36 protein-coding genes and 3 pseudogenes are annotated in these 42,646 nt (G+C 54.5%); 32 read left to right on the forward strand and 7 right to left on the reverse strand.

The genetic code is table 11. The features are described 5' to 3' along the window. The first annotated feature begins 203 nt into the window (after nt 1-203). The 8 genes from A8B82_RS10535 (at nt 204) to A8B82_RS24805 (ending at nt 10,632) form a co-directional block, all read left to right on the forward strand. Complete coding sequence (locus A8B82_RS10535) at nt 204-1,166, forward strand: DUF1403 family protein (protein WP_067291834.1); 963 nt, start codon at nt 204-206, stop codon at nt 1,164-1,166. Beyond that, the gene (scpB, locus tag A8B82_RS10540) at nt 1,163-1,819 is read left to right on the forward strand and encodes an SMC-Scp complex subunit ScpB (protein ID WP_443069338.1); all 657 of its coding nucleotides are present in this window, start codon (nt 1,163-1,165) and stop codon (nt 1,817-1,819) included. Before A8B82_RS10535 ends, scpB begins: the two co-directional genes overlap by 4 nt. A gap of 154 nt (nt 1,820-1,973) precedes the next feature. Further along, complete coding sequence (locus A8B82_RS10545; RefSeq protein ID WP_067291836.1) at nt 1,974-3,083, forward strand: Fic family protein; 1,110 nt, start codon at nt 1,974-1,976, stop codon at nt 3,081-3,083. 163 nt (nt 3,084-3,246) lie between these two features. Further along, nucleotides 3,247-6,546: a type II CRISPR RNA-guided endonuclease Cas9 gene (gene cas9 / locus A8B82_RS10550; RefSeq protein WP_235604668.1), complete on the forward strand. Its 3,300-nt coding sequence runs from the start codon at nt 3,247-3,249 to the stop codon at nt 6,544-6,546. Nucleotides 6,547-6,614: 68 nt separating this feature from the next. Further along, a complete protein-coding gene (locus A8B82_RS10555; protein WP_235604669.1) occupies nt 6,615-7,082 on the forward strand; it encodes a CRISPR-associated endonuclease Cas1 in 468 nt (155 codons plus the stop codon). Nucleotides 7,083-7,236: 154 nt separating this feature from the next. After that, nucleotides 7,237-8,865: a Mu transposase C-terminal domain-containing protein gene (locus A8B82_RS10560; protein ID WP_138069738.1), complete on the forward strand. Its 1,629-nt coding sequence runs from the start codon at nt 7,237-7,239 to the stop codon at nt 8,863-8,865. Further along, a complete protein-coding gene (locus A8B82_RS10565) occupies nt 8,843-9,700 on the forward strand; it encodes a TniB family NTP-binding protein (protein WP_067291844.1) in 858 nt (285 codons plus the stop codon). Before A8B82_RS10560 ends, A8B82_RS10565 begins: the two co-directional genes overlap by 23 nt. Further along, nucleotides 9,646-10,632 (forward strand): TniQ family protein, encoded by a 987-nt coding sequence (locus A8B82_RS24805; RefSeq protein ID WP_082899244.1) that lies wholly within the window; start codon nt 9,646-9,648, stop codon nt 10,630-10,632. Before A8B82_RS10565 ends, A8B82_RS24805 begins: the two co-directional genes overlap by 55 nt. Nucleotides 10,633-10,741: 109 nt before the next feature. Here A8B82_RS24805 and A8B82_RS10570 read toward each other — a convergent pair. The 3 genes from A8B82_RS10570 to A8B82_RS10585 form a co-directional block, all read right to left on the reverse strand. Further along, nucleotides 10,742-11,901, reverse strand: a protein-coding gene (locus A8B82_RS10570; RefSeq protein ID WP_138069739.1) for an IS3 family transposase whose coding sequence is annotated in 2 segments (ribosomal slippage) — nt 10,742-11,652 and nt 11,652-11,901 — 1,161 coding nt in all. Because the reading frame shifts where the segments join, the coding sequence is not laid out codon by codon here. A 494-nt stretch (nt 11,902-12,395) separates the two neighbouring features. Next, entirely contained in the window at nt 12,396-13,616 is a 1,221-nt protein-coding gene (locus tag A8B82_RS10580; protein WP_067291853.1) for a multidrug effflux MFS transporter, read from the reverse strand. After that, nucleotides 13,613-14,596, reverse strand: a complete 984-nt coding sequence (locus A8B82_RS10585) for an aldo/keto reductase (RefSeq protein ID WP_067291856.1) — start codon at nt 14,594-14,596, stop codon at nt 13,613-13,615. Before A8B82_RS10585 ends, A8B82_RS10580 begins: the two co-directional genes overlap by 4 nt. 303 nt (nt 14,597-14,899) lie before the next feature. Between A8B82_RS10585 and A8B82_RS10590 the strand changes: the two genes are divergently transcribed. From A8B82_RS10590 to A8B82_RS10620, 7 genes are all read left to right on the forward strand, one after another. Then, a complete protein-coding gene (locus A8B82_RS10590) occupies nt 14,900-15,301 on the forward strand; it encodes a (R)-mandelonitrile lyase (protein ID WP_067291859.1) in 402 nt (133 codons plus the stop codon). A gap of 381 nt (nt 15,302-15,682) precedes the next feature. Beyond that, nucleotides 15,683-16,156: a TRAP transporter small permease subunit gene (locus tag A8B82_RS10595; RefSeq protein ID WP_268873807.1), complete on the forward strand. Its 474-nt coding sequence runs from the start codon at nt 15,683-15,685 to the stop codon at nt 16,154-16,156. Next, nucleotides 16,156-17,463, forward strand: a complete 1,308-nt coding sequence (locus A8B82_RS10600; RefSeq protein WP_067291862.1) for a TRAP transporter large permease — start codon at nt 16,156-16,158, stop codon at nt 17,461-17,463. Before A8B82_RS10595 ends, A8B82_RS10600 begins: the two co-directional genes overlap by 1 nt. A 52-nt stretch (nt 17,464-17,515) precedes the next feature. Then, the gene (gene dctP, locus A8B82_RS10605) at nt 17,516-18,643 is read left to right on the forward strand and encodes a TRAP transporter substrate-binding protein DctP (RefSeq protein WP_067291865.1); all 1,128 of its coding nucleotides are present in this window, start codon (nt 17,516-17,518) and stop codon (nt 18,641-18,643) included. Between the two features lie 93 nt (nt 18,644-18,736). Next, nucleotides 18,737-19,591, forward strand: a complete 855-nt coding sequence (locus tag A8B82_RS10610) for an SDR family NAD(P)-dependent oxidoreductase (RefSeq protein WP_161489447.1) — start codon at nt 18,737-18,739, stop codon at nt 19,589-19,591. A gap of 41 nt (nt 19,592-19,632) precedes the next feature. Then, on the forward strand, nt 19,633-20,397 hold the full coding sequence (locus A8B82_RS10615; protein ID WP_067291870.1) for a glucose 1-dehydrogenase: 765 nt from the start codon (nt 19,633-19,635) through the stop codon (nt 20,395-20,397). A 24-nt stretch (nt 20,398-20,421) separates the two neighbouring features. Next, a complete protein-coding gene (locus A8B82_RS10620; protein WP_067291872.1) occupies nt 20,422-21,438 on the forward strand; it encodes an amidohydrolase family protein in 1,017 nt (338 codons plus the stop codon). A gap of 12 nt (nt 21,439-21,450) precedes the next feature. Here the strand turns inward: A8B82_RS10620 and A8B82_RS10625 are convergent, their stop codons facing one another. Continuing rightward, nucleotides 21,451-22,257, reverse strand: coding sequence for an aspartate/glutamate racemase family protein (locus A8B82_RS10625; RefSeq protein WP_067291874.1), 807 nt, complete (start codon nt 22,255-22,257; stop codon nt 21,451-21,453). Between the two features lie 335 nt (nt 22,258-22,592). On the opposite strand from A8B82_RS10625, the gene A8B82_RS10630 reads away from it, so the two are divergent. The 9 genes from A8B82_RS10630 (at nt 22,593) to A8B82_RS23555 (ending at nt 31,670) form a co-directional block, all read left to right on the forward strand. Continuing rightward, a complete protein-coding gene (locus A8B82_RS10630) occupies nt 22,593-24,353 on the forward strand; it encodes a flavin-containing monooxygenase (protein ID WP_067291877.1) in 1,761 nt (586 codons plus the stop codon). Between the two features lie 27 nt (nt 24,354-24,380). Next, entirely contained in the window at nt 24,381-25,208 is an 828-nt protein-coding gene (locus tag A8B82_RS10635) for an SDR family NAD(P)-dependent oxidoreductase (protein ID WP_067291879.1), read from the forward strand. A gap of 37 nt (nt 25,209-25,245) precedes the next feature. Further along, nucleotides 25,246-26,118: a 3-keto-5-aminohexanoate cleavage protein gene (locus A8B82_RS10640; RefSeq protein WP_067291882.1), complete on the forward strand. Its 873-nt coding sequence runs from the start codon at nt 25,246-25,248 to the stop codon at nt 26,116-26,118. Nucleotides 26,119-26,134: 16 nt separating this feature from the next. Then, nucleotides 26,135-26,731 carry a carboxymuconolactone decarboxylase family protein gene (locus tag A8B82_RS10645; RefSeq protein WP_201120781.1) on the forward strand — a complete coding sequence of 199 codons (597 nt, stop codon included), beginning with the start codon at nt 26,135-26,137 and terminating at the stop codon, nt 26,729-26,731. Next, complete coding sequence (locus A8B82_RS10650; RefSeq protein ID WP_067291885.1) at nt 26,728-27,741, forward strand: amidohydrolase family protein; 1,014 nt, start codon at nt 26,728-26,730, stop codon at nt 27,739-27,741. The genes A8B82_RS10645 and A8B82_RS10650 overlap by 4 nt, the downstream gene beginning before the upstream one ends. 61 nt (nt 27,742-27,802) lie before the next feature. Further along, nucleotides 27,803-29,266, forward strand: a complete 1,464-nt coding sequence (locus A8B82_RS10655; RefSeq protein ID WP_067291887.1) for an NAD-dependent succinate-semialdehyde dehydrogenase — start codon at nt 27,803-27,805, stop codon at nt 29,264-29,266. Between the two features lie 175 nt (nt 29,267-29,441). Further along, nucleotides 29,442-30,431, forward strand: a complete 990-nt coding sequence (locus A8B82_RS10660; protein WP_067291889.1) for an Ldh family oxidoreductase — start codon at nt 29,442-29,444, stop codon at nt 30,429-30,431. Between the two features lie 57 nt (nt 30,432-30,488). After that, complete coding sequence (locus A8B82_RS10665) at nt 30,489-31,274, forward strand: SDR family NAD(P)-dependent oxidoreductase (protein WP_067291892.1); 786 nt, start codon at nt 30,489-30,491, stop codon at nt 31,272-31,274. 36 nt (nt 31,275-31,310) lie between these two features. Continuing rightward, nucleotides 31,311-31,670, forward strand: a complete 360-nt coding sequence (locus A8B82_RS23555) for a YciI family protein (RefSeq protein ID WP_082899246.1) — start codon at nt 31,311-31,313, stop codon at nt 31,668-31,670. Here the strand turns inward: A8B82_RS23555 and A8B82_RS10670 are convergent. After that, nucleotides 31,630-32,532, reverse strand: a complete 903-nt coding sequence (locus tag A8B82_RS10670) for a LysR family transcriptional regulator (RefSeq protein WP_067291893.1) — start codon at nt 32,530-32,532, stop codon at nt 31,630-31,632. The two genes, A8B82_RS23555 and A8B82_RS10670, sit on opposite strands and share 41 nt — an antisense overlap. Before the next feature lie 125 nt (nt 32,533-32,657). On the opposite strand from A8B82_RS10670, the gene A8B82_RS10675 reads away from it, so the two are divergent. The 5 genes from A8B82_RS10675 (at nt 32,658) to A8B82_RS10695 (ending at nt 38,588) form a co-directional block, all read left to right on the forward strand. Beyond that, nucleotides 32,658-34,010: an NAD(P)-dependent oxidoreductase gene (locus A8B82_RS10675; RefSeq protein WP_067291896.1), complete on the forward strand. Its 1,353-nt coding sequence runs from the start codon at nt 32,658-32,660 to the stop codon at nt 34,008-34,010. Next, complete coding sequence (locus A8B82_RS23960) at nt 34,007-35,437, forward strand: hypothetical protein (protein ID WP_067291899.1); 1,431 nt, start codon at nt 34,007-34,009, stop codon at nt 35,435-35,437. Before A8B82_RS10675 ends, A8B82_RS23960 begins: the two co-directional genes overlap by 4 nt. A gap of 37 nt (nt 35,438-35,474) precedes the next feature. Beyond that, nucleotides 35,475-36,539 carry an NAD(P)-dependent alcohol dehydrogenase gene (locus A8B82_RS10685; protein ID WP_067291902.1) on the forward strand — a complete coding sequence of 355 codons (1,065 nt, stop codon included), beginning with the start codon at nt 35,475-35,477 and terminating at the stop codon, nt 36,537-36,539. Nucleotides 36,540-36,602: 63 nt separating this feature from the next. Next, on the forward strand, nt 36,603-38,021 hold the full coding sequence (locus A8B82_RS10690) for an aldehyde dehydrogenase family protein (protein ID WP_067291904.1): 1,419 nt from the start codon (nt 36,603-36,605) through the stop codon (nt 38,019-38,021). Nucleotides 38,022-38,270: 249 nt separating this feature from the next. Next, nucleotides 38,271-38,588 carry a carboxymuconolactone decarboxylase family protein gene (locus A8B82_RS10695; RefSeq protein ID WP_067291905.1) on the forward strand — a complete coding sequence of 106 codons (318 nt, stop codon included), beginning with the start codon at nt 38,271-38,273 and terminating at the stop codon, nt 38,586-38,588. A gap of 181 nt (nt 38,589-38,769) precedes the next feature. Here A8B82_RS10695 and A8B82_RS10700 read toward each other — a convergent pair whose 3' ends face one another. Further along, on the reverse strand, nt 38,770-39,978 hold the full coding sequence (locus tag A8B82_RS10700) for an acyl-CoA dehydrogenase (RefSeq protein WP_067291908.1): 1,209 nt from the start codon (nt 39,976-39,978) through the stop codon (nt 38,770-38,772). Nucleotides 39,979-40,052: 74 nt separating this feature from the next. Between A8B82_RS10700 and A8B82_RS10705 the strand changes: the two genes are divergently transcribed. Further along, a complete protein-coding gene (locus A8B82_RS10705) occupies nt 40,053-40,997 on the forward strand; it encodes a LysR family transcriptional regulator (protein ID WP_235604670.1) in 945 nt (314 codons plus the stop codon). A 122-nt stretch (nt 40,998-41,119) separates the two neighbouring features. Here the strand turns inward: A8B82_RS10705 and A8B82_RS10710 are convergent. Continuing rightward, a pseudogene (locus A8B82_RS10710) lies at nt 41,120-41,401 on the reverse strand (transposase); the annotation flags it as partial. Nucleotides 41,402-41,973: 572 nt separating this feature from the next. Here A8B82_RS10710 and A8B82_RS23575 point away from each other — a divergent pair. Both A8B82_RS23575 and A8B82_RS24525 read left to right on the forward strand, forming a co-directional pair. Next, nucleotides 41,974-42,210, forward strand: a pseudogene (locus A8B82_RS23575) (IS6 family transposase); the annotation flags it as partial. Nucleotides 42,211-42,356: 146 nt separating this feature from the next. After that, nucleotides 42,357-42,646, forward strand: a pseudogene (locus A8B82_RS24525) (hypothetical protein); the annotation flags it as partial.

The raw sequence follows: 42,646 nt of genomic DNA on the forward strand, positions 1-42,646 counted from the left end.
TTTCAGGGAAGTGCTTGAATCTCATCAACACCGGCCATCCGACACATTTTCCAGTGAATCCAGTAATGAAATTGAACTGCTTCCCAGCATATCTTGCTACGTCCGATAATGCAAACTTATTGGACATAGTGAGACGCCACAAGGTGGGGCGGTTAATGCTGTATATGCTGGAGTTAAGCGCCGTTGTGGGATAGTGTCACGGCATGACCTTTCAGCCCGCCACCGTCTCTAACGACCTGACCACGCTACCCAAGCTGCCGGCCTGGGTCACCTCCGGACGTGCGGAAACCTTCGAGTCTGTGGCTTTTCGGTCCGGAGCGGCCCTGACGGTGCTGGATGCTCTGGTTTCCGATCCGGCCCAAGGTGTGCCCCTTAAACTGCTTGCCAACCAGCTTGCATTACACGCGGCCACGGCGACGTCTAAGCTCGAAGGACGGGTGGCCCGAGAGGCCGATATCCGCGACTCTTTCCATCTGACCCCGCCCGGAGAGGCACGCGGCCCAGATGGAGACCTGCTGGTGTTCTGGCGGGACACGACGCAGTTACGATTGAGCGTGAGGGATTGGCGAGTGGGCTTAGAGGGCCTCGTTGGTCGGCACCTTGCGGCTGACATGCAAGGATGGCTCGCAGTTGGCTCCAAGCGCGCAAAATCTAACGGGCCATTGGCAGGATGCGTTGCTGTGATGCGGGCAGTCCTCGAGGCAGATGACCGGGCGGAACGGATTGCTTGTTTACTGTCCGATATCGCCTTGGCACGCGTGTTAAACTGGCCGGTGCTCCTACCGATTTCGGCACAAAATCTCACCAAAGCCATGTTGCGCGATTTGGTCGCGGACGGGCAGGGGGCGGACTTGAAAGTTCAGGCGGGCCTTTTGATTTCCATCGAAGACACGATCCGTTTGGCGGGCGATCTCGCATCGAAGGCAGTAGCGTTGCGGGCCGTCGCGCCGAAGCTCCGGGCCAAGGGTTCGGAGGCGGCCGTCGCGCTGTTCCTGTCTGAAGATGCAATCGGTCCTTCAATGATGCTGTCACCGACAATCCAGGGTACCACGATTCCGATGACCGATCGTGCAGCGCGCCGGTTTTGTGACCGGCTCGTCGCACTGGGCGTCGCGCGGGAACTCACTGGGCGGCCGACCTTCCGACTCTATGGGATTGTGCGATGACCCGCTCCGCCATGACCTCCGATGCCAAAAGAAAGAATTCAAAACCGAAGGAGGCCGGACGCGAAGGCGTCTTTGATCGAGAGCTGGAAGACCTGCCGCAAGAGCTGCGGTGGCGGGGATGGATGGGACGGATCGAGGCGACGTTGTTCGCCAGTGCCTCGCCGGTTGGGCGTGAGGACCTGGCACGTGTGGTGGGGCAGGAGGCCTCGGTCGAGATGCTCATTGAGGATATTCAGGCGGAGCTTGTGGGGCGACCATATGAATTGGCGGAGACCGCCGGTGGTTGGATGTTTCGGACAAAGACGCAGTTTGCCGAGGCGATCAAGGCTGCGACTGATCTTGGGGATCAGCCCTTGGCCTTCACCGAGATGGAAATGGGTGTACTCTGCGCCATTGCGTACCACCAGCCGATTGATCGGGCGGGACTGAAGGACATTTTTGGCAAAGATGTCAGCCGCGACCTGCTGGCGCGGCTGCGGTTTAAGGATCTGATTGCGAGCGGGCCGAGGGCACCGCGCGCCGGTGCCCCGCATACCTTTGTGACGACAGAGATGTTTCTGACGGCGTTCGATTTACAGACATTGCGGGATTTGCCTGAACTGGATTTGGCGCTGGCAGACACAGATGAACAGACTCGAACGGTACAGATCTGAGGCTCTTCGCTTTCAATTGGTCGGGCTTTGACTTCCAATCAGTCGGAGTTGGAAGCAGACTTTACGTGTGTTTGCACCTTTTTGAGGTATAGGATTGACTTCTATAGCTCAAAAATGGTCAATATACGAGTTATAGAAAGGGTCTCTATAACTCATGGCATGGAACTGGCAGATATCCGGTTGGCCGGAATTTCGGTATGACGCGGCAGCATTGGCACCGCTTGAGCAGCGTTTCTTGCTGTCGTTGGGTGAAATTCTGGGTGCGGTTCACCATGTCAGTCCGTCCGAGCGCGATCAATTGCGCATCGACTTGCTAAGCGATGAAGCCATGAAGACCAGCGCCATCGAAGGCGAGATGCTGGATCGCCAAAGCGTGCAGTCTTCGCTGCGACGCCAGCTTGGATTGTCGCCTGACAGCTATCCAACCAAGCCCAAGGAACAGGGCGTTGCCGAGATGATGGTCGATGTCTATTCGACCTATGCTGAGCCACTTACGCATGAGACCCTGTTCCGATGGCATAGCATGCTGTTGTCCCATGATCGGCGGTTGGAAAGCGTCGGGGCTTACCGCCAGCATGAAGACGCCATGCAGATCGTATCGGGTCGCATCGATCGGCCGGTCGTGCATTTTGAGGCACCGCCCTCTTCGCAAGTAGCAGGCGAAATGGATCGGTATGTGGATTGGTTCAGCAGAACGGTGCCGAATGCGAAAGAACCCTTGCCCGCTTTGACGCGCGCTGGCCTCAGCCATCTCTACTTCGAAAGCATCCATCCTTTTGAAGACGGCAACGGTCGTTTGGGGCGGGCCCTCGCAGAAAAGTCTCTAGCGCAAAACATGGGCCAACCCAGCCTGATCGCGCTCGCCTACTCGATAGAACGGGAGCGGAAAGCATATTACGATCAGCTTGAGCGGCACCAGCAGACGTTGGATGTGACGCCGTGGTTGGAATGGTTCGCGGAGACTGTTCTGACCGCACAACAGGTCACCCTGGATCGGGTCGGGTTTTTCATCGCGAAGGCGCGTTTTTATGACCAGCACCGCGATCAATTGAACGTCCGGCAGGCCAAGGCGATCGAACGCATGTTCCGTGAGGGACCAGACGGGTTCAAAGGTGGCTTGAGTGCCGAGAACTACATTTCGATTACTGGCACGTCACGGGCCACGGCAACACGGGATTTGCAAGACCTCGTCGAGATGAGCGCTCTGAGTCGGTCCGGCGAACGCCGCTACACGCGCTATTGGTTAAATCTAAAAAGGCCCTGAAATAGGAAGCGCAGGCCGTAGCCTGCGCTCCAATGTGGTGCAATCGAATGCTTGTTAACAGCTCGACGCGGATTTTGAACAATGCAATGTTCCGGCCTCACGACCTCGTTGTCAAGCAGCAACTAGCAAGGTTTGGAAGACCAGCTAAACACAAACAGAATTGGTGTGGACCCAATCTTTTCCCCGAGTTATGCTTTGGTTATGTCAATTAACCCTTAGCAAGGTTTTACACTTAAGGGGTCAAATTATGCGCTTGGGTCTTGACATCGGCACGAACTCAATTGGCTGGTGGCTTTACCAAACGGACGACGGCACGATCACGGATGTGCTTGATGGGGGTGTGCGGATATTCTCGGATGGGCGCGATCCGCAATCCAAGGAATCGTTGGCGGTGGATCGTCGCGTTGCCCGCGCGCAGCGCCGCCGACGGGACAGGTATCTGCGCCGTAAAGCGGCGCTGATGAAGCGGATGGCCGGGGCAGGGTTAATGCCGACCGATCAGGCGCACGCCAAAAAGCTTGAATCCCTCGACCCATACGCACTCCGCGCTGAAGGGTTGGACTGCGAGTTGCCATTGACCCATCTGGGGCGTGCATTGTTCCACCTGAACCAACGGCGAGGGTTCAAATCGAACCGAAAGACGGATCGGGGCGACAATGAAAGCGGTAAGATTAAGGATGCAACCGCGCGGCTTGATTGGGCGATGCGCGATGCCAAGGCGCGGACTTATGGCGAGTTTCTGCATACGCGCCAGCAAAAGGCAGATGATCCAAAACGTATGCCGACGGTGCGCACCCGCTTGACTGTGGCGCGGCGTGACAATGCCGAGAAGGAGGAGGCGGGGTATGATTTTTATCCGGATCGCCGCCACCTGTCCGAAGAATTCGACGCGCTTTGGGCGGCGCAGGCAGACTATCATGAAGCGCTGAGCGATGACCTGCGCGATCAGATCAAAACGATCATCTTTCATCAGCGGCCTTTGAAAACGCCCGAGGTTGGCCTGTGCTTGTTTACGGACGAACGGCGCATTCCATCCGCCCACCCGCTGAACCAGCGACGTATTTTGTTGGAAACGGTCAATGCGTTGCGCATCGTCGCACGGGGTGAGGCGGCACGGCGTCTGACGCTGGAAGAACGCGATCAGATCGTTCATGCACTGGACAACAAGAACCACACTAAAACCCTGTCGGGCATGGCGATGAAACTCAAAGCGCTGGGGAAGGTAATTAGGCTGCGCAGTGACCAGACTTTCACGTTGGAAACCGCCAACCGTGATGCGATTGCCTGTGATCTCGTTCGCGCGAGCCTGTCGCATCCGGACCGGATGGGTGGCGTTTGGACGACGCTAGATGAAGGTGCGCAGTGGGAGGTGGTTCAACGTATTCGTGCGGTTCAAAGCGACAGTGAATTTGACGCGCTTGTTGTATGGCTGGAACAAAATCACGGGTTGGACAATGCCCATGCACAGGCCACGGCCAACGCACCCCTGCCCGAAGGGTATGGGCGGATGGGGTTGATGGCGACGCGCCGCATTCTAGCGGCGCTCCAGTCGGATGTGATGCCCTACAGCGATGCCGTTGCGGCCTGTGGCTGGTCTCATTCTGGTGGGCCAACGGGGGAGGTGTTGGAAAAGCTGCCCTATTACGGTAAAATCCTCGATCGGCATGTAATTCCCGGCACCTATGACGAAAACAACGAAGACGTGAAACGCTACGGGCGCATCACAAACCCCACCGTGCATATCGGGCTGAACCAGATCAGGCGGTTGGTGAACCGGATCATCTGTATTCATGGCAAGCCGGATGAAATCGTTGTCGAACTGGCGCGGGACTTGAAAAACTCCGAAGATCAAAAACGCGAAATCCAGAAGATCATAAAGAAAAACACCGACGCCGCGATTAAACGCGGGGAAAAACTGATCAATGAGTTGGGTCAGAAGGATACGGGCGCGAACCGTTTGGTTCTGCGCCTTTGGGAGGATCTGGGGCATGACGTGATGACCCGCAACTGCCCCTATTCTGGAAAACGGATCAGTGCAGGCATGTTGTTTGACGGATCGTGCGATGTCGATCACATCTTGCCCTATTCCCGCACGCTGGATGATGGCATTGCGAACAAGACCTTGTGCTTGAAAGAAGCGAACCGCCAGAAAAGCAACAATACCCCGTGGGAGGTTTGGGGCGAGACAGAACAATGGGATACCATTGCGGCCAACCTCAAGAACCTACCTGACAATAAGGCGTGGCGCTTTGCGTCAGATGCCATGCAACGTTTTGAAGGGGAGAACGATTTTTCCGCCCGCGCTCTTAAGGACACCCAATACCTATCGCGCATTGCGCGCGCCTATCTGGATGCTCTTTATGATGGCGGGGACGGTAATTCCCACGTCTGGGTCGTGCCGGGCCGTTTGACCGAAATGTTGCGCCGCCATTGGGGACTGAACGGGTTAGAGGCGCTGACGGATAGCGATGAAAACACCGTCAAGGCCAAGAACCGGATGGATCATCGACACCATGCCATTGATGCCGCCGTTGTCGCTGCCACGGATCGCGGCCTGATCCAGCGGATCAGCAAGATCGCCAAACGCGACGAACAGGCTGGCGCCGAAGAGGTCGCACGCAGCGTTTCACCGCCATGGGATGGGTTTCGCGATGATATCGCGGCACAGCTGTCGCGCATCATCGTCAGCCACCGCGCCGATCACGGGCGGATCGACAGCCAAGCGAAACAGCAAGGCGAGGATGCGACTGCGGGTCAGCTGCACATGGACACCGCATACGGCGTGGTTGATGCGGGTCGCGTCGTGAGCCGTAAACCGCTGCTTTCGCTTAGCGAAAGCGATATCAAGAAAATCCGTGACCCTGACTTGCAGCGCCACTTAACACGTGTGACCAAAGGGTTGGATAAAAAGGAGTTTGAACACGCGCTGTCCGATTTCGCTAATGCCCGAAAGCTGCCCGATCAATCTGAAAACCCCTATTTCGGGATGCGTCGTGTGCGGTTGATAGACGCCCTGCAAGACAGCGCGCGCGTGTCCGTCAGAGACAGGGATGGACATATTTATAAGGCCTATAAAGCGGGCAGTAACCATTGCTATGAGGTCTGGCGCCTCCCCGACGGGAAGATCAAACCGTGGGCGATTTCCACGTTTGAGGCGCATCAAACAGGCACGGAATCCAAACCGCATCCGGCGGCAAAACGGCTTTTAAGGGTGTTCAAACGCGATATGGTTGCCATTGAACGGGACGGGGAAACGCTGATGTGCTATGTTCAGAAAATGGACATTGCGAACGGGCTGTTTCTGGTGCCGCATACGGAAGGCAATGCCGATGCACGCAACCGCGACAAGGACGACAGTTTCAAGTTTATCCAGATGTCTGCAGTGTCGTTGATCAGGGCAAAGATCCGCCGGATTCACGTCGATGAAATGGGCCGATTGCGCGATCAGGGACCGCCCCGTTAGGAGAATCCAGAAAACTTGTATAAAATCCAATGTGTTAACGATTCGCGTGGGGGCGTGAGAGGTGACACTTGGACCAAATCATCGAGATTGCCATCGATGGGCGACACCTATCGCGTGACCGTGGATTTCTGAAAGTTTCGCAAGACCACGCCGAGGTCGGGCGCACGCCGCTTGATCAAATTGCGGGTGTGATCGTTCATGCCCATGGTACAACCTGGTCAACGTCATTGTTGACTGAACTTGCAGATCGCGGTGTGCCTGTCGTGTTGTGCGCGGCAAACCACGCGCCAAGATCCGTGTTGATGCCGCTGGAAGGGCACCATGCCCAAGGTGCGCGGATGCGGTCCCAATGGCAGGCGAAAACCTCCCTTGTCAAACAAGCCTGGAAACAAGTGGTGATCGCCAAGGTATTAATGCAGGCCGCAGCCCTTGATGCGGTTGGCGAACCGGACGCCCCGTTGAAAATGATGGCGCGCAAGGTCACATCGGGTGACGCCACCAACATCGAAGCGCAGGCTGCTGTCACTGTACCCTAATTAATCAGAATCACGACTGAAATTTTCATTTGTTTTCAGCAGTGGGCTGCACCCTTAATTTTCATATTGTACCGTTAATTGCCATACTGTACCCTTTATTAGCATATGGTCGATTCTGTGGATAAGTATCGGCCACTTGGGTCAGGAGATTGGCGTGGTCAGCGAGCGTCTTGCAAAACATCGAGCTTCGGTCCTGCGTCCGATCCTGGAGCTTGAGAAGAAGGGTGAGCCGATCAGTGCCGCGATCGGAGATGCTGCTTGGGAACTGGGTCTGGCGAAGAGCCATACCTGGTCCCTTTACCGCCGTTTGCGCGAGAACGATGGGCGGGCCACGGCGTTGGAGCTCGGCCGTCGCGGGCCGCAGCTAGGATCGAAACGGATCGCGCGAGAAGTTGAACACCTGATCGATGCGAGCCTGCGGCGCTATTATCTGGTCCGCGAGCGGCCCAGTTTTCTGCGCATTTGGCGAGAGATCCGTTCGGAGTGCGAGGCGAAGGGTTTTCAGCCCCCGACGCGGAAGACGGTAAAAGCTCGGCTTGATGCGATGGATGAGAAAGAGATTGTTCGAAAGCGTCGTGGTGCCAAGGAGGCGAATAAGACCTTTGCGGCACGTCCGGGCCGACTTGCGGTCGGAACGCCATTAGACATTGTACAGATCGATCACACGATGGCTGACATCATCTTGGTCGATTACATGGATCGGCGTCCGCTTGCGCGCCCCTATCTGACGGTGGCAATCGATGTTGCGACCCGGATCGTTCTTGGGGTTTTTGTCAGCTTTGATGCGCCGTCGGTCTTGTCTATCGCGCTCTGCCTCGATCACTGCGTGCGCCGGAAATCAATCCACGTCCCAGGGACGTTGGAAGAGTTGGTCTGGCCAACGTCCGGTATCCCGAAGGCAATCCATGTCGACAATGCCCAGGAATTCCACAGCGAGGCTTTCTCATCGGCCTGCGAAGATTGGGGCATCGCCGTCGAATACCGCCCGCCTGGTGCAACTCACTTCGGTGGCCACATCGAACGTTTAATTGGAACGGCTATGGGGGCCGTTCATGTTCTGCCCGGAACCACGCAGTCCTCCGCCGCCGAGAAGGGCGACTACGACAGCGGGAAACATGCCGCTCTGACTCTAGCCGAGTTCGAGGAGTGGCTTGATCTGGAGATTTGTCGCTACCACAACACGCGTCACGAAGCCCTTGGGCGAACGCCGCTGGCTGCCTGGGCTGACCTGGGCGGGGACACAGCGGGTCGGCAGGTCATCGACGTTGAAGCCTTTCGCACAAGCTTCTTGCCATTTGAGTGGCGCCAGGTCGGGCGCACCGGGATCACTCTCTTTGGGGTGCACTACTGGAGCGATGTCTTCGCGTCGTTGGTCGGACGCGGTCAGGGCAAGGTTCAGGTGAAATACGATCCGAGGGACCTGTCACAGGTCTGGGTTCTCGTCGACGACGGCCGCATGATCCCGGCGCGGTATCGGGATCTGAGCCACCCGAGGATATCGCTTTGGGAAAGCCGGCGGGCGCGGAAGGAATGGCAGGATCGGCATGTTGGCCGGATTAATGAGAAGGCCCTCTTCCAGGTGATCGATGCGCAGCGTCGGTTGGCTGAGGCGGCGCGTGAGAAGACGAGGACCGCCCGTCTGGAAAGCGAGCGCGCGACGCGGCTTCCAAAGCAAAAGCCGCATCGTGATCCATCCCGGGAGATGTTTGCGATCGATACCGGTAACCCCGACCTTCCCACCTATCCGATTGAAGAGTTTGATGACCCCAGAAGAAAGAATTGACCGCATCCGCAGCGATCATTGGATCGCATTCGACCGTGCAACGATTGTTCTCAACCGATTGACGGCTTTGATGGAAATGCCGCAGCAGAGCCGGATGCCTGGCCTAATGGTCTACGGCAGTTCCGGCATCGGTAAAACGATGATCGCCAAACGCATGGCCAGCAAGTATCCGACACAGTACGATGCAGAACTGGGCATCACGAAAACCCCCATCCTGCTGGTTCAGGCGCCGCCGGCGCCCGACGAGCGACGGTTCTACCAGCATATCCTGTCGACGATCGGAGCGCCGATGTGGGGGCGGCATACCGTGTCCGAACTTGAGGTTCGCGCGCTCAGCCATCTTCGGGATATGGACCTCAAAATGCTGATGATCGATGAGGTGCACAATTTGCTGGCCGGGAGCTACCGGGAGCAGCGCCGGTTCCTGAACATGCTGCGGTTCCTGGCCAACGATCTTTGTGCCTCGCTTGTCGTGTTCGGTGTCAACGAAGCCCTTGAGGCCGTCCGCGGTGACGACCAACTCGCCCGTCGGTTGGACGAACACTACCTGCCGCTCTGGGAGGATGACGTTGAGTTCTCTCAGCTCATTCAGACGTTGATTGCCGCGATGGCACTCGAGCAACGGTCGGGCCTGACAGTCGCGTCGCTTCGGACGATCCTGAAGGTGACGGGAGGTGTGACGTCGCGCGTGTTCATCATGATCAAGTCTTTGGCCGTTGAGGCGATCGAGACGGGTGAGGAGCGGATCACCGATGATGCCGTTCAGTCCTGGCAGCCGGTATGGGCAAAGCACGCCTGGAGCACTCCACGCCGGCCAATGGCAGAGTTCGGGTAACAATCAAACCATTGCCACGCCGTCCGCCGCCGATACGCGATGAGCTGCTCTCGAGCTGGATCAGGCGGCTGGCACAGGCCAATCATTGTTCCGTCGAAGACCTCTGCGGATATCTCGGATTGGGGCAGGGCAGGATGCCGGAGCTAATGAACGATCTCGGACAGGTGAACTGGGCTCGCTTTTGCTCGGCGGTTCAACGGACCCGGGATGAGATCGAGGCCATGGCTCTTCCGGACACGACCCATCTTCCCGTTCAATGCGTATCGCGTGACGACTTCCAGGTTTGCGAAAGCTGCACGGATCAGACGCCCGGACTGATCCTGCGCCACTGGCGCTTGGGTTGGTCGCTGACTTGCGGAAACTGTGGTCGACCCCTTTTGGCGAGGCATCCGTCAGATGGTCTATCAGACAGGCTACGTGTCCGCGCCGCTCGCGGCGCGGCAGTGCTGCAGACTGTGGTTCAAACCAACGATCTTGGGCGCATACGCCGGATCAGCCGCACCTTGTCCGTTCTGAGGATACTTGGTTTGGAGTACCCCGCTTCGTTCACGTCTCGGGGCCAGTTGGAGAGATCAGCAGCACTTGCCGCAGTCGATGTCTGCACGACCCGCCCGTTGCTGGGCGCAGCAATCCTATTGTGCAGAAACGACAGGGCATTCTGGGAGCTCCGCCGTGTCTTTCCCCAGCACAGACGAGTGATTGCGCGGGTGCTAACGCTGTCACACGATCTCGAGAGGCGACTTCCGCGCCAACCAAAAGGGAAGCGTGTGCCAAAGCAAGAAACGCGAACAGCGAACCGACCGGTCGCGTCGGAAGGTGCCCTACAGGCAGCCCGCCAGGCCATCTCTGAGCTTGGGCCCGATGCAGCTCGTCAAGTGCTCTTGGCGCGAGCGGATACAATCTGGAAGCGCGAAAGCTGCGTCAGGTACTGACGCGGAGCCCTGTGGATATATTGTAATTAAGGGTACAAAAACCGCCGAAAAGGCGTCCAATCCGCAGAATCTGATTAATTAGGGTACAGTGACACCGAGGCTCCCTCATTCATAACGAGAGTCTGCGGGTCTGGTTTTCATATTCTTCGGTTTGGGTTTGAGCAAGCGCGGCGGGCGCGGAGCCCTCAAATTGCTCAAGCGTCCGGCGCGCTTCTGCGGGTGTATTGTTGCCGAGTGACGAGTGCGGCCTGACGTCGTTGTAATCATATCGCCATAGGGCCAGCTTGCGTCTTGCATCGTCCAGGCTGTCGAACATCTCCTCGTTTAGGAGTTCGTCGCGCAAGCTGCCGTTGAAGCTCTCGATGAAGGCGTTCTGCTGGGGCTTGCCAGGATCGATGTAATGCCACTCAACGCCGTTGCGGTTGGCCCATTCCAGGATCGCGCGACTGGTGAACTCCGTCCCGTTATCACTGACAATGCTAGCCGGTTTGCCATAGAGCCGGACAAGTGCATCCAGTTCCCGTGCCACCCGTGCGCCTGAGATGCTGGTGTCAGCCATCAGGCAGAGGTTCTCACGACAGCAATCATCATTCACAGCCAGGATGCGGAACCGCCGCGATGCGCCGAAAGTATCGGACAAGAAGTCCAACGACCATCGTTCACCCAGTCTTAGAGCTTCTGGCATCGGTGTGCGTGACCCACGAGCCCGTTTGCGCCCACGTCGCGGCCTGACGCCCAGTTTCTCCTCCGTATAGAGGCGATACAGCTTCTTGTGGTTCATGATCATTCCCTTGCGTTCCAGCATCACCCCGATCCGCCGATAGCCGAACCGGGGGCGTTTGTGCGCAACGGCCTTCATCTCCTCGCGGATCTCAGGATTGTCAGGCGGACGATCACGCCGAACGGTTTTGGGGTCGACACCGACAAGACGGCAGGCCCGACGTTGCGAGATGTCATGCTCTCGCATCGCCTTAAGCGCTGCCGCTCGCCGCTCAGCCGGTGTCGTTAGTTCTTTCCCAGCAGATCCTTCAGTACAACATTGTCCAACATGGCATCCGCCAGCAGGCGTTTGAGTTTGGCGTTCTCGTCAGTGACCGCGCGCAGCTTCGCCGCATCCGACACCTCCATGCCGCCATACTTCGACTTGAACTTGTAGAACGTCCCCTGGCTGAGACCGTGCTTGCGGCACACCTCAGCAGTTGGCATCCCGGCTTCTTGCTCTTTGATCATCCCGATAATCTGGGCTTCTGTGAAACGGCTCTTTCGCATCTGTTTGCTCCTTCGAAAGGTTGAGCAAACTCTACATTAAAGTGCGGGAGGTTTCGGGGGGCAGGTCAATATTCTTGCCCCGGTTTTGGATTCGACATTGGCAAGAAATCCTTGACCTTTAGATTTTTGGGTCTCTTCGTTGCAGGCAAGTCCGTGACTCCGAAATCACTATTTGCCTTCCGAAGTAGAGCAAGAAATTGGAAAATTTCACCGATACTTGCGGATAGTTTGAACGCTTTCCCGCATACTTCGATGGTTATGACGGTTGTGGACCGGCTCTATGAAGAGGGTAATGTCTATTGCCATCTATTCGCGCAGGCGGGTTTTCAGGTGGAGTGACGTGATGATCCCAGGCGACCACATGGGTTTCATATGAATACATAATTCTTGCCGACTGTTAGCGCAGCGATTAATCGTATTGGGCCTACGTTCGCTGAGTGGTTGACCCTCAGGGCCGAAAAGGCACACACTGAACCATGCGTCATGGATTTTCGTCAGAAAATACCCGCTTGGGGTCTTACGCGCCACAAGGCCAGAAGAGTGAACAAAAGACATCCGCAACCGCCGACGGCACTGACAATTCCCAATGGGCCCGGCGTACCATCGGCAAGCCATCCAACTGTGGCAGCACCGATCATACCGCCGCCATACTGGATGGCTCCAACAATCGCGGATGCCCCGCCCGTTCCTGAGACAATTCTCGAAAGCGCGCCGGAAATCGCATTGGCGAGGATTAGTCCGTTCATGCTGATGAACAGGAAATTGACCATAATCAATGCGGTAAGACCGCCAAGATCAGTTGTCGCAACCACCGCGAAGCAGAGTCCGATGAGCGCTGCGGAAAAGCCGCCTATAAGTAAAACCAAATCGCTGTCCCAGATGCGAACGAGAACAGCATTCAAAAGATTGGCTGCCATAAGTCCAAGAATGACCGACGCGAATATCAACGCATACGTCTGCGGTAAAAGGCCATAATAGTTGATATAAGCAAAGGGAGCACCGGCAATGACCGCAAAATTCCCAACATAAAACAAGCCGATTGCGGCTGAGTAGGACAGTAGCACCGGGTTTTGAAAATGGGCCGCGTAGCCTTTGAAATCATCTAGTGGAGTGCCGGTAGAACGCCGTTCCGGTGAAAGGCTTTCAGGCAGTCGGAGAACTGCCAGAATGGTTGCCAAACCGATGGCTGAGAGCGTCCAGAAGATTGCTTGCCAGTTGATGTACGCCAGAATTTGGGCACCGGCAATCGGACCCAATAAGGGTGCAACCGCCATGACAGTCATCAGGATCGAAAGGACACGCGCAGCTTGATCCCGCTCGTAGATGTCCCGAACCATCGCACGAGCAAGTGCAACCCCGGCGCTTGCGCCCATAGCCTGAATGATCCGCCAAAGGATAATGGTAGTGGGTGTTGTTGACAGGGCGCATCCGGCAGATCCGAGGATAAAAACAAGCAATCCGATCAAAATCGGCCTGCGTCGGCCAAAGCGGTCGCTGACCGGACCCCAGAACAGCTGGCCGAAGCCAAATCCGAGCAGGTAGGTCGAGACGACGAACTCGAGCTCGCCCTCCTTGGCACCGAGGTCTTTGGCCATTGCCGGAAGCGCGGGCAGGAACAGGTCAGTAGAAATCGAAGCGAAGGCGAGCAGGGCCCCAAGTGTTGCGAGAAGTCGAAGCTCATCGCGCGGGCTCTGATTGGCCCTGGCAGGTGTCATAGGCCGGAGAAAGCCATGATATCGTCAGGATACCGTGCCCCTTCGATCTTGAAATCTTGGGAGAGGTTGTCGATCTCGTTGAAATCTTCTGGGCTAAGGAGCACATCGACAGCACCAAGGTTCTCTTCAAGGCGCGACACAGCGCGCGTGCCGAACAGCGGCACGATAAATGGCCGTTTTTCTAAGAGCCATGCTAGGGCGATCTGGGCAGGCGTCGCTCCAAGCCTCTGCCCGATGTCCTTTATGCCATTGACCAAAACCATGTTCTGGACTTGTGCCTGTTCAGTGAAGCGGGGGGCGCGGCTACGTATATCGGTGACTTCAAACTGCATCGAAGGGGTGACCTTGCCGGTCAGAAACCCTTTTCCAAGCGGACTAAAGGGTATGAGGCCGATCCCTAGTTCTTCGAGAAGGGGCAGAATTTCGTTTTCAGGCTCGCGTGTCCAGAGTGAGTATTCGCTCTGCAGGGCCGTCACTGGCAGAACCGCATGCGCACGGCGGATGGAGTCTGCACCCGCTTCAGAGAGCCCGAAGTGGATGGCTTTTCCCTCGGCTATTAGATCTTTGACAGTGCCTGCGACATCTTCCATTGGTACGTCTGGGTCAACCCGGTGTTGATAGAGAAGGTCGATACAATCGATTCCGAGCCGGCGCAGCGAACCTTCAACAGCGCTGCGAATTTGTTCTGGGTGGCTGTTTACTCCCCCAAGATGCACACCACTGGTTTGATCGACGTTCCAACCGAATTTTGTGGCAATCTTTATTTCATCGTGTCTTCCGGAAATGGCCTCTCCGACTATCTCTTCGTTGACCCAAGGACCGTAGACCTCGGCCGTATCTATCAGTGTGATGCCACGATCAATCGCAGCCCGAAGGACATCGACAAGGCCCGAACGATCCTTCAGGGTACCATACCCCATTGCACCAATGGAAAGGGCCGATACTTCAAAATTAGAGTGTCCGAGTGTGCGTGTCTTCATTTTCGCCTCGTTCCTTCGGTTTTTGCTGCTTTCAGTTATGCGCTCGCATCCGTTCTGGCTATCGCCGATTCCGGTAAGGTCTTCACCGGGAAGCGATCATGAAGATGCTTTGAAGCAAACTGTGAAAGGACCTATCATGTTAATTGATTGGTGCCTTCGATAGCAGGACCGTCGGGCCTGCTCCATTTGTGAAACTGCCAATCGTGGCGAAACAATTCCTTTCAACGGCAAGTATCGAGAGTGTGCGGTTGCATGGCGGAAAAATCGGATTGGTGATCACAGAAATGAAAATGGGAGACTAACATGAAAATCGCAAAAGCAGGTTCCAGTGCATCCAGTTGGGCCCCGGCAGAAAACTTTACTGGGCGCGTGCGTCGAGATCCTTTAGTTGCTCCGGAGAGCCCCGGTCGGGCGGTCGCAGGTTGTGTTACTTTTGAACCGGGCGCGCGGACAGCTTGGCATACGCATCCGGCAGGTCAGATACTCATCATCACAGCCGGAAAAGGATGGGTCCAACGCGAAGGTGGCCCACGTGAAGAGGTAACGCCAGGAGATTCAGTTTGGTTTGATGCGAACGAAAAACACTGGCACGGCGCGACTGACAAGACGGCGATGACGCACATTGCGGTGACCGAGTTTATTGAAGGCGAAGCGGCGGACTGGCTCGAGCATGTATCTGATGCCGACTATGACTATAATGGCTGATCTGGCTTTTGCTCTGTCAGATGAGCACTCATCGAAAATCAACGTGGTTTTGGGCAGTTAGCTGTTCGTCATAGACCTTTGAAGACTTGTTCAGGACCTTTGCAGAATTCGCAAAAGTGGTTTGATTTTGAAGGCCTATAGTCATCACAAGACACATTTGGTGACTCGCCAAGTGCATGAGACGGGTAGGGAGGCCCTGCATCATGAAATCATCAAGAATAGGAATTGCTCAGCGCCTGACGTGTTCGTCAAATGGCGGTGTTCACGCGCAATCAATGCGTTGCCGAATGGAAGTTTAGTCTAATGGGTAGTGTTGAGCGGGCACTTCTGACACTGTCGAAGCTGCTTATCTGGCTTTCCGGGTTATTCTTGTTTTGCATGATGTTACACGTCCTAAGCGACGTAATCATGAAAACCTTCTTCAATTCCCCGATCCCCGGAACATCAGAGTTTGTCGCTCACTACTACATGGTCGCTGCGGTGTTTCTACCCATGCCTTTCGTGGAAATGCGGAATTCGGGCATTGCGGTTGATCTTTTTTATAACCTGTTCGGCCCTGCGATTCAGCGGATCATGCTGCTCTGCGCTTATCTCGGGCAACTGACATTTTTCTCTTTGTTGGCTTATCAGTCCGGTCTTGATGCTTGGCATGCATGGGAAGTGCGTGAATACCTGTCCGGCCAGATTATCGTCACGATATGGCCCGCGTCGTTTTTTCTGCCAGTGGGATTTGGTTTGTCGGCTTTGGCCAGTGCCCTGCGGTTTGTGCAAGTCATCCATCGTCCAGATTGGGTCACCGTGACTGAATACAAGTCTGCAGAAGAAGTAGACCGCCGCGTAAAGGATATTGGCTAATGGAACGCATTGAAATCGGTATACTTGGTATCGTCATAGCACTGGTATTGATGGCTTTGCGTATGCAGGTGGGCGTAGTGCTGGGTCTGGTGGCTTTTGTCGGGATTTCCGTCTTGACCAGTGTAAGCGCCGCTTGGGGCATTCTCACTGCCATCCCCCTGAACTTCATTGCCGACTGGAACCTGAGTGCGGTGCCGATGTTCCTTCTGATGGGCTACATTGCGGCGCAGGCAGGACTGACCAAAGGCCTTTTTCAGAGCGCCCGTATCTTCTTGGGGCGGGTACCGGGGGGATTGGCATCAGCGACCGTAATAGCCTCGGCGCTATTCGCGTCAGCGTCAGGGTCCAGCGTGGCAACAGCGGCTGCATTTTCTCGAATTGCCGTCCCAGAAATGCTGAAATCAGGCTACAAGAGCTCTCTGGCGACCGGGAGCGTCGCGGCGGCGGGAACGCTAGGTTCGCTCATTCCACCGAGCATCTTGATGATCCTATTTGGAATATTCACAGAAACCTCCATCGGTTCTCTGTTCATTGGTGGCATCTTGCCGGGTATCCTGTCGGCTTTTGCTTTCATCGTGATGATCACAGTGCGCGCAAAGCTCGATCCTACGCTAGCACCCGTCAATGAGGTGCGTGCCACCCATCAGGAAACGTGGGAGGCACTTCGCGGAATATGGCCACTGCCGACTCTTATTCTGGGCGTGCTGGGTGGCATTTTTGCTGGCTTCTTTTCACCCACAGAAGCGGGAGCGGTTGGGGCTGCCTTGGCAGTACTGATCGCTGTGGTGAGGCGCACACTTTCCGTGAAAGCCATTCGGACTGCATTGATCGAGACCGCAGAGGGTACATCGACGGTATTTGTTATCGCCATCGGTGCGACGATGTTCTCGGTGTTCCTAGGGCTTTCTTCGGTGCCAAACGCTCTGGCCGACTGGTTGCTCGGGGTTATCGAGTCGCCCGTTGCAGTAATCATGGCCATCGCGGTGATCTACATTTTGCTGGGAATGTTCGTCGACAGCGTTTCAATCATGCTGCTGACAATTCCCATCATCGACCCGATCCTGAAGGGCCTGGGTGTCGATATGATTTGGTTTGGCATCATTGCGATCAAACTGCTTGAGATCGGCATGGTAACGCCACCTGTCGGCCTGAATGTCTACGTAATCCGAAGCGCCTTAGGATCAAGCGTAAACATCACCGATGTGTTCCGGGGAGTGTCGTGGTTCATCTTGACCGACATTGTGACTTTGGCCCTATTGATCGGTTTTCCGGCAATCACGCTCTTTCTGCCTCAAATCATGAATTAAGTTCCGAAACGACCAACTACCATAATCAACACCACCAAAGGGAGATACTAACATGAAACTCAACAACTTGCTCGGCGTTGCCGCAGCAGTGGGCATCAGCGTTATCGCCGGAACGGCCCAGTCTGAATCTTTCCGGGCCGCGACTTGGAATGGTGCGAATTCACCCAACGATGTCTTTCTGAGTGACTTCGCCGATTACACCCGCGAAGCAACGAACGGGGGTATCGACTTTGAAGTGTTCCCAGGCGGCGCACTGTTGCCGGCGCGTGGCACTTTGGAGGGTCTTGAGCAAGGCGTCGCACAATTTGCCAACATCACTGCGGCTTACATTCCAGCGAAAATGCCAGTCGACTTTATCACTGCCGACATGTCCTTCATTGCAGAAGACCAGATGGCGCTTGCCTTTGCAAAGACCGAAGTCACGTTCTTTAATCAACAAATGCAGAATGAATTGAGTGAGTTGGACGTTGTATTTGGAGCCGGGTTCACGATCGGCGTTTACAACCTGATCTGTGGCTTCGAGGTCAACACTATTGCGGACCTCGCGGGCAGGACTATCAGGACGTCGTCCGATGCCCAGGTGGGTTATGCTGACCTGATCGGAGCGGTTTCCGTCAACGCACCTGGCAACGAAATTTATACGGGAATTCAGAGGGGAACGATTGATTGCACGACGGGTACGGCGCTCTATTTGACTGACTTCTTCCAGATGCACGAGATTGCGAAATCAGTGTTCATGATCCCGCTTGGGTCGAACGCCAATGGCGGATATTATTTCAGCCAGTCTTTTTGGGAGGACCGTACCCCGGAAGAACGGAGCGCATTGTTGCATGCTGCTTCCAGAGCGACGGTAAAGAGCATGGTCGAGTGGGGTGCAAAAACTGAAAGTGCATGGCGGGTAGCGCGTGAGGCGCAAATCCCGCTTGTCCAACCCACTTCGGATGATCTCGCTGCGCTGGAAGCCTTCAGCAACCAGTTTGTCGCTGATCTTCCTGCAAACGCTATGGAGAACCGTGGAATCGAGGATCCAAGTGAGCTCGTGCAAGCGATGATTACCGCATACGAAAAGTGGGAGACGCTTTTGGCCGATGTAGACCGAACTGATATCGACGCGATTACGGCACTTGTCGACCGCGAGATATTCGACAAGATCGACGTAAATACATACGGTATTGAATAAGCAGAGCATTGCGTGATCAAACCACGTGACAAAAAACCTTGCGCTAGGTTGCGACCCGGCGCAGGAAACTCTCCGGCGAGAATGGCTTGCAGCATGACCCTTCCAAAAGATAACCGACAGCTTGACTGGATGAAGTCGTCCCCGATCGAGGGCCTTGTTGCGCTCGTCGTCGGTGCCGGCAGTGGCATGGGGGCGGCCTGTGCGAGAACTTTCGCTGCGAATGGCGGCAAGACAGTCGTTGGCGACTGCAACGTTGACAGCGCCCAGTCCGTCATGGATGAGATTACCGAGCGCGGAGATACAGCGATTGCAGTCAAGTTGGATGTTGGATTGCGCGCAGACATAGATGCGGCAGTTGTCGAGACAATCGAAACGTTTGGTCGAATGGATGTGTTGATCAACGTTGCTGTACTAGTTGAATCAACGATGCTTGAGGACGCTGACCTCGACCAGTGGGATTCTGCATTCCACGTCAATGTACGCAGCGCTTTGGAAATGGCACTGGCTTGTGTGCCGTATCTGCGTAAAAGCCCAGCAGCTGCTATCGTTCACGCCGGATCCTTGGCCGGAACTCACGGATACGCGCGGTCTGGATCATATGGTCCGTCCAAGGGCGCGCTTATCAGCCTGAGCAAGCAGATGGCGCTTGAATGGGCTATCGACGATATTCGCGTCAATGTCGTCATTCCAGGAACCATCGTCACCCCGGCGATGGTCCGCGATATTAGCCCGATAGCCATCGAGACTCGCATCAAGCAAGTGCCTCTGGGTCGGTTGTCCCATCCAAGCGAGCAAGCGGATGTTGCGGTTTTTCTCGCCTCGCCTGCGGCCTCTTTCCTCACCGGCCAATGTATCACCGTAGATGGTGGTTTCTCGCTCAACCTTTATCCGCAACCAATGGGTATGACAGAGTCGCTTCGCGAGCAGCGCACGCGCATGTCAGAATAGATTCGGCGCTCAATTTCATTCAAGATGGAGATATCAAAACAATGAAAAGAATGTTGGAAGATAAGGTCGCGCTTGTTACCGGCGCGGCGGGCGGAATTGGTCGCTCATCGGCTTTGTTGTTCGCGGCAGAGGGGGCGAAGGTAGCAGTTGCAGACCGTAATGCCGCTGGCGCGGAAGAAACTGTGGCTCTAATCCATGAGCAGGGCGGGGATGCCTTGGCGTTGAACGTTGATGTCACCAATCGCACGCAGGTTGATACGATGGTTTCCAAGATTGTCGAGACTTACGGCCGACTTGACTGCGCCTTCAACAATGCTGGGATTACTGGGGGGCAGATTGGTCAAGGCGGCCGTTTCACAGCCGACTGGGACGAAGAGGCCTTCGACAACATCCTGAATGTAAACCTAAAAGGCACGTGGTTGTGTATGCGCGCAGAATTGAAGCAGATGATGGCGCAGGGTGGCGGCAGTATCCTTAGTACGGCATCGCTGGCGGGACTTTGCGGCTTCCCTACGACAACCGGTTATTCGGCCAGCAAACATGGAGTTGTCGGAATAACCAAAACAGCTGCAATGGAATATGCGCCGACTGTCCGCCTGAACGCGCTTTGCCCCGGATATATCGACACTGATATGCTGAAAGACACAATGTCGCGTCGTGGGGAATTGATCCTGTCGCAGATTCCGTCCGGTCGTTTGGGGTCCGGCAACGAGATGGCCGAAATGGCTTGCTGGCTTCTGTCAGACCGCGCTTCCTATGCGACGGGACAGGCCTTTACGGTCGATGGCGGCTTCATGGCTGGCTAACAGGATCATTTGGAGGTTTTTGAGATGAAGAAATGCCGCGAAGGCTTGGACGAAACCATTTTGGAGCCCGAGCTCCCGATTGTTGATGCGCATCACCATTTGTTTGACCGACCCGCATTGCGTTACATGCTCGAGGACTATTTGGAAGATGCCACCGCAGGCCACCGTATTGTCGCGTCGATCTATTCAGAAACACTTTCTTTCGTGCGACCCAATGGCCCTGAGCACCTGCGCCCTTTGGGTGAGGTTGAGTTTGCGAACGGGGTAGGCGCAATGGCAGCCAGTGGCCGTTATGGCGATATCAAGGTCTGCCATGGAATGATCGGGCACGCCGACATGCGACAAGGCGACAAGATCGCGGATTTGCTGGACCAGTCAATGGCGCTTGCACCTACGCGCTTTTGCGGAGTGCGACATATCACGATGGAGCATTGGTCGGAAGAGCCTTACAAATTCATGAGCATACGTCCCGAACCGGGCCTGATGTCACATCCCAATTTTCACAAAGCTTTTCTTCATGTTGCTGAGCGTAAGCTGGTATTTGATGCGGCGGTATTTAGCCATCAACTCCCTGAGGTCTGTGCACTAGCAGACGCTTTTCCTGATACATCTATAACGCTCAATCATCTTGGGGTTGCGATGGGTCTGGGTATTAGTGCCGCGGAAAAAGCAGAGCTCTACATTGATTGGAAAAAACAATTGGCGCAGGTCGCCGAGCGGCACAATATTACCTGTAAGGTGGGTGGCTTGGGGATGCCTCTTTGGGGCTTTGGCTTTGAGGAGTGGGATAACCCGACGACGTATCTTGACCTAGCGGATGCATGGCGTCCGTACGTCGAAGTCGGTATCGAGCTTTTCGGTCCGGATCGCTGCATGATGGAGAGCAACTTTCCACCCGATGGCCGCTCGGGTGGTTTTGTTCCTACATGGAACGCGCTAAAACACATTGCGCGCGCGGCGAGCGACGACGAGAAAGCGGCGATGTTTCATAAAACCGCTTTGTCCGTACACGGTCTAGTATTGCCGGAGCTACTCGAATAGCAAAGCGTTGTCTCACGTTGCACCGGGGTACAGACGTTCACCGTAGGCGGCGCGCACGTCAGCGAGTATTTTACCAGTAGGTGGTGCGTATGTCAGACGTTTGCTGGTGAAAGTACCGGTTAACTGACGCATCTGAACTGCCATTTCTCCGGTCTTGACCAAGGCCGTTATACCGTTCAACACTGGAGCGCCCTGCACATCTGTGACCCCTGCCAAAATCAGCGTTGCCATCAAGCTACCACCCGCAGGGATCAGAACCTCCGCACCCTTATCGAGCGCAGATTGTGCCACGAGAATAAACTGATCAACAATTTTTTGCCGGACATCTTCGTTCTGCATGGCTTCATCAAAAACGCCGGGTCGCTCTACTGTCATCATCTCTACTGAAACCATCCTCTGGTCCAAGCCTTGTAATTTTATACCTTCGAAAATGGGGCGGTTGAACTTCGGGTTGATGTTGATCAGTGAGAATGTAGGTCCCATCAGACATGCCATGCTGACCGAAGATTCACTCAGGCCAAGAACAGGGATATTAAGCAACTCCCGCAACTGGTGGAGACCGGGCTGGAAGATGTTGCCGATCAAGAATGCATCGTAACCGTCTTCTTCGGCTTTGATGCCATTTTCGATCACTTCAGCGGCATCCAGAAATTCAAGATACTTGTATTGATCTGCAACTGCGCGATGCGGGCTTAGACCGGCAATATCAACTTTGGTGCCGGGCGCAGCGGCTTCTGTTATGACCTGTTCCAATAACTTGCCGTACCCCCCCGTCCGTGAACCACGCGACATTCCGAGGGTTTGATAAAAAATCTGCATTTTGTTGTCCTTCTCTACAAAATTCGACAGTTTTGCTTGTGTGGCGGCATGTCAATCGCAGCAATATCTTTCAAAAGCATTGGCCTACGGTAGGTGGTACAAGTCTACTTGCAGGATAAGACTTAAGTAGTTGATGTTATATGATTTTCTAAATTGTCCATGAGTCAATCAGTGACCTTCGCGGATTCTGCCAAGATGCTTTGCGCCATAACGAATATCTGTCGCGTCTCGTGTGTCTTATGCTTGGAAGCAACAGGGATTTCGAAGTTAGGGCTCCCGACAAATTTCAAAACTTGCCCGTTCTCGCGCAGGAAAGTACAGGAAGGAATGCCCACATGAATGTAGTCCAATCTCCAAAAATCGATCTGAGCGAGATTGTATCGAATTGGTTGGCGGCGTTCGAAGCGGCACTTTCGGCGGTAGATGAAGTCGCACTGCAATCTCTGTTTGACTCTGAGATGCACTGGCGTGATTTGCTGGCATTCACTTGGTCGATCACACCACATGACGATCGTGCAAGCGCGGTAACCGATTTCATGAAAACGCAACCCTACATAAAAGCGCGAAACTTCCGTTTGTCTTCGGAATGCTCTGAACCAAAAATCATTATGCGCCACGGGCGTGAATCAATCGAAGCTTTCTTTAATTTTGAGACTGAAACCGGGCGCGGTAGCGGTTTGCTCCGTCTTCTGGCGCAGGATCAAGGCAAGGCCTGGGTGCTTGCAACATCGCTGGATGAATTGAAAGGCCACGAAGAGCAAGTTGGCGTAAATCGCCCGAAGGGTTCTGCCTTCTCTCGCAATTTTGGTGGTGAGAATTGGAGCGACATTCGCACGCGTGAACAGCAATTCGAAGATCGTGAACCCGCAGTTCTCATCATTGGGGCGGGTCAGGCAGGTCTGGCGATTGCCGCGCGCCTTCGCTTGCTTGGCGTTGATACCCTTATGGTCGACAAGCGCGCCCGTGTCGGGGACATTTGGCGCGAGCGCTATCATTCTCTGGCCTTACATAATCAGACAAGTCTCAATCACATGCCATATCTTCCTTGGCCTTCAAACTGGCCGACGTATCTACCCAAGGACATGATAGCAGGCTGGCTAGAAACCTACGCGTGGGCCATGCAATGCAATGTTTGGAACAATACTGAGTTCCTCAAGGCCGACTATGAAGAAGCCGAGAATTGCTGGTCGGTTGCTGTGCGGCGTGAAGACGGGTCCGAACGGATCCTGCGACCGCGCCATGTGATCTTTGCGAACGGTGTCGCAGGAAAACCGGTGACACCCCGTCTTCCTGGGCTTGATGATTTCAGCGGGGAGGTACTCCACACACATGGTTACAAAGAGGGTGACAAGTGGCGCGGTAAACGTGTGGTTGTCGTGGGGGCCGGGACCAGTGGGCACGATATTGCGCAGGACCTTCACGGCAATGGCGCCAACGTAACAATTATTCAACGCGGTGCCACGACAGTTGCGAGTGTCAAAGCGGCCGGTTTGGTACATGCCGTATACTATGAAGGAGATTTGTCGCTGGAGGAATGTGATCTAGTCGCGGCGGCCAGCAGCTATCCTCTCTTGGTTCGGAGCTATCAGGCCGCTGTCGAGAGCATGAAGGTCATGGACAAAGACCTCCTCGACGGGCTCGCTGCGCGCGGCTTCAAGCTCGACTGGGGTGAGGATGAAACTGGTCATCAGATGAAATTCCGTCGTCGGCATGGCGGCTATTATCTGAATTGTGGATGTTCCGAACTCATTGTCAGTGGTGAAATCGGGCTGATGCAGAACGAGGACATCGAACGTTTTGTCGAAAATGGCGTACTTATGAAGGACGGAACGACCCATCAAGCTGACTTGATTGTTACGGCCACTGGTTATCAAAGCCAACAAGAAGTGGTGCGCGAGTTGTTGGGAGAAGATATCGCGGACAAAATCGGGCCGGTTTGGGGCATCGATGAGAAAGGCGAGATCGCAAATATGTTTGCGCCGACGGCACAACAAGGTCTGTGGTTCGCGGGCGGTGGTTTCGCGCATGCTCGGATTTATTCAAAATACGTTGCGTTGAACATTGCGGCGCAAGAGTTTGATCTGGTCACAGTATGATCATCCATCCAGTGAAGGTGACCGCCCATGCATGATCTGACCGGAAAGGTCGCTTTCGTCACAGGTGCTGGCTCGGTTGGCGAAGGTTGGGGCAACGGCAAAGCAGCGGCTGTTCTCATGGCGCGCCAGGGAGCGTTGGTCTTTGGCGTTGATATAAGTGCCGAAGCATTGGAAAGCACGGCGGCGCTCTTGGCACGAGAAGGAATAGCCGATCGATGGCATAGCGTTGTCTGCGACATGACTGTTGATACTCAGGTCGAGAGCAGCGTGCTTGAATGCCAAAGGCACTTTGGCCAGATCGATATTCTGGTGAACAATATCGGAGGCAGTGCGCCGGGCGATCCTGTGTCCATGAGTGAGGAGGTTTGGCATCAGCAATTGGATCTGAACCTCACGACAGCATTCTTGGCCTGCAAGCATGTATTGCCAATCATGGAACAACAGTTTGAAGCGACAGCGCATGGTGGGTCGATCGTCAATATCGGTAGCATTGGCAGCATGTCGTTTCAGGTTGGTGGGCGAGTGAGCGCTGGTTACGCCGCCTCAAAGGCCGGTTTGGAAGCTTTCAGCCGGTCGACAGCGATTGCTTATGTCCTAAAAGGAATTCGGGTAAATACGGTCGTCCCGGGGGTCATGTACACACCTTTGGTGGAACACCGGCTGGTGGGCCAATTGGGCGCGGCAGATGCAGAGCGTCTGATCGCCGAGCGCCATGCAAGTGTGCCAATGGGCAGAATGGGAGACGCATGGGATGTTGCTCATGCCGTGCTTTTTCTCGCCAGCGACGAGGCAGGCTACATTACGGCTACCCAGATCGTCGTCGATGGCGGCATGACTGCGGCACGGCCTTCATGACCCTTACCGTTCAAAAAATATTTAAGGAGATCTACTTATGAGCCGACCAGTAATCATAAGCTGCGCGTTGACGGGGTCGGGCAACACGACAGGGATAAGCCCACATGTTCCCATTTCACCAGCGGATATCGCGGCGGAGGCGCTTTCCGCGCGGGCAGCTGGTGCCGCCATCGTCCATATCCATGTGCGAGATCCGGAGACTGGCGAACCAAGCAGAGACATCGAACTTTACCGAGAAGTTGTGGAAACCATACGGCAATCGGGAAGCGACCTGATCCTCAATCTTACCACTGGCATCGGCGCGCGCTTCTCACCTGACGAAAGCAACCCGAACTATAATGTCCAAGACGGCATGGTTTTGCCCGAAGCGCGGGCAGAACACGTTGTCGCATTGAAGCCAGATATTTGCAGCTTGGACGTGGCAACGATGAACTTTGGCCAGCATGCATTTGTCAACACCCCTGACCATATCGCACGAATCGCCAAAATTGCGCGTGAGGCCGGCGTGAAGCCCGAACTCGAGGTTTTCGATCTGGGACATATTGCCCTGGCACGCAAGATTTGTGCGGAAGGATTGATAGATGCACCACCATTGTATCAGCTTTGTCTTGGCGTCCCTTGGGGTGCGCCTTCAACGCCAGATGGCTTCATGGCAATGCAACGGGCCCTCCCGGACGGCGCTAACTGGAGCGCCTTTGGTGTAGGAGCGCAGCATTTCGCCGTTGTGGCCTTGTCGACGATAACGGGTGGTCATGTGCGCGTCGGCCTCGAAGACAACTTATACATCTCGCGCGGAAAACTGGCTGAAGGAAACGCCGTACTTGTAGAACGAGCCGCAAGGATCATCACTGATCTTGGCCAGCATCCGGCAAGTCCGCAAGAAGCCCGCAAAATTCTCGATCTGGACTGACCATGGCCAATATTGAATGGGCATTTCACTGATGGCACGGCTGAACTTGCCAGAACAAGCAGAGCTTACCAACGAGCAGAGAACTGTCTGTGAAGAGGCAATTGCGGGCAAGCGCGGTAAGGTTCCAGCGCCGATGGTTGCATGGATCCGCAACCCCGAACTGGCTCGACGCGGGCAGACGTTGGGCGCGCTGTTACGGTTCGATACGACATTGTCCGCAAGGGAAAGCGAACTCGCAATCCTAATTTGTGGGCGTCACTGGCTGTCGCACCATGAATGGTCGGCCCACAAGAAACTGGCCCTTGCTGCTGGGCTTGATGCGACCTCGATCAACGCAATCGCAACCGGCAATGCGCCAGATTTCGACGACCAGAGAATGGAGATTATCTACGATGTTTCAATCAGTTTGCTTGAAACGCGGCGGATCCCCGATGCTCTTTACGCACGGGGCACACAGGTCTTGTCCGAACGGGGTTTGGTCGAACTGGTGTCGATTCTTGGGTATTATTGTCTGGTATCTTTGACGCTGAATGCATTTGAGCTGGGCTTGCCGGAAAATGTAGCGCCCGAGCTGTGTGATCCCGATTTCAGCGCATCAGGTTCGCCGCAATGACATCGACCCAACAATTCACTCGCCCAGCTGTCCGCGATGACTGGCTAGCTCAGTCACAAGAATCCGCAATCTGGCCGGACCTACTGATTGTTGATGCGCACCACCACCTCTTTGATCGTCCCGGAAACGTCTATCTGGTAGAAGCATTTGCGCAGGATCTGGCGAGCGGTCACAATGTTGTCGCCACAGTTTATGTTCAGGCACGGACGGCGTACCTGGCGAATGGGGATGAGCGGTTTCGCCCTGTTGGAGAGACAAGCTTTGCCGCCAAAGCAGCGCAGTCGGGCCGGATGTGTACGGCGATCGTTGCGTTTGCCGACCTTGGCCTAGGCATAGAAGTCGGGCCTGTACTAGATGCGCATCTTGCGGCGGCCGGTGGTCGATTGCGTGGCGTTCGCCAGATTGCCACGTGGGATAAATGTGCCGGTTTGCTGAATCCGGCCTATCCCACAACGTCAAACATGTTGGCTTCCGAGGAATTTCGCGCAGGCTTTGCGCAGCTTGGGTCACGGGGGCTCAGTTTCGACGCCTGGATATTCTTTCACCAAATTCCGCTCCTTACAGATCTGGCGCAAGCGTTTCCGGAGGTCTCGATCATTCTTGACCATTGTGGCGGGATACTCGGGATCGGCCCCTACAGGGGGCAGCGGGATCAAATCTTCGCCGAGTGGCGTCGATCAATGACGATGCTCGCGAAATGCCCCAATGTATGCGTGAAGCTGGGCGGATTGGGTATGAACCTCAATGGGTTTGGGTTTGAATCGCAAGATCACGCACCATCTTCCGAAACTCTAGCCGTTGCATGGCGCCCCTACTTCGAGACCTGCATCACCCTATTCGGCACAGATAGATGCATGTTCGAGAGTAATTTTCCGGTTGATAAGGGCAGCTACAGCTATGCCAACGGTTGGAATGCCATGAAACGCATCGTGCAACACGCCAGTGCCGCGGAAGTCAAACAGTTGTTCGAGACGACCGCTAAGCGCGTCTATCAACTCGATCTAAAATAAAAAATCATGCCCCATTAAACATGTAAACCGTTCAATTCAAAAAACGAGAGCAAAACACATCATGTCAGAATCAAGTGCAGTTGGTCGCCCCGCTTATCCGAAAATTGGCCTTCTTATCGACAATCAGTGGATAACAGATCGAAACGCTTATTGTGAGATCGAAAATCCGAGTGACGAAAGTATCCTTGGAATAGTTCCAGAGGCCACTGCCAAGGACTTGGACAACGCCTTAGCTGCTGCTGCGCGTGGTTTCGAAACTTGGAGTGCAACACCTCCGGTCGAGCGCTCACAGCTTTTAAAGCGCGCAGCAACCATCTTGCGGGAACGAAAAACACAGATTTCTGCTGTGTTCACGCTTGAACAGGGCCGTCCACTTCACGAAACCATCGCCGAAGTGGAACGATCGGCTACATTCCTTGATTGGGATGCAGAGCAGCTATTGCGCGCCTACGGACGGATCGTTCCGGGTCCGTCTTCGATCCAGCAATCAGTCGTACGCGAACCAGTGGGACCCGTCGCTGCATTTACCCCTTGGAACGTACCGGTGAGCGCCCCATCGCGCAAGATCAGCGCGGCATTGGCAGCAGGCTGTTCAGTAGTGATGAAGCCGGCCGATGAGACCCCCGCCAGTACCTGTATGTTCGCTCAGTGTTTCTTGGATGCCGGATTGCCGAAGGGGGTATTGAACATCGTTTTTGGGGACCCCGCTGCCATCTCGGAAAAGCTCGTGCGATCGCCAGTTATTCGAATGGTTACGCTGACCGGATCGTTGGGTGTTGGCAAACATCTTACGCGTCTAGCTGCTGACGGCATGAAGCCGGTATTGATGGAGTTGGGCGGCCACGCCCCCGTCATCATTGACCAAGATGTAAACGCCGAAGAGATCGGGAGGCTGGCCAGCGAGGCCAAATTCAGACTAGTTGGTCAATATTGCACTGCTCCATCGCGATTCCTGGTTCACAAGAATGTTTATGAGCGTTTCGTTGAGAGCTTTGCGGCTGCGGCGAAAAGTATTGTGGTTGGTGATGGTTTCAAGCCCGGCGTTTACATGGGGCCGATGATCCACCGGCGCCGCATGGACGCAATTGATTCCCTAGTTACCGATGCAGTCTCGCGTGGCGCGCGTGCTGCTTCGGGCGGCGCGCGGATTGGAAATCGTGGCTATTTTTATGAACCAACAGTGCTTGCGGACGTGCCGCGCGATGCGCGCGTGATGAGCGAAGAGCCTTTCGGGCCGCTCGCAGCATGTCTTCCCGTCAGTTCGATGGCCGAGGCCTTGGAAATTTCTAACGAGCTGCCGGTTGGTCTCGCCGCATACATGTTCTCCAACTCGATCGAAACGGTGAACCATCTCTCGCGTCAGCTTCAGGTCGGATCGGTGTCGGTAAATCTCTTCACGAGCCCCGGTAACGACGCCCCGTTTGGAGGTTACAAGGAAAGCGGTATTGGCCGGGAGGGGGGCGCAGAATCCGTTGAATCCTATATGGTTACAAAAACCATCGCCCATAGATTAATGCGCGTTTAAGATGCAGTTCTTGTGCTGGCGGCAAGTGAGGGCTGCTGGGCGCAAGTCTGCCACATCTGGCATTTGATCGTTTCGGGGAAAAGTGTTGAACGGGTTTTGACAATGCCATCTCGCGCCGATTCCGATTAGGGTGAACCGCGAAACCGAACAGAAAACCGAAATGTAGGAAGCCTGAATGCGTATCGAAATCGCTGAAGCCCATAAACTGGCTGTAGAAGTTCTGACCTCTCATGGTATGCCGCAGGATCATGCTATTATTGTAGCCGATCATCTGGTTGATGCCGCGGGCGCGGGGCACGCATTTGCTGGCCTCCCACGCGTGCTTGCATTAATCGAAAACATCAAAGGTCGTTCTGTCTCTCCGATAACCGTAAGCGAGCGGACGGCAAATTCAGCGCTCGTAGAGGGCGGTGGAAACAATGGCTATGTCACGTCGCTTGTCGCCATCGACAAGGCCATTGAAGTGGCCAAGAAAAACGGGATAGCAATGGTTGGTGTGCGAAATACGTGGTTCAGCGGGCGACTTGCGTATTACGTCGAACGAGCGGCCAAACAGGGGTTGATCGCTCTGCACACCGCCAACACGCAGGCGCGGGTTGCGCCTGCTGGTGGCATCGATCGGATCTTTGGCACAAATCCGATCGCCTTTGCCTTCCCGGCAAATCCGGATCCGCTGGTGATCGACTTTGGGACTGGAATGACAACTTGGGGCGATGTGCTGCTTCGTCAAAAGCTTGGCGAGCCTCTCGAGGAAGGGGCGGCGGTGGATCCGGATGGACAGCCCACACTCGATCCCACACAGGCGCTGCTGGGGGCATTCTTGCCCTGGGGCGGGCATCGCGGTTACGGAATTTCACTCGTCGCCCAGATATTCGGCATCCTTTGTGGGAGCGCCACGGTCGTCGATGATGTCTCCGACAGCGGCTTCTTCTTCTTGGTTTTCGACCCAGAAATTCTCATGCCGCTAAATGAATTTAAGGAAAAACTTGGGGATTTGGTTAATCGCATCGAAACCTCACGCCCGAAGCCCGGATCTGGCGTTGTGCGGGTTCATGGCCGTGGAAGTGCTGCGCGACGGGCGAGGACCAAAGAACTTGGCACTATCGAAGTAGATGAAACTGTCTTCAACACATTGAGCCAGTTGCGCAACGGCCCCGTCAGTTGACGGACGAAGAGCGAGAACTTTGAACTAAGGCAGAAGAACAAGAATGGGAGCCGCGTAATGCGTCTGAATAACAAGGTGGCAATTATTACCGGCGGTGGCTCTGGGATAGGTCAGAACGCAGCTGAGAGATTTGCAGCAGAAGGGGCGAATGTCATCGTCGCAGACCGGAATGAAGCAGGTATCGCCGCTACTTTGGATCGTATTAAATCGGCTGGTGGAAAAGCAAGTGGCCATGTTCTGGACGTTTCAGATCGGGATCAGTGTCACGATGTGATGCGGCGTGTAACGGAATCGGAGGGGCAAATTGACATACTGATCAACAACGCCGGCATTTCCGGCTATCGCCCATTCGCTGATATGACTGGCGCAGATTGGGACCGCGTTCTGGACGTGGATTTGAAAGGTGTGTTTTTCTGCGCGCAAGCTGTTGCGCCCTTCATGGTCGAGCGTAACTACGGTCGTATCGTGAACATTTCTTCCGCGCTTGGCACTGGTGCTGCTCCGCATAACACTGCTGGATCACCAGGGGGCAGCGCAGCCTATGCCTCAGCCAAGGCTGCGGTCATTCTTCTGACCAAGACGCTGGCAAGAGAACTCGGGCCCAATGACATTACGGTCAATGCAATTGCTCCGGGGACGTTTCTGACAGCGATTTCGTCGTCGACACGCACGCCGGATCAAGTTCAGGAACATCTCGAATATCGGAAGAAAACGGTAGTGATGAACCGGATCGGTACGCTCGAAGAGCTGTCGGGAGCAATGCTGTTCTTCGCTTCAGATGATTCAAGCTATGTGACAGGACAATGCCTTTCTGTTGATGGTGGTCGATCTGATCGCATGTAGCTTCGTGTGGCCCGACATACAGCAAGGGGAAATCTGATGCATTTTGCAGTCTATTGCACCGATAACGAAAATACATTTGAGTTGCGCAATAAGCATCGTGTTGAACACCGCGAATATCTCAATACCCAACTTCACCGTATTTTCTTTTCTGGTCCGTTGTTGGCAGATGATGGTATCCTGCAAATCGGCAGCCTTTTCATACTAAGCGTCGATGGCAGAGCGGAAGCACAAGACTTCTTGGATCACGAACCCTACTCAAATGCCGGGATATTCGCATCGGTTAAGATCATACGAATGCGCAAAGGCCGTTTCCAGCCCGGTAATCTATGCGAAGAACAAGAAGCCCCGTTGAGCTTCAATCCGTTCGACGGAAAAGCTGGATCAAAAAGTCAATGAAAGCGCGCGAGGCGGCTGAAATCTGATGCCGATGAGGATAGACGACATAGACGGCGATATCCGCTTCAGTTGGGCTGACGTTATGGCCTTCAAGAACGGGCAACAAGTCGCCGGACTGAAGCGCCGATCGAATGCTGGATTCCTGCAAGAGCGCTATGCCCACGCCTTTGAGTGCACCTTCCATCAAAACTGGAAACGAACTTGTCCTCAGGTTGCCATGCACTTGCACACTTTCATTTTCGCCGTTTTTCTCAAAATTCCAAGTATTGGCGTAGTTGCGCGCGGTATAAACCAGACAGTTATGGTCTGCCAAAGCCTGAATCGAAGCCGGTGCGCCAAATTTTTCAAGATACGCAGGACTTGCGCATATCACGCGGCGCCCGTCATCGATGCGGCGTGCGATCATGCTGGAATCTTCAAGGCTCCCCAGCCATACCGCCACATCGACACCTTCCGCGACAAGGTCAGCGCGTTCGTCAGTCAACTCGACGTCCAAGGTAATTTCCGGATGATCCCGCAGGAAGGCGGGCAGGGCGGGCAAGATGACCCGACTACCGACCGAATGTCGAAGGTGGACTTTAAGCAACCCTTGTATTCCGGCTTGATAAGCTTGCGCGTCGCGCTTCGTCAGATCGATCTCATGCAGGATGCGAGTCATCTGATCATAGTACATTTGGCCAACTTCTGTCAGCGACTGCTGCCGCGTCGTGCGGTTCAACAGCCGGACGCCCAACTTGTCTTCAAGACCGCTGACATTGCGCGCAGCAGATGTGACCGAGATGTTCATCTTTCTGGCAGCGGCAGAAAAACTGCCTTGCTCTACGACATGAAAGAAAGTCCGGTTCGCAAAAAGTTCGTCCATTTAAATACCCGTCATAATGTTGGCCGCATTATCGGTTTCCTTTATCGAGTACCGCAACTTTGCGCGAGTACAATGATAACGATAAATGCAGCCACACCCCCCAAAAAAAACGAAAGGTGTTTCGCGTGAAAGTTGGATATATTGGTCTCGGGGCAATGGGCGGTTCACTCGTTAAGCACTTGCTCGGCAAATTTGATCTCAGCATTTGGGACATCAACGAGACCGCCGTCAACAAGATAGTCTCTCTAGGGGCTCGCAAGGCGGAGTCTGCTGCGACACTTGCGCGGGACTGCGATGTCATCATTTTGTGCCTGCCGAGGTCATCGGACGTTGATGTTGTCCTTTTCGGAGAACAGGGGTTGGCGACCTCACTCGCCCCCGGAAAACTGGTTATAGATCAAACGAGCGGCGTTCCGGCCATGACCAACATGATGGCGGAAAGGCTCTCTGAACAAGGCGTTCTGATGTTGGACGCGCCCTTGAGCGGTGGAATTCCCGCTGCGAAATCCGGGATCGTCAGCATTATCGCGTCAGGCAGTGATGCTGCATGGGCTATCGCGGAACCGATCCTGTCTGGAATGAGTAGCAAGGTGTTTCGCAGCGGTAGCAGTGTCGGAAATGGTCAGGCGCTCAAGTTGATCAATAACGCAATCGGAGCGATCTATAGGCTTTCGACGCTCGAACTTACCGCACTGGCGTGTAAATCCGGCATTCCCATGGCAGCGGTGGTTGAAAGATTGAACTATGGACCGGCGGCGAATTTCACCACGCGCGGTATGCTGGTCGCGCGTCTTGGGGGCAAAGCTTCGACGGACTTCGCCCTTGCGCTGATGCTGAAAGACATCAACGAAGCGCTCACGATTGCTCGAACCGGACAGGTTCCGATGCCTCTCACTTATATCGTCCGAGACCTGATGCAGACTGGGCTGAACCATTACGGAAAAGAGGCCCGATTGGAAACGGTTATTCCTCTGATAGAAACGATAAGCGGCGCATCTATTTCGGCGCAGACGACGCTTGATCTCGCCCCAATGCAAGACTGCGAGACGCAAATTCTTCTCGCGGATATCGAGAGCGCAGTCGAAATTTGCAATCTAATGGCGGCCTATGAGTGTATTTCCGTTGGACTGGCCAACGGGCTTGACCTTGAAACAATGCGCACTGTGCTCGACTCTGGGTCGGCCTGGAGCGACGCAAGCATGCGCGCTTTTGAAGGCATGAGCCAAGGCACCGACCCCGCAGGATTTGCGCCCCTTGGTGAAATGGTGGAAACCTTGCAGCGGGTGACCCGACAGGCTGCCGTTTCAGGTGTCCCGTTGTTCTTTACAAATCGGCTCCTGTCCGATTGTGAGGCCGGTCACCTTGCACTCGGTGAAGCGGCCTGTGTCGAAAAAATCGGACTTCATCAGCTTGCCCGGTCCGTTCACGCAGGGTCGCCCGCAGACGCAACAAGTCGTTTGTCAGCCTCCAGACCATGAGGCTCTACCGCTCGGGCATAGTCGCGTTTTACCAGCGATACAGTAACACCATCATCGGTGCCCTACTTTGCATAATTGCCTTTGGCGTGTTCTTGACGGAATGGTCTCTGGCAACGCCACTGTCCGATCTGGTCACACGCATAGCCGTTGTCGTCGTTATCTGTTTGATGTTTCCGAGGGTAACTTCAAACCGAAGAGTATTCGTCATCGCCGCATTGCTACTCTCGGTCATCTGTATCTGGACCACTCCGGGCTGGAGCCACACGATTAAGAGAGGTCTGAGCACAACCGCTTTCATCGGTGCGTTTTTTGCGGCGCTGTCCTCTTTGGGGGACGCGGCGGCGTCATCCATGTTGATCCAGAACTGTGGCAAGAATATATCAACGCAACGGCCGTCAAGACGCTACGCGGTGCTTACTTTCGGGGGAGTTCTGTTCAGTCTTCTGTTGAATTACGGGTCAATTTTTCTTTTGGGCAATCTTGCATTGTCAGGCAAGCCGGGAACTAAGGAAAACCCTACACGGATACGCCGGATGCTCCTTGCAATAGAACGCGCCCTTGTGGCGACGAACTGCTGGTCACCGTTGTCCTATACGGTTACGATCAGCATCTTGGTCGTGCCCGGCGCAACCTGGAATGGGGCGTTCCTGCCGTGCCTCGTCAGCGGCATCATCCTGGCAGCCTCGGGTTGGTTACTCGACTCGGTGCGCGCGCCGAAGTCCACACAACCCGATACATCGTCGGCGATCTCCGCCGCCGGCGCACTGCGCGATCTGAGCCCGCTTATCGGTCTCCTGATCCTTCTTGCGACGATCACATTCACCATACATTTCATGAGCGGGGTCAGGATTGCCGGCGTCGTGATTTTCGTGATCCCGATCATATCCTTCATCTGGATCGCAATTCAGAGCCTCGACAAAGGCAGCCCCGCTGCAGATGTCGGTCAACGCGCAAAGGCTTTTGTTTCGGTGAGATTGCCCAACATGCGCTCCGAACTGACATTGCTGATGATGGCCGCCTTTATCGGCATAGTCGGCGGCGATCTTCTAGAACCTGTGATCACGTCGATTGGTCTGGATTTGTCAGTTGTTCCGACGCCGGTGCTACTCGCAACAATTATCGTGTTGATTCCGCTCTGTGGTCAGGCTGGTCTCAACCCATTGCTGGTTGTCGTCCTGATTGCACCGATTCTACCACCTAGCGAGACTCTTGGAATTACAGCCACGGCTGAGGTTTTGGCGCTCATCGCGGGATGGTCGCTCGGCAATATCTCATCGCCCTTCACTGCAACCGCGTCTGTTGTTGGTATGCTGGGGAAAGTGTCGCCACGCACAGTCAGCAATTCATGGAACGGAATATATTCGTTGGTCACGGGCGTGCTGCTGATCGGCTGGGTGTTGGCTTATTCCAGCATCACAGCGCCATGACTGACGAAACGCAACGTTACTTTGGGAGGAAGTCCACATGAAAGTTGATGCATTCGGCGCGAACGGTCCCGATACCCCATTCGCCCATCTCGAAATCGCGCGCCGACCTTTGCGTCCAAACGACGTACAGATTGAAATCGCATTCTGCGGGATTTGCCACACCGATCTGCATCAAGTTCGAGACTGGCCAAATACGCGTTTTCCCTGCGTACCGGGCCACGAAATCGTCGGACATATCACCGCCAAAGGCAGCGCAGTCACCGGGTTCGAGACGGGGGACACGGTTGGCGTTGGATGTATTGTTGATAGTTGTCAGGAATGCGAAGCCTGCGAAGCGGGATTGGAGCAGTTCTGTGCCAAAGGGTTCACTGGAACATATAATGCGCCGACTCAGGATCCCCCAGGCTACACGATGGGCGGCTATTCCCGGAGTATTGTCGTCGATCAGGACTACGTGCTGGCGATCCGGCATTCGCAACAAGATCTCGCCGCTGTAGCACCATTGCTTTGCGCCGGTATAACGACATACTCGGCCCTCAAAACTTGGAAGGTTGGGACCGGCCAGACCATAGGTGTTGTCGGTATAGGAGGATTGGGTCATGTCGGCATCCGGATCGCAAGAGCACTTGGAGCCAATGTTGTCGCCTTCACATCCAGCGATAGCAAACGCGATGAAGCGGCCCGTCTAGGCGCGACCGATGTGGTCAATTCGCGTGATTCAGGCGATGTTGGACGCTACACGGAAAAACTGGACTTCATTCTCAATACAGTCGCCGCGTCACATGATCTCGATCCATACATTGCGCTGCTGAAGCGCGACTGCACGATGGCCATGTTCGGTGCACCAAACAAACCACACCCGGCAATAGATGTGCGGCTATTGTTCCGCCGCCGACGTTCGCTATCCGGATCGCTGCTTGGCGGCATAAGGGAAACTCAGGAAATGCTCGATTTCTGCGCCAAGCACGAAATCGTCGCCGATATAGAAATGATCACTGCCCACCAAATCGACGATGCCTTCGATCGGTTGCTCAGGAACGACGTCAAATACCGCTTTGTCCTGAATGCAAAATCGCTTGCGCGTGACAAAGATGCCCTATGAACGCTGTCGGCAGATGAAGGTTTTTCAACTGATACAACAATTACGAATTCGAGGAGAAACGACATGAAGAGCTACAATAAATTCTATATCGATGGAGCTTGGGTTGATCCGATTTCTGCAAAGCCGTTCGAATTGGTCAACCCAGCCACCGAAGAGGTTTTTGCGACCGTCGCCCTTGGCAGTGCTGCCGATGTTGATCGAGCCGTCGCCGCAGCACGGCGCGCATTTTCGAGTTTTTCAACGACGAAGCCACAAGAGCGGGTCGATCTTCTTGAGAGCATTGTGTCAGTTTTCGAGAAACGGCAACCTGACCTGATGGCCGCACTGACGGAAGAAATGGGTGCTCCCTGTTCACTGAAGGCACAGACGGGTTCTGGCCTTGCGGCGCTGCAACAGGCGATCGAAACGCTGCGGAATTATGAGTTCGAAACCACGATCGGGAAAAGCATAGTTCAGCGTGAACCGATCGGTGTTGCCGGGCTGATCACACCTTGGAACTGGCCGACGCAGTTGATGTGCAACAAAATTGCCTCCGCATTTGCAGCGGGCTGCTCCGTTGTGGCAAAACCGTCCGAATTCACGCCGGTCAATGCCGTGATCTTTGCGGAAATCCTTCACGAAGCAGGTGTGCCGGCCGGGGTTTTCAATCTGATTAACGGAGATGGTCCCGAAGTCGGCAATGCGATCAGCACCCACAAGGATATCAATATCGTCTCTTTTACCGGATCGACCCGCGCCGGGATTCTGGTGGCCGAAGCGGCGGCAGGGGCAGTCAAAAGGGTGACGCAAGAACTCGGAGGCAAGTCGCCCAATATCATTATGCCTGATGCCGACCTTGAAGCCGCGGCGCAATTCAACGTCACACGCGGATATTCCAATACAGGCCAGTCCTGCCATTCTCCGACCCGCATCCTTGTGCACAAGGATCAGCTGGTGGAGTTGGAAAGCCACCTGATTGCCGCCGTCAACGAGGTTAGTGTCGGCGATCCGCGCAACCCTGAAAGCAATTTGGGTCCGGTTGTAAATCGCGCTCAGTTCGACAAAATCCAGAGCTACATCCAGTCAGGCATCGACGAGGGCGCCAGATTAATTGCCGGGGGCACCGGCAGGCCTGACGGCGTTGAGCGCGGGTTCTACATTCGCCCGACGATCTTTTCCGAAGTTAAACAAGACATGACGATTTCACGCGAGGAAATCTTTGGGCCAGTCACTTGCGTCCTGACCTACGACACTGTGGAGCAAGCGATCACCATCGCGAACGACACCCATTACGGACTTGGGGCTTATGTATTCGGCCAAGACCGTGATGAATGCCTCGGTGTGTCGCGGCGGCTGCAAGCGGGGCGCGTATTCTACAACGGAGCGCCTAGCAATACGGATTCTCCAATGGGAGGTTACAAGCAATCAGGTAATGGACGCGAGATGGGCGTCTTTGGTCTGGAAGAGTATCTGGAGGTGAAGGCAATTATCGGCTTTCATTAATCCCTAAGCAAATGAGTAAGAACCTAGCAATCTGTGGGTGGGCCAAAATCGGTACTTTACTTTTGGGTGGTCAATGGCTTGAGCACACACTTTCAGCATGCGGAAGTAAGGGCTTGTGTTGACCGGTTAGAACTAACAGGTTTCTACCCTGAACTCGGCCACCAGTACTCATACCTACATGTGACGGATTGTGGGAAGATAGTTAGCTGCTCAATCCATGCAACATGGGTGCTGAAACGGAGAATAAAAATGGAAGACTTAGACCACTATGAAGCAATCCCCGAGTTTAATCGCCTCCGCAACGAGGTGCTGTGGGGGGACGTATGGAAACAAACGGAGCTATCGCTGCGAGACCGCAGCCTTGTCACTTGCGCTATTCTCGGCGCTTTGGGCAAGACAAGCGAACTAGAATATCACATGGGACTGGGCATTGAAAATGGCCTCACTCCTGACGAATTGCGAGGGCTCGTCGTTCAGCTCGCGATCTATTCAGGGTGGCCAAATGGAGTTGCTGCCGCAAAGGCCGGGTTGGCAATTTTTAAGGCTGACTCCCAAAAGAGCGAATAGGAGATCACCGTGCGGATCTGCGGAAACCCATGCGCTACAATGAGATGCAATTTTTGATACGCTGGATGCATATCTGCATTTCCGTGAAGGTGGTGCTGTACTGATAACGACACTAGGATTTCTGAAATCTTCTTCGCCCAATCGAACGAGTCGCTTGACCGCGGTTTTGCCGAGTTTCGCTTCAAGAGAATGCTTGCAGGCCAGTGATCGCTCGGCCGACAATTAGCGCATGAATGTCGTGCGTGCCTTCATATGTATTGACAGTTTCAAGGTTTACCATATGGCGCATTACATGGAATTCTTCTGAGATACCGTTGCCGCCATGCATGTCCCGTGACATCCTTGCGATTTCAAGTGCTTTGCCGCAGTTGTTGCGTTTGATCACCGAAATCGTTTCAGGTGCGGCTTGCGCATCATCTAAGAGGCGCCCAACGCGTAAGCTCGCCTGTAGGCCGAGGCCGATTTCTGTCAGCATGTTCGAAAGCTTAAGCTGCTGCAGCTGTGTTTGTGCCAACGGCTTGCCAAACTGCTTGCGATCTAACCCATATTGACGGGCGGATACCATGCAGAATTCTGCGGCACCCAGAACACCCCAGCTGATACCGTACCGAGCGCGGTTCAAACAACCGAAAGGCCCCTTGAGGCCTTCGACATTCGGTAGAAGCGCATCCTCGCTGACCTCGACGCCATTCATCACTATTTCGCCAGTGATACTTGCACGCAAGGATAACTTTCCAGCGATTTTGGGCGTCGACAGTCCTTTCATTCCTTTCTCTAAAATGAAACCACGTATTTTATCGCCATGGGCTTTCGATTTTGCCCAAATAACAAACACATCAGCAATAGGGCTGTTGGAAATCCACATCTTGGTGCCTGAGATTGTGTAGCCCGCTGCAGTTTTCGTGGCTGTCGTTCTCATACCTGATGGGTCGCTGCCGGCATCCGGTTCGGTTAACCCAAAGCAACCGATCCATTCGCCACTTGCGAGCTTTGGCAGATATTTTTCACGTTGATCTTCAGAGCCATAAGCATAGATTGGATACATGACGAGCGAGCTTTGCACTGACATCATCGAACGATAACCACTGTCGACACGCTCGACCTCGCGAGCGACGAGACCATAAGAAACATATGAAGCGCCAATGCCGCCGTATTCTTCGGGGATAGTTATCCCCAAGAGACCCATTTCGCCCATCTCACGGAAGATCGAAGCATCTGTATGCTCGTCGCGATATGCTGCGACTACACGCGGCTGTAACTTGTCTTGCGCGTATGCCTTTGCGGCATCGCGCAACATGCGCTCTTCCTCGGTAAGCTGAGTTTCAAGTGAAAACGGGTCTTCCCAGTTAAATTTTCCTGGAACCGGAGTTTCTTTGGCTTTCAGTGTCATATTAATGTCCTCCTAACTTCGCTTTTTCTAGCAAAGTTTCCCTCGTGGTGATAACGATAGAAAGTTCTCACTTCATGAGTTTTTGGAATGTTATGACATACCGCCCGAACTACATTCCCACTATCCAGGAGCTTCGAGCGTTGGTTCTTTGCGCCGAACTTGGATCGGTCTCCCGCGCAGCAGACTCATTGATGTTGACGCAAAGCGCGGTAAGTCGATCCATTCGCTCTCTAGAGGTACGGCTTGGAGTGCGACTCTTTCATCGCGTGCGCAAAAGGTTGCTGTTGTCAGACGCCGGTCGTGCGATGGTTCATGAAGCAAGGGACATTCTTGAGGCATTGGATCGCTCGGCCAAGATGGCTATGGCATTCGGCAATGGTGGCGACGTTCTTAGGCTCGCGGTTCTTCCTACATTTGCGACCACTTGGTTGATACCACGTTTGTCAGATTTTTTGAGATCCCATCCTGACATTTCGATTGATCTTACCTCTGCGCTTCATTCGGTGGACTTTGATGAGACACCATTTGACGCAGCAATTCAAAGGACATTGATGGCGCGGAAAGGCAGCCGCGTAACACATTTGTTGAACGAGTCGCTTGTCGTGGTGGCGTCACCAGACTTGGTCGATCTTGGTAAAGATATTGCAACGGCAAACTTCGCGAAGTATCCGCTCATTCAACTAGCGACTCGGCCCGAACTCTGGAATGACTGGTTTGAAAGTGCCGGCTCAGTACAATTTGAGAGATTACGAGGCCCAAGGCTTCAGCACTTCGATATGGTAATTTCTGCGGCACAAGCAGGTTTGGGAATTGCAATATTGCCGGATATTTTCGTTCAGTCGGCGATCGCATTAGGAACTTTGCACCAGATCCACTCGCGCGTACTGCAAGGGTCCTCTCCCTATGGGTTAATCCGTCCGAATGGGCGGACAGATAGTCCAGCGATGGGTGCATTTTCAAATTGGTTACGACAAGTTTCGGCCCATTCCGACGCAGGCAAATCGAAGGCCGTTATTTAGTATTGGGATTGGAAAAACCTGGGGATCACGCCACTCTCAATTTTCCCGTTGTCTGTCGCCCGTCGAAGTGGGCCTGTCCCGTTTTTGTGCCGCCCCAAGTGCTCGTTTAGGCCACTTTTCTTTCGAAAGCGACGGGCACTGACGGACTCCAACCCGGAACGGTTTTTTAAGATCTCCCTCTCCTCTTTTAGGAGCCGGTTCTCCCGTCGAAGTCGATCATTCTCTTGAGCGAGGCCCAAATCCTCTTTGTAAACCACGTCTGTGTCCCGGTGCGCGGTGATCCATTTGTTCAGCGTCGACATGCCAACACCCAGATCGTCAGCAACCTGCTTACGCGTCAGCCCACTGGTCAATGGGATACGCACCGCATCTTGCCGGAATTCGTCCGTTCGTTTCAGTCCCATAGTAAGTCTCCTTTGGTGCAGTAAATGCTATCATAGGAGCGGCATCAAACCGTGACAGGTCCAGTCTGAAGCAATTGAACTCGGAGTTCTGGGCTCATTAGGATGCTCCCATGCAGGCAGTATCTGATAGAGTCGGGCTAAGGGCTTCAAGCTTGCGAGTTGAAGACGCCGATTTGGAAAGGTACGTTTCGGCTGCGATGGCATTTTTGGAAAGCCGTAAGTCGTATCTGACCTCGGCAGGAAAATTCAAAAAATCACGAAATTGACTTTAACAGACATCAATAGTCGACGCGTTCGTATCCATAGTTTCCTGAGTAATCCCGCCATTCGACGAACACTGCTCTCGCTCGTAGAGAGCAACCACTTCGAGTAGGTCCAAACGCAGGCGGGATAGCGCTTCGGTTGGATCGTTGCCAGCTAAAATCCCCTTGAATCCCGTAGCTCCCGAGGCGAACGCGCGCATATCTACTACAATCTCCGTCGTCTCCGTCGTCATCGATAAAGACATCGAAAACGCGAATAGAGCGGACAAAGTTGAATTCGGGGCCGCTGATGTCAATGTCAGCGCGGTGGCACATAAAGGCCTCAACAATCGCGTTGAGGGATCACATCGACCGACCCGAAAGCGAGAGAAGATCATGGGGCGTTTCAAATCGCCCAGGCACGCACAGAGATTTCTGTATGCCCATGATCAAGCCAACATTCTCTTCAAGCCTCGCCGTTATAAAATGACCGCCGCTCACTACCGCCAGACCCGATCAGACGCATCCGATCTGTGGAACGCTTATGCCGCCCAGATGACCGCTTAATCCAAAACGACAAACATATCGACGAACCATCAAAACAACTTGGCAATGCCCCCAAAAGTGCTGGCGCAAAAATCCCCATCTTTCGGGTACAGCCATCACCCATCCCAACATCAGTGGCACCGATTATTTCCATTAAAAGGACCACAATGTTTGCGGCTGGTTCTCCAGACCGTCCGAGACACGCGCGTTGCAGGGCGTCAGCTTTTGTTTCCAACTGCGCGGATTGTCGTGGTGTAGGTGAAATCGGCTCCAGCAAGTCCACGCTGGCCCGCGTCCTCGTCGTGCTGGTGTTTCAGGAACCCTACCTCTGCGACACTGTGATTAACATGTACGGCGGCAAGGTGGTCGAGCGCGGAGCGACGGCCAATGTGCTTGACGAACCGAAGAACGAATATCCCAAGACGCTCATCTCGTCCGTGCCATGCCTGACGCGGTA

The organism is Sulfitobacter sp. EhC04 (genome assembly GCF_001650875.1).
Taxonomy (GTDB): domain Bacteria; phylum Pseudomonadota; class Alphaproteobacteria; order Rhodobacterales; family Rhodobacteraceae; genus Sulfitobacter.

Coding starts and splice junctions, on each gene's coding strand:
- A8B82_RS10625 (WP_067291874.1), bottom strand. CDS start 22,257: ATGCAGATTTTTTATCAAACCCTCGGAATGTCGCGTGGTTCACGGACG.
- A8B82_RS10565 (WP_067291844.1), top strand. CDS start 8,843: ATGACCCCAGAAGAAAGAATTGACCGCATCCGCAGCGATCATTGGATC.
- A8B82_RS10690 (WP_067291904.1), top strand. CDS start 36,603: ATGAAGAGCTACAATAAATTCTATATCGATGGAGCTTGGGTTGATCCG.
- A8B82_RS10590 (WP_067291859.1), top strand. CDS start 14,900: ATGAAAATCGCAAAAGCAGGTTCCAGTGCATCCAGTTGGGCCCCGGCA.
- A8B82_RS10685 (WP_067291902.1), top strand. CDS start 35,475: ATGAAAGTTGATGCATTCGGCGCGAACGGTCCCGATACCCCATTCGCC.
- A8B82_RS10660 (WP_067291889.1), top strand. CDS start 29,442: ATGCGTATCGAAATCGCTGAAGCCCATAAACTGGCTGTAGAAGTTCTG.
- A8B82_RS10655 (WP_067291887.1), top strand. CDS start 27,803: ATGTCAGAATCAAGTGCAGTTGGTCGCCCCGCTTATCCGAAAATTGGC.
- A8B82_RS23555 (WP_082899246.1), top strand. CDS start 31,311: ATGCATTTTGCAGTCTATTGCACCGATAACGAAAATACATTTGAGTTG.
- A8B82_RS10620 (WP_067291872.1), top strand. CDS start 20,422: ATGAAGAAATGCCGCGAAGGCTTGGACGAAACCATTTTGGAGCCCGAG.
- A8B82_RS10600 (WP_067291862.1), top strand. CDS start 16,156: ATGGAACGCATTGAAATCGGTATACTTGGTATCGTCATAGCACTGGTA.
- A8B82_RS10535 (WP_067291834.1), top strand. CDS start 204: ATGACCTTTCAGCCCGCCACCGTCTCTAACGACCTGACCACGCTACCC.
- A8B82_RS10585 (WP_067291856.1), bottom strand. CDS start 14,596: ATGAAGACACGCACACTCGGACACTCTAATTTTGAAGTATCGGCCCTT.
- A8B82_RS10665 (WP_067291892.1), top strand. CDS start 30,489: ATGCGTCTGAATAACAAGGTGGCAATTATTACCGGCGGTGGCTCTGGG.
- A8B82_RS23960 (WP_067291899.1), top strand. CDS start 34,007: ATGAGGCTCTACCGCTCGGGCATAGTCGCGTTTTACCAGCGATACAGT.
- A8B82_RS10695 (WP_067291905.1), top strand. CDS start 38,271: ATGGAAGACTTAGACCACTATGAAGCAATCCCCGAGTTTAATCGCCTC.
- A8B82_RS24805 (WP_082899244.1), top strand. CDS start 9,646: ATGGGCAAAGCACGCCTGGAGCACTCCACGCCGGCCAATGGCAGAGTT.
- A8B82_RS10670 (WP_067291893.1), bottom strand. CDS start 32,532: ATGGACGAACTTTTTGCGAACCGGACTTTCTTTCATGTCGTAGAGCAA.
- A8B82_RS10650 (WP_067291885.1), top strand. CDS start 26,728: ATGACATCGACCCAACAATTCACTCGCCCAGCTGTCCGCGATGACTGG.
- A8B82_RS10705 (WP_235604670.1), top strand. CDS start 40,053: ATGAGTTTTTGGAATGTTATGACATACCGCCCGAACTACATTCCCACT.
- A8B82_RS10630 (WP_067291877.1), top strand. CDS start 22,593: ATGAATGTAGTCCAATCTCCAAAAATCGATCTGAGCGAGATTGTATCG.
- dctP (WP_067291865.1), top strand. CDS start 17,516: ATGAAACTCAACAACTTGCTCGGCGTTGCCGCAGCAGTGGGCATCAGC.
- A8B82_RS10645 (WP_201120781.1), top strand. CDS start 26,135: ATGGGCATTTCACTGATGGCACGGCTGAACTTGCCAGAACAAGCAGAG.
- A8B82_RS10615 (WP_067291870.1), top strand. CDS start 19,633: ATGAAAAGAATGTTGGAAGATAAGGTCGCGCTTGTTACCGGCGCGGCG.
- A8B82_RS10700 (WP_067291908.1), bottom strand. CDS start 39,978: ATGACACTGAAAGCCAAAGAAACTCCGGTTCCAGGAAAATTTAACTGG.
- A8B82_RS10610 (WP_161489447.1), top strand. CDS start 18,737: ATGACCCTTCCAAAAGATAACCGACAGCTTGACTGGATGAAGTCGTCC.
- A8B82_RS10595 (WP_268873807.1), top strand. CDS start 15,683: ATGTTACACGTCCTAAGCGACGTAATCATGAAAACCTTCTTCAATTCC.
- A8B82_RS10580 (WP_067291853.1), bottom strand. CDS start 13,616: ATGACACCTGCCAGGGCCAATCAGAGCCCGCGCGATGAGCTTCGACTT.
- A8B82_RS10545 (WP_067291836.1), top strand. CDS start 1,974: ATGGCATGGAACTGGCAGATATCCGGTTGGCCGGAATTTCGGTATGAC.
- A8B82_RS10640 (WP_067291882.1), top strand. CDS start 25,246: ATGAGCCGACCAGTAATCATAAGCTGCGCGTTGACGGGGTCGGGCAAC.
- A8B82_RS10635 (WP_067291879.1), top strand. CDS start 24,381: ATGCATGATCTGACCGGAAAGGTCGCTTTCGTCACAGGTGCTGGCTCG.
- scpB (WP_443069338.1), top strand. CDS start 1,163: ATGACCCGCTCCGCCATGACCTCCGATGCCAAAAGAAAGAATTCAAAA.